Below are 57671 nucleotides of genomic sequence, written 5' to 3' on the forward strand. Positions count from 1 at the left end.
TTTCCGCTATTTGGACAATCGTGCGGTCATGGTGGCGATAAACAAAAATAAACAAGAAAAAACCTTGGACTTAAAGCGCTTTAATGCATTATTGGCGGATAAGCAATTTGCACGGGATGTTATCTCCGGTAAGGCAGTAGACATAAAGGTGCCACTTGTTTTATCACCAAAGCAATCGCTAGTGATTGAGCTGAAATAAATAACAACTCAATGTCCAGGTTTTTTGATCGGTTATCCACCGAGATATGTCAGGGGAATATGATGAATAGACATAATAAAGTTTACTTTTTTTTAAGTTTTTCGCTTGTGACGAGTGCAATGGCTAACGCTGCCACCCTGAGCGTGAAATCACCGGATGGAAATATCCAGTTCATCGTTAATGATGACGCCGGTGTGCCCAATTACAAGGTTGTCTATCGCGGACAGGAGGTTGTACAAAAGTCGTTGTTGGGGCTGGAGTTCAAGAACGTAGATGGGTTTGTGCGCAATCTTAAAATTGCGGAACATACCACAGCCAGCGTGGACTCTACCTGGGAGCAACCCTGGGGTGAGCAGCGTCTTATGCATGATCTGCATCATGAACTGTCAATCACGTTTGCCGGCATAGACCGGCCTAAGAAACAAATGATATTGCGGGTACGGGCTTTCAATGATGGTGTGGGTTTTCGCTATGAGGTTCCCAAACAGAAAGACCTGGCAGATAACCATCGTGGTTATATTGAAATCGTGGATGAAAAAACGGAATTTATGATTCCTGAGCCACAAAAGACAACGGCCTGGTGGATACCTTCACGCAATTGGAATCGCTATGAGTATTTGTATAAAACAACTCCTTTAAGTGGATTTGATCGTGTGCATACCCCCCTGACTGTTAAATTACCATCGGGTGTTCATCTGTCTATTCATGAAGCGGCATTGGTTGATTATGCGTCTATGACACTGGATCAGCAGCGCGATGGAATCCTGAAGGCTGATTTGACGCCCTGGCATGATGGCATCAAGGTGAAAACCCATTTGGGATTTGTGTCGCCCTGGCGGACGATCCAAATATCACCGGATGCCAAGGGATTACTTAATTCTTCATTGATTTTGAATTTAAATGAACCAAATAAGCTGGGTGATGTGTCCTGGGTAAAGCCGGGTAAATACATTGGTATATGGTGGGGCATGCATGTCGGTGCCAATACCTGGGGTTCCGGGCCAACACATGGCGCGACAACGGAAAATACCAAGCATTATATTGATTTCGCGGCGCAATACGGTTTTGACGGTGTTCTGGTTGAGGGTTGGAACGAGGGATGGGATGGGGACTGGTTCTACAACGGTGATATTTTCAGTTTTACCAAGCCTTATCCTGATTTTGATCTTGCCGAGATTACCCGTTATGGCAAGGAAAAAGGAGTACGCCTGGTGGGGCACCATGAAACATCAGGTGCGGTTACCAACTATCGCAACCAAATGGGAGAGGCCTTTGACCTTTATAAAAAGCATGGAGTCAGCCAGGTAAAAACAGGCTATGTGGCCGATGGCGGCAAAGCCAAGCGAATTGATGAAAAACGCATAGTGCGCAACGAGTGGCACGATGGCCAGTTTATGGTGGGCGAGTACCTCCATTCGGTCACAGAGGCGGCAAAGCGCCATATCAGTATCAATACTCACGAACCCATCAAGGATACCGGCCTGCGCCGGACCTATCCCAATTGGATTTCACGTGAAGGTGCCAGGGGGCAGGAGTACAACGCCTGGGGCTCTCCACCAAACCCGCCGGAACATACGGTTATATTGCCCTTTACCCGGATGCTGTCTGGCCCCATGGATTATACGCCGGGTATTTTTAATCTGGCGCCTTATGGGTTGGAGGCAGAAAACCGGGTGCGCTCAACCCTGGCAAAAGAGTTGGCGCTCTATGTCATTATTTATAGTCCCATTCAAATGGCCGCTGACCAAATTGAAAACTACCTGGAAGCGGATGGGAAAACACTGAAGCCTGGGTTCCAGTTTATTCGCGATGTTCCTACGGATTGGGAAGAGAGCCGTGCACTGGATGGTGCGGTGGGCGATTATGTTGTCATTGCCAGAAAACAACGCAAGGCGGACGACTGGTTCCTCGGCGCTATCACCGATGAGGATGCGCGAAATATAACGATTAACCTGGATTTCCTTGATAAGGGAAAATCCTATGAAGCCCAGATTTATCGCGATGGCCCCAAGGCGGAGTGGAAAACCAATCCCTATGACTTGGTGATTGAGACGCGAAAGGTATCTGCAGGCGATACCCTGGAATTTAAATTAGGTACCAGTGGTGGTGTTGCCATCCGTTTTAAAGCTATCAACTAATTGCCAATACCCAAGCCGTTGCCTGTGCGACGGCTTTTTATTTTTTTATGATTTTTAAAACCATGATAACAAACGGTCAAGGGGGATTTGATGAGGAATATTATTGCCAGCCTGGTTATTTGCAGTCTGTTTATAGGATGCAGTAAACAGCAGGAAGAGCCGGTGCCAGTGATACAGGCGTCGCCAGTCAATACTCTGCCAGAGCCTCAAGCACAGGGTAAGTTTGTGGTTTACCAGGTGTTTACCCGCTTATTTGGAAATACCAATACAACCAATAAGCCCTGGGGAACGATTGAGGAAAACGGTGTAGGCAAGTTTAACGATATTACCGAAAAGGCCTTGGCAGGTATTAAGGAACTGGGTGTTACCCATGTGTGGTATACCGGTGTTCCCCACCATGCGGTTATTCGAGATTACACAACTTATGGCATTAGCAACGATGATCCGGATGTTGTTAAAGGCCGGGCGGGATCACCCTATGCGGTCAAGGATTATTACAGTGTGAATCCTGATCTTGCGACCGATCCGGCCAAGCGGATTGAGGAGTTTGAGGCATTGATTGCGCGCACGCACCAACAGGGGATGAAAGTCATCATCGATATAGTGCCCAACCATGTTGCCCGCCGCTATGAATCTCTGGCCAAGCCGGAAGGTGTAAAGGATTTTGGTGCAACTGACGATACGACCAAAGAGTATGCGCGCGCTAATAATTTTTACTATGTGATTGGTGAGGCATTTGCTGTGCCTGAGGCAGTCAATGGTTATCAGCCTCTTGGCGGTGAAGCCCATCCATTGAGTGATGGTTTGTTTGAGGAGGTTCCCGCCAAGTGGACCGGTAATGGTTCACGCCTGGCGCAACCCAAGGCGGATGATTGGTATGAGACGGTAAAAATAAATTATGGTGTTCGCCCGGATGGCTCGAAGGATTTCCCGGAATTACCGGCAGATTATGCCCATAAAAGTATCGCCGAGCATGTGGCATTCTGGCAGGACAAGTCTGTCCCGGATTCCTGGATCAAGTTTCGTCAGATTGCAGAATATTGGTTGGATAAAGGTGTTGATGGTTTCCGCTTTGATATGGCGGAAATGGTGCCGGTAGAGTTCTGGAGTTACCTCAACTCGGCGATTAAACAAAAAAAAACTGACGCTTTTTTGCTGGCTGAAATCTATAACCCAAAAGCCTACCGGGATTATATCCATCTTGGAAAAATGGACTATCTCTACGACAAAGTCGAAATGTATGACAGCTTGAAAGAGATCATCCAGGGTAAAGTGGAAACCGATGTGTTGATCCCTATACAGCAGGGACTGGCAGATATTGAGCATCACATGCTGCATTTTTTGGAGAACCATGACGAGCAGCGAATTGCCAGCCCAGAATTCGCCGGAAGTCCAGAAAAGGCAAAGCCTGCGATGGTGGTATCGGCATTAATCGGCAGCTCTCCCACAATGATTTATTTTGGGCAGGAAGTGGGTGAACCGGGAGCGATAGACTCCGGGTTTGGCGACCCATCGCGCACAACGATTTTTGATTATGCCGGCGTACCCCATCATCAACGCTGGATGAATGGAGGCAAGTTTGATGGTGGTGCACTAAGTCGTGAGGAGCGCGGGTTACGCGATTTCTATGTGAAATTAATGCGCTTCTCTGCTGTGCACCCGGCGCTTCTGGGCGAGTACCAGGAAATCCATCGGTTTAACCGCGATCAGGCACCGGGTTATAACGGTCGCTTGTTTTCTTTTGTGCGCTGGAAGGCGGCTTCTGAGCGATTAATTGTCGTCAGCAATTTTGATGCAAGTGCTGCCGCTGAGGTTTCCCTGCAATTGCCTCCGGCATTAATCCAACAGTGGCAATTACAACAGGGCGACTATCGTCTGAGTGATGCCTTGGCTGACTCCAGCCGGCAATATGTCTTATCGGTGGCTGATGGCAAGGCGAGTGTGCCTGTCCAATTGGCGCCTTTGCAGAGCCTGGTTTTGGTGTTTTCTGATAAGCCTTGAAGGCTTTGGTATTGATGACTGAACTGCATACGTATGTATAGCCTGTGGCGCTTATGAATACGTATGTAGTCAGTTGTTGTTATTCGGCGCCATGTCTACTATGAACTTATTGCAAGAGTTCACCAAGTCTCCTGTGGGAAACTCCAGCAGTTTATCTCTTCTCCATTTTTTTGTTGTTTATCGTCGCTGTTGATAACTTGGCGCAGCTTGCTGCGCCACTTTTTTTATTTTATTTCCTGCTGTTATTCCCTCCAAATCTTATTTAAGCTGCCGCTTACCCTCCGTGGAGTTCTATATCTCTGCGGGACGTTTTTACCGGACAAGTTGGTAAGGTTGCGTGCAAATGCCCATTGAAATTGAACGAAAATTCCTGGTTGTCGGGGAGACTTGGCGCGAGGTGCCTGCTGTTTATTATGCGCAAGGTTATCTGAATCGTGACAAGGCGCGGACAGTACGCGTGCGCATTGCAAATAACCAGGCATTCCTGACTGTCAAAGGGGCGAATCAGGGGGCTCGCCGCTGTGAGTTTGAGTATCCGATCCCTGTGCCTGATGCGCGGGAATTATTGTGCTTGTGTGAGCAGCCGCTAATTGAAAAGTATCGCCGTAACATCCTCCATGCCGGCTTTGTGTGGGAAGTGGATGAATTTCTGGGGGAAAATACAGGCTTGGTGGTGGCCGAAATAGAGTTACCGGATGAGTCCACCGAGTTTGAGCGACCCGACTGGGTTGGCCTGGAAGTAACAAACGATTCCCGTTACTACAATGCCAATCTCTCCCGCTACCCCTATATCCAATGGCAGAACAACGATTAATAGCTGGTTTCTATCAGCTATATCAAATCAATTTTCTTTGATAATGATTATTAATTGCCTAGTATGAATCCATGGGCTGGTACCTATGCCGGCCACAGATCAGAAGATGGGGGATTAATATCATGGCCAAAACTGCATCATTCGCTGTCGTTCACTTCAGTGTTGCCTTCGCTGTGGGCTATGCCTTTACCGGTAGTGTTTTGATTGGGGGGGCCATGGCCTTGGTGGAGCCTGCGATTAACACTGTTGCTTTCTTCTTCCATGAAATAGCCTGGAAGAAAATTGAAGCTAATAAGGGCGTTATTGAGGATGTCTTTGCCAGTAGTGTGTAGGCGGGGATAGCGATATCCCCACTCTCTCGTGTGCTCAGGTCTCTTTACGGGCGCGCTCTTCGCTGCGTTTCTGCACAAGGCGCCCGAAGAAGAGGCCCGCTTCAAAGAGCATCCACATGGGAATAGCAAGCAGTGTTTGGGAAAAGATGTCTGGCGGAGTTAACAGCATCCCCACGACAAAGCAACCAACGACAATATAGCGACGTTTGCTCGCCAGGCTGTCAGCGCTGACGATACCTGAGTGAATCATGAGAACGGTTGCAACCGGGATTTCAAAGGCAAATCCAAACGCCAGCAACATGTGCAGTACCAGGTCCAGGTACTTGGTAATGTCAGTCATGGCACTGACACCTTCCAGCTCAATGCCCATGGTGAAATTAAACAGCATGGGTAGTACCAGAAAATACGCAAAAGCCATTCCGGTAAAAAACAACAACACGCTAGAGATCAGCAGAGGCGCTGCCAATTGCTTCTCATGTATATAAAGGCCCGGCGCGATAAATGCCCAGATTTGATAGAGCATATAGGGGACGCTTAAGAACAGCGCTACGTAAAAGGTCAGCTTTAACGGTGTCAAAAATGGCGATATGACATCCGTTGCAATCATGCTGGTACCCTGGGGTAATACAGCCTGCAGTGGCGCTGAGATAATGGCGTAAATCTGGGTGGCAAACGGAAAAAGGCACACAAAGATAATCAGCAAACAGAAGAAAGTGCGCAGCAGGCGTGTGCGTAACTCCAGTAGGTGCTGAACCAGGGGTTGTTCTTTATCGGATGCTGTCATGGTTTGGTAGGATCTGGCTGGGGTGGGGCATCAGCCGACGCTGTTTGCTCCTGGTGAGGTGTGCTTGCCTCCGCGGGCTGCTGATTATCTGCAATGGGCGTGGAATGCGCTGCTGCTGTTTGATGGGCGTGATCGGGCAGCTCCTCCGGTGCACCGTAGTCGCGTTGCTGTGCCTGGCGACGGGCTTCCTCGTCGGGATCCAGTGCTGCCTGGGCCTGTTGCTCACCTTGTTGGATTGCTTCCTCCATGGAGCGGCGTGTCTCTTCCAGGCTGCGCATAATCTCTTCGTTATGCAACTGGCGACGGATATCGTCAGCACCGATTTGCCGCTCAATTTCGCTGCGGGTTTCGCGCAGGCTGCGTTTGAGACGGCCTATCCACAAACCGATCGTGCGCACTGTCTCGGGGAGTTGCTCTGGCCCTATTACAACCAGCGCCACAACCAGGCAGAGCAGGAGCTCCGTAAAACCTATATCAAACACGCGTGTGGCTCACTCAGTGTTTCTGGTCGGATTTCTCGTGGACAGTTGCGCTATTCACACCGGCGCTCTTGTCCTCAACAGACTGGGGCTTGGTCGGCTCTTCTTTGTTTTTATCGCCTTCTTCGCCATTGTTCATGGAGCTTTTAAACCCCTTGATCATACTGCCCAGGTCGCTGCCCAGCGTGCGTAAGCGCTTGGTGCCGAAAAGCATAACCACGATGGCCAGAACGATGAGTAATTGCCAAATGCTGATACCGCTGATACCCATGATAGATTCCTCAAATTGCAGTAATAAGCCCACCTGAGTTGGTGGTGCTGGTCAGTTATTGTGACGTGCGCGCTGCTTTTTCGGCAATGCCGGAAACATGAAAGCGGCGCGCCAGTTCGTTGAGTACATCCTCGGCAGAGCAGCCCAGGTGTGAAAGCATCACCAGGCTGTGAAACCAGAGATCGGCGGTTTCATAGATGAGATCTGTGTTATCGCCACTGGTTTGTGCATCCTTGGCGGCGAGAAGGGTTTCTGTACACTCTTCGCCCACTTTTTCCAGAATCTTGTTCAGGCCTTTTTTGTGCAGGCTGGCCACATAGGAACTGTCTGCGTCGGCATTTTGCTTGCGCGTTTCCAGTATCTCAGTCAATTGTTTAAGAATGTCGTTGCTCATACTTAATATATCTCGGCAGGATCTTTTAATACCGGGTCTACCGCTACCCATTCACCGTTGCGGAAAACCCGGTAGAAACAGGATTCGCGCCCGGTATGGCAAGCTATTCCACCCTCCTGCACAACTTGTAAAACAATAACGTCTTCATCGCAATCCAGGCGTATTTCACGCACATGCTGTACATGGCCTGAGGTTTCCCCTTTGTGCCACAACTGGTTGCGTGAGCGCGACCAGTAAATAGCTTGTTGTTTCTCGGCGGTCAGTCGCAGTGACTCGCGATTCATCCAGGCCATCATCAGGATACGGCCGCTGGTGGCATCCTGGGCGATGGCAGGTACCAGGCCATCGGCATTCCAGTTTACGCTATCGAGCCAGTCTTTCATCGGATTTCTCTCCGGTTTTGCGTATTAATCGTGTAAAACGGCCATGGCGGCAAGGCAGTTAGCGCGCAGGTGTGCAGGGTTGATGGTGCCTATGACTGCACTGGTCACGCCTGGCTTGCCCAGCGCAAAGGCCAGGGCTTGTTCGAGGGCATCTTTACCTGAGGCGGGCGCATCATGGCAGATATGGCCGCTGGCGAGAACTTTTTTTAGTAGCACTCCCTTGCCGAGGTCGCGACAGCGGTCAATAACGGCTTCCTCATGGGGATTCTGTGGGTTGTAGGTCACCATGACCAGGTCACAGAGCTCTGCGGCCTTGAGTCCGCCTTCCGCTGTCTTGCTGGAGATGCCTATAGCGCGTATCCAGCCCTCCTGCTGCAGGCGGCACAGGCTATCGATAACCGGGCTCTGCTCCAGGATATCCAGATCGTTGCCATCAGAGTGGATCAGCACTATATCCAGGTAATCGGTACGCAGGCGACGCATGCTTCGCTCTATGCTGGCGCGTGTGTGCCTGGCGCTGAAATCGAACCAGGAGCGTCCCTCCTGCGCAAATTTATCCGGCTCAAACTCTTCACCCACTTTGGTGGAAATGATCCAGGATTGCCGCTCCCCGCGCAGCAGGTCACCCAGTCGCTCCTCGCTGAAGCCGTAGGCCGGCGCCGTATCGAGCAGGTTGACACCCAGGTCGCGTGCAGCGGCCAGCAACTCGCGCAATTGCTCGTTGCTTGGCAAATTGAACGAGTCCGGGTATTTGACGCTTTGGTTGCGGCCAAATTTGACGGTTCCCAGGCTAATGATGCCGGGCTCCAGTTCTGTCAGGCCAAGGCGGCGGCGCGGCAACATCAGGCAAACTCCTCATCGTCATCTGCTTCGGGAAACATCAGCGCCAGGCGCTCCTCGGTGCTGATAGCAGGAGGAAATGCCAATTCCCATGGGGTTTTTGCAATAGGGGCCAGGGGCAGCCACTCGCCGGGGTTAACCTTGGGAAGCCCCAGTGGGGCAGGTAACTGTGTCAGGGTTTCACTGGCCAGGTTGGGGGCAAGGGTAAGCTTGGTTGGCCAGGCTACCAGCAGGTTAGTGGCGCCCTTTGCCGGTGCAACAAAGGCTTTGTCGGGACGAGTCAAGCCCGGCTGGCGGGGTTCGGCGCGGTTAATGGGTAAGGTGGCCCATTCGGCATGGGTTAAATCCACCCAGGGTAACAACTCGGCCAGCTCTTGTTTGGCCAGTGCAATCAGATCGTCTGCATCCAGGCTTGCGCCGCGCTCAGCCAGGCTGCCGCCGAGGTACCAAATGCGCTCACCCAGCGGCAGGCGGTGACTGGAGATGGTCAGCCGCGGGGTGGTTTCCGCGCCCAGGCAGTGGCCGTAAAAATCGAAGGGCTGTGTGTGCTTAACCATGACTTGCTGCAGAGGGCGAAGCTGCATGGCCGGGCTATCCAGGTTTAATTTCCGCAGCAGCTCGGCATTACCCTGGCCGGCACAGAAGACGAAACAGTTGGCCTGGATACGGATGGTTCCGTTTTGGGGGTGGTTTATATGCAGTTGCACATCACCTGCGGCGGTGCGTTCAAGGTGAGCGTTGTTCCAATCCAGCGCTACACAGCGCCCTGCAACATTGTTGGCGAGGTTGGCTACCAGGCTGGGGGTATCAATAACCAGATCCTCAAGGCGATAGAGGCTGCCGTTAAACTCTTTATGGCGTAAGAGGGGGGGGCGGCGATCATCGCTGACAGTGTCTACCCGGCCCCGGGTCAGCTTGCTGGCAAGGAAGCCGGTGAGTTTGCTGCCAAGGCTCTGGGTCGACCACATGAAAAAGTGGTCGCTGAGGATGCGCGTGTGGCGCAAGTTGACCTCTCCTTCGCCGCACAGGCAATCGCGCCAGTAGCGCGGCATGTCGGCGATGGCTTCCGAGGCGCCGGTCAGTGCACCCGCCAGGGTGTATTTCATCCCACCGTGGATCATTCCCTGGGAGGCGAGGGTTTGCCCGCTACCCAGACCATGGGATTCAAACAGCGCCAGTTCATAGCCGGCAGACTTGGCGCGATTGGCCAGCCATAACCCGGCTACCCCGCCGCCGATAATGGCGAGATCGAGTTGAAGGGTGTGAATAGCAGAGTCTGGCAGCGAATTGCTCATGGAACCGGTAATGGTGTGGCTGTGGCGGCGCAGTATAAGCCTTTCGGCTTTGAAATACCCTTGTTGATTGCCGGGATTGATCTGGTGCTTGCGACTGGTAAACTGCCGGGAAACCCAAGGAATTTCTAGTACTTATGTTATTTAAGCTACTCCTGACCCAGGCGAACTCTCCCCTTGGCAGCGCACTTCACCATGACCTGGAACGTGAGTCTGTCAACCTCCTCTTACCGCAAGCGGAGGATGTGGATTGGCGTCATGCCGAGTCTGTCTCTGCCTATATCCAGCAAAAGTGCCCGGAACTGGTTATTAATAATTATGCCTGGGATACATTGGATACCCGGGATGGACAGGATGCCTATCTCGCCGCCGCTACCCACCTGGCGGCCGCGTGTGCTGATGCCGATATTCCCCTGATCCATCTATCGGGGTACCAGGTGTTTAGCGGGAATAGCAAAAGTACCCACAGTGAAAAAGACAATGTTGACCCGGTAACTGCCCAGGGGAAAACCCTGGTGGCGGCCGAGCAGGCCATTGCCCGCCTTTGTCCGCGGCATATCTGCCTGCGTCTGGGCTGGGTGATTGGTGCCTATGGCGATAACCTGCTGACCCGCTTGTTGGGGGGATATCTGGGCGGACAGGCGGTGCAAGCCAATCGGCGTTTGCGGGGGGCGCCGACAACCCTGGCTGATGTGGCGCGGGTATTGGTGGGATTGTATAAACAGATCAGCTGTGGTTCCGACAACTGGGGCATCATGCATTATTGCTCAGGCGATGCCTGTACCCAGGAAGAGTTTGCCGAGCAGTTATTGCAGTTATTAATCCAGCAACAACTGCTGACGGCCGAACCCAGCTTGACCATTATTGATGATGAAAATACCGATGAGCCTGCCAGCGCGATTCTCACCTGCCGTGTGATTCGCGACTGCTTTGGTGTGCAGGCGCGCTCCTGGCGTCCCAGTTTGCTGCCCTTGGTGAAGCAGTGGCTCCACAATCGTGGAGAGTGATCCTGTCTTTAATAAGGGGCACAATAAAAAAGGCCGCACTCCAGGGGGAGGTGGCCTTTTTTATGGGGGCGACATTTAAATGCTTTGGAATACCAGGGTGGCGTTGGTGCCGCCAAAGCCAAAACTGTTGGACATCACACGCTTGAGCTTCACATTGTCCTGGCGTTTCAGCACGATCGGTATTCCCTCGGCTTCCGGATCGACGGACTCAATATTGGCCGAGGCACAGATAAAGTCGTTTGCCATCATCAGCAGGCTGTAGATAGCCTCCTGCACACCGGTTGCTCCCAGGCTGTGACCGGTCAGTGACTTGGTAGAGCTGATAGCCGGAATCTGGTCGCCAAAGGTTTCCTTGATGGCTTTCAGTTCTGCCAAATCACCCACAGGGGTAGAAGTACCGTGGGAATTGATGTAGTCGATAGGGCCATCCACTGTCGCCAGGGCCTGCTTCATACAGCGCACTGCGCCTTCCCCGGAAGGGGCGACCATGTCATAACCGTCAGAGGTGGCACCATAGCCGACCACTTCGGCATAGATCCTGGCACCGCGCGCTTTGGCGTGTTCGTATTCTTCCAGTACCAGGCAACCGCCGCCGCCCGCAATCACAAATCCGTCGCGATTGGCATCGTAGGCGCGGGAGGCCTTATCCGGGGTTTCGTTGTATTTGGTTGAAAGCGCGCCCATGGCATCGAACAGTGCGGTCAGGGTCCAGTGCTCTTCTTCACCGCCACCGGCAAAGACGATGTCCTGCTTGCCCAACTGGATCAGCTCCATGGCATTGCCGACACAGTGGGCACTGGTGGCACAGGCAGAGGAAATGGAGTAGTTGACCCCTTTGATCTTGAAGGGGGTTGCCAGGCATGCCGAGGTGGTACTGCCCATGGTTTGGGTTACGCGATAGGGGCCAACGCGTTTGAGGCCTTTTTCGCGCAGTATGTCTGCGGCTTCCACCAGGTTCATGGAGGAGGCGCCACCGGAACCCATAATAATACCGGTGCGCTCGTTGGAGACCTTGTCTTCACTCAGGCCAGCATCGGCAATTGCCTGTTGCATGGACAGATAGGCGAAGGCGGCTGCATCTCCCATAAAGCGCAGTATCTTGCGATCAATCAGCTCGCTCAGGTTGATATCAATAGAACCGGCGACCTGGCTGCGAAAACCCATTTGTTGGTAAGTTTCCTGAAATTTGATGCCGGAACGACCATTGCGCAGCGCGTCCAATACGGCGGCTAGATTATTGCCCAGGCAGGAAATAATCCCCATGCCGGTAACAACAACGCGTCTCATAGGCTACCTCTACTTATTTACACTCATTACAGTGCCTGCATTTAAAGGCTTAATTGTCGGCGGGACAGGGCGGGCATTATGCCATAGATCGCAAAATGTCTGCCTTTGGCTGAGATGGTTAGAAAGAGTCAGTGTTCTGGAACAGGCCGACCCGTAAATCATGGGCGAAATAGATGTCCTTGCCGTCACAGGAAACCCGGCCATCAGCAATCCCCATGATCAGCTTGCGTTCAATCACGCGCTTCAAGTGAATGTGATAGGTGATTTTCTTGGCGGTGGGCAGGATCTGGCCGGTAAATTTCAGCTCGCCGCAACCCAGGGCGCGGCCGCGGCCAAGGTTGCCTTTCCAGCCGAGGAAAAACCCTACCAATTGCCACATGGCGTCCAATCCCAGGCAGCCCGGCATGACGGGGTCACCGGGGAAGTGGCATTCAAAGAACCAGAGGTCCGGGCTGATATCCAACTCGGCGATAATCTCGCCCTTGCCGAACTCACCGCCAGTGTGGCTGATATGCGTAATGCGGTCGAGCATGAGCATATTGGGCAGGGGCAATTGTGCATTGCCGGGGCCGAACAGGTTGCCTTTGCCGCACTCGATCAAATCATCGCGACTGTAAGAGCTCTGGGGTTGGAAGCTGGTCATAGGATATCCGGTACTTGATTATCGGGCAGACGCAATCCGGCAGGCGGCGCGCAAGGTGCGCCATTCTAACCGCTGTGGCCCAGTTGTCCAGTTGCCTGCCTGTGCAGGATCAGTAGGTGCGTGCCAGTGAGAACTCGGCTAGCTGGCGCATTGCCTGGCTATACGCGTTGTCCGGCAGCGTTTGGAGCTGGCTCAGTGCCTGGTCGACCTGGCGGCGGGCGGCTTGCAGGGTATAGTCCATGCCGCCGGTGGCTTTAACAACCTCCAGGATGGCATGGAGTTGGCTGGCGTCGCCCGTGCGTATGGTATTGGCGACCAGCTCGGCTTGTGCCCTGGTGCCTGTACGCATGGCGTGGATCAGGGGCAGTGTGGGCTTGCCTTCGGCCAGGTCGTCACCCACATTTTTGCCTAGGGTAGCCGCATCGCCCGTGTAGTCGAGGGCATCGTCTACCAGTTGGAAGGCGATACCCACATGGGAGCCGTAATGGCGCAGCGCTTCGCGCTGCCGGGTATTGGCGCCGGCGATCACACCGCCCACTTCGCAGGCGGCAGAAAAAAGGATTGCCGTCTTTTTATCAATGACCTGGAAATAGTTTTCTTCGGTGACATTTGGATCCTTGGCGTTGACCAATTGTTGTACTTCGCCTTCCGCAATCGTATTGGTTGTATCGCTGAGGATTGCCATGACATCCATACTGCCAATCGCGACCATCATCTGGAATGCGCGCGAATAGAGGAAATCACCGACCAGCACACTGGGGGCATTGCCCCATTGGGCATTGGCGGTGGGACGGCCGCGACGCAGCTGCGACATATCGACTACGTCATCGTGTAGCAGGGTCGCGGTGTGGATAAATTCAATGATCGCCGCCAAATCAAGATGCTGTTTGCCGGTGTAACCCAGGGATTTGGCAGCCAGCATAACCAGCAGCGGGCGCAGGCGCTTGCCGCCTGCCTCTACCAGATAATGCCCAATATTCTCTACCAGGCCGACGTCCGAATGGAGCTGGTCGATAATCAATTGATTGACAGCGGCGAAATCGTCTTTAACGACCTGTTGAAATGGCAGCATGGTGTTTATCTTGTCTGTGGGTCTATCTGTTCTGTTGGCTGGTCGTTGATGCCGGACTAGCGTGCAGGTCTGATCACTCCGGTTTTACGGGCTGATCGTGCTTTGGAGCCCATAGTGAGGAAAACCCGGGGGCGGCAAAACTGGCGGCCATGCTAACAGCCCAAGAGGGTGAGTCAAGTAAAACTCCCGCCGCGGCTACGCGCTTTCTTCAAGCAGGCCTTGGGCATTCCGCCAGAGGATTTGCAGGGGGGCGGGAGACTCCACGGCGAGGGCCGCTTGTGTCCCCGAGTCTAGTTGCCATTGGAAAAACTGCCAGTTGGATGTATCGAGGGGAAGTGTTGTAGAAAAAATAATAGCGCCCTGGTCCAACTGGAAACTGATGTTATCCAGCCCTGAGGCAATGCCGGTGCCCAGGGCTTTCAGCATGGCCTCCTTGAGTGTCCAGAGGCGATAGAACTGGCGCTCCTGATCTTCAGGTTCCAGGCGTTGTAACCAATGTGTTTCATGGTCTGCAAAAAAATGGGTCGCCAATTCGAGGGCGTTGAGGCGACTTTTATTCTGCTCTATATCCACACCAATATTTAATCCGTGGCTCACACCCAGCAAGGCCTCCTGCGCACTGTGGCTTAGGTTAAAAAGAATGTTGGTATCGGCCAAATAGGGTTTTCCTTTGGGATGCTGTGCAAACTCCAGGGCCGAAGGGGATTGGCCGAGGTAATTGGCCAATACGCGCCGCAGCAATATCCGTGTGGCCAGGTGCTCAAGCCGACCGCGGACAAAGCGCTGGGCGCGTGCCAACTCTGCGGCAGTACACAGTGCGCCGGCTGTATTTTCGATGCTTTCCTGATCAAGCTGGCGCATATCCAGTCGCCACAAGTGAATTTCATGGCGCTTTATATTGAATGGGTTTACTGAGTCAGAAATGTTTGCCATAGCGACCATGCCGGTATCCATAAAAAGGATGCTGGTGAAGAGGATAATTGCGCGGCATCATAGGCGACTTTGCGACTTGTACACAAATAGGCGACAATTCGCGGCCGCGCCTGGCGCAGCACCTTGTTAATTAGACGAAATATCTTTTGTGGATTTGGAGTTAGCATGCAAATCACTGCCGACAAAGTTGTCAGTTTTCATTACCGTTTGAGCGAAACCGGGGCCGATGAGATCGAGTCTTCCTATGATGCGGAGCCAACCCTTTACCTGCACGGACATAACAACTTGCTGGCGGCATTGGAAGCGGCGCTTGACGGTAAAACCGTGGGCGATAAGGTGAGTGTTAGCCTGACTCCGGAACAGGCATACGGTGTGCGTCAGGAAGGTGCGGTCCAGCGTATCCCCGTTAAACATTTACTCGATCACGATAAGCTTAAAAATAAGCTCAAGCCGGGAATGAAAGTCGCCGTGAACACCCAGCACGGCCCATGGGAAGCCCTTGTCCTGAAGGTGGGTAAATTCAATGTCGATATTGATAGTAATCACCCCCTGGCGGGTAAGCACCTGGATTTTGCCCTGGACGTTATAGCGGTGCGTGATGCGACAGACGAAGAGATTGCCCATGGCCATGCCCATGGTGTCGGCGGGCACCATCACGACTAGTTCCCGCTCGTTACTCCTGTCCCCGTATCGGCATTGGTCCGGGACTTGCGCGGGTGTTGCTACCCAAGCTATTCACGAGCAGCTATGCTTGGGGACATGACAATCAAAAAGTGAGTGCGATGGACAGCCCATAAGCGGATTTCTATTGCATGTTGATATCTTGTCTTTCATTTGGGCGCAATCGCGCGACTCGTGGTTTTACTGCCCTGGGCTGCAGTTTATGCCTGGGATTGTTGTTTTTGTCTTCTGTGATTGCACAGGCTCAAACTATCAGTCGGCATAAGCTGACTGCTTCTTATTTGTACAATTTTGCCAAGCATATCGAATGGCCCCATGAGTCGGGACTGGATTCATTTGATATCGCCCTTTATGGCAATGATACCCAGCAAGTGTATGCAGAGCTGGCCCAACTGGCGGGCAAAGTGAAGTTGCGCAACCTGCCTATCCGTGTCGAGCGTGTCACCAATACCAGTAATCTTGTTCGCTATCAGATGGTTTATCTGGATGCAGAGGGTGGGCGTGTCTTGCCGGAATTGCTGGACGCCCTGGAGAGCAAACCGGTATTGCTGGTGACAGCGGATTATCCCAACCAGCAACTGGTGATGATTAACCTGCTGAGCAGTAATGATCGTCTGCTATTTGAGGTAAACCGTTCCAATATCATTAACCATGGCCTTAAACCCCTTCCGGAGTTGATCCTCAATGGCGGGACTGAGATTGATGTAGCGCGACTTTATCGCGAGGGGCAGGCCTCTCTGGTCGCCATGCAAAAACAACTGCAGGCGCGTGAGAAAACCCTGCGCCAGTTGAGTGACAAAACCGAAGAGCAAGCCGCCCTGAATCGCCGGTTGGAACAGCAATTGGCTGAGTTAAACCAGAATATCCGCCAGAGCGATGCACTGATTGCCAACCAAAACCTGCAGCTGCAAGAACAGGAAGCACAACTGGAAAAAAATAAACAGGAGCGCACCGCGCTGCTGCAGGAAATGGATGAGCGTACACGCGAACTCAATGCACAGAAAGTCCAGCTGCAAACCATTTCGACCACTATTGAAACACGTGAAAAACGCCTGACCCAACTTGATGAGACTATCAGGATCCAGGAAGCTGAAATCGCTGCCCAGAAACGCGCCATTGCCGGGCTTGATGAAACCGTGGATGCGCAGAAAACCACACTCAGGTATATGTTGGGTTTGGTTATTCTCGGTGTCTTGTTGATTTTCACGATCTTTGTGGCCTATCACATGAAACGGCGCGACAACCAGCGCCTTGCCGCCCACAGTAAGGACCTGCAGATTGCCAAGGATCGCCTCGCTATTGCCAAGCGCAAAGCCGAGGACGCCAGCCAGGCCAAGAGTGAATTCCTGTCATTGATGAGCCACGAATTGCGCACACCCTTGCAGGCGATTATCGGGTACACCGAGTTGGTGATTGAAGAGCTCAAACTGGATAGCGATGATCGCCATGTGAAAGATCTGGAGCGTGTTATCCATAATGGCGAACGTTTGTTGCGCCTGATCAACGGCGTACTGGATATGGCCAAGATCGAGTCAGGTAGCATGGATCTGGATCTTACCGAGGTGCGACTCTCCAGCCTGGTTGACGAGGCACGTGGAACCGTTGCGCCCTTGTTGGAAAAAAGTGAAATCCAGGTGGTGCAGGAGGTTGATGATGGTGAAAGCCTGCCCAAGGCAGACCCGGAAAAGCTGCTGCATATCCTGATCAACCTGCTGGGTAATGCCAGCAAGTTTGCCCCCAAGGGGGTGGTATCCATCAAGGCTTACCATCGCGCCGAAAAGATTTATATCAGTGTTGCCGACACCGGGATTGGTATGTCACCGGAACAGCAGCAACATATTTTTGATCCATTCCGCCAGGCCGATTCGGGTACGACGCGTAAATACCAGGGCAGTGGCCTTGGACTGTCCATTACCCGCCAATTGTGTGAGTTGATGGGGGGCAGTATCCGTGTTGAAAGCGAGCTGGGTAAAGGCTCTACATTTATTGTTGAGTTGCCATTGCCAATAGTGCCTCCCGCCCCGAAAGACCAGGAGCCTGAGGCTGTCATAACGGAAACGGCGGCCGTCATGCCTGCCGGTGCGGATGAATCCCTGACCCACCTGGTCATTGTTGAGGAGTATCCCCAATTACTGGAGCGCCTTGCCCGGGGTTTGGGAAACCGGTCTTACCAGCTGCATTGTGCTTCGGATGTCGCATCCTGTTTGCAGTTGGTGCGTGAACATCAACCTCAAGCGGTTGTGATTGACCCGCTCTTTGCCCCGGCCTCCTCTGTGATAGATGCCTTGCGCGCCGATCCACAAACGGCAGGCGTAACTATCCTCCTGCTAAGCCCGGCGCAGGGTGCAGATCTGTTGCCCCATCAGGAAACACAACTGCTCCTGGCGCAGTTGTGTGCGAAAAACTAGGGGGCCGCTTGCGCACTGTATTTCGTCATCTATCGTTAAGGAACTATGCCCCTTCGCGGTTAATGCGAACTTGGGGTTCTGCCCTGTACGCAGGTACCAGATTCCGGGCTGCCATTATGGCTAGAAAGGTTTTTGCTTCGATTGAATTTCCAAATTCCAGGTGTTTTTGTCGTGCACTATTGGTGCGGGCAGTTGCCCTGTTATTTGCGTTTTCTCCGCTGGCCAGTGCAGGGAGCGGGGATGATATTTTCAACATGTCCCTGGCCGAGCTGGCCCAGGTGCAGATTTCTATTGCGACGGGAAACAGCACTCCATTGGATCGTGCACCTGCGACGGCATCTGTTATTACTGCCGATGATATTCGTAACATGGGGGCACGTACGCTTGATGAGGTACTTGAAACGGTTCCTGGGCTTCATGTTTCCCTTTCTTCACTAAGTCGCCTGGATGCTGTGTATTCCATTCGTGGAATACACACAGGCTTTAATCCCCATGTGTTGTTGCTTCTTAATGGCGTACCTATTCAATCGAGCTTGCAGGGAAGTCGTCCTGCACTCTTGCGGTTGCCGATTACCAGCATTGATCGTGTTGAGGTGATTCGAGGTCCAGGCTCTGCTATCTACGGAGCGGATGCCTATTCGGGGGTTATTAATGTCATAACCAAGGATGCGGCAGCTGTGGACGTGACGCGTGTGGGAGGGCGTACTGGCTCCTTTGATTCGCGTGAGCTATGGGTTGAAACAGCTGGTCGCTGGGGGGATGTCGGCATTGCTTTTAGCTCTACTTATATGACGAGTAATGGCGATGATGAGCGTATTGTGCGAGCAGATATGCAATCTACCCTGGATGCCGTTTTGGGGACACAGGCTTCACTTGCGCCTGGTGCATTAGCAACGTCCTATGAAATCCTGAACAGTCATTTGGCCCTGAACACGGAAAAATGGCAGTTAAATGCCTGGAATTGGATATCCCGGAATGCCGGTCTGGGGGCTGGTGGCGCGCAAGCTCTTGATTTCCGTGGCAATGAGGATAGTCAAATTTGGTTGCTGGATAGTGCATACCACTTTAATACGGGGATTCAAGGGTGGGACAGTAGTGTAAGTATTAGCCATTTTGACTATGGACAGGATGTGACCTTCATTCTTTTCCCCGAGGGCAGCCGTTTGCCAATAGGCGCTGACGGCAACATTAACTTCGATGCTACTAATATGGTTTATTTCCCGGATGGTGTCATAGGCAATCCGGGCGGCACTGTGCGTGAGTCAAAAATTGATTGGATTAATATCTGGAATGGTTGGGACAATCATCGCTTTCGTTTAGCACTGGGTATGCGTCGCCAGGCTATTGATAGTGAAGAGCGTAAAAACTATGGCCCTGGTGTTTTGGATGGTACCGAAACGGAAGTATCCGGCCAACTGGTGGATGTTACCAGGACACCCTTTGTTTTTATTGGGGATAGGGCTCGCCACATCCAATATGCCTCTATACAGGATGAATGGCGGCTTACATCATCCCTGGAGTTAACAACCGGCGTTCGTTTTGACTACTATGAAGATTTTGGCAGTACCACCAACCCCAGGCTCGCACTGGTGTGGTCAGCCAGTAATGAACTGACGACCAAGTTACTTTATGGCAGTGCCTTTCGTGCCCCCTCTTTTTCTGAACTCGGGTATCAAAACAATCCGGTATCTATCGGCAATCCTAACCTGCATCCTGAACAGATAGATACAATAGAGTTATCGTTTAATTACCGCTTGAGCAGAGACATGCAGTCCAACCTCACGTTGTTTTATTACGAGGCCAGTGGTTTGATTGAGTTCTCCCAGGATATTGCTACTCAGACTAAAACGGCACGCAATGCGCGCGATCAGGATGGCGAAGGGTTTGAATGGGAACTGACTTGGAATCCGGTTGCCAATTGGTGGCTGAATGCGAGCTATGCCTATCAGAATGCGCATGATAAACAGACTGGATTTGCTATCGCGGATGCTCCTGGACGGCAATTTTTATTTTCTTCCCGTTGGGATTTTTTGCCGCGATGGTGTCTTCATACTCAGTGGAATTGGGTCATGGATCGCCAACGTCAATCAGATGATGTGCGCTCATCCATTGAGGATTACAACTTGCTGGATTTTACCCTGCAGCGAGAGGAGATTCTCCCTCAGCTCGATTTGTCTTTATCTGTTCGCAATGCGTTTAATACCGATGCCCGTGAACCCAGTACCTATGAAATTCCTGATGATTATCCATTGACTGGGCGTAGTATTTGGTTGACATTCAATTACCGTTTTCAGTAGTCGATAATTCCCATAGATACATATAAAGTGGATGCTCTCTTTGTTGTCGAAGAGAGCTGTTGTGTCGTTTGATCTTAAGGGCTGAGCGAAGCTCCTTTAAATGGCCAGTAATTTATTACATGGTTTTGCTTATGGCTACGAAAGAAGAATCTGTTTTAGGTGGAGAGTTGCCACAAGCCTCTCCTGATCATGGGAAGGTAGAGCATCGTAATCAGGTGTTTGAGGAGCGCGTTGCAACCCGTATTTGGGGTGAAGTGCCTTGTCAGGATAATCCATATATCGCTACCAAAGTGCTCTGCCATGGGTACGATCTGTTGGAGTTGATGAATAAACGTTCTTTTGTCGATGTGTTCTACTTGCTTTTCAGGGGGGAGTTGCCTGGGGCTGAGCAAGCCCAATTACTAGAGCAATTGATGATTGGGCTCATCAATCCCGGCCCACGTCATCCGGCTGTCCGTGCTGCGATGAATGCGGGGGTTGGCAAGACGAATCCCGTTCATATATTACCTATTGCACTTGGTATTTTCGGTGGAGTACAGCGCGGCGCTGGTGCGATCGAACAAACCATGCGCTATTTGCGAAAGTCAGTTCGCACTTCCCCTGCCGACGCAGCAGCTGAGCTGATTAAGGCTGGAGAAACGCACCTTAGTCAGGACAATCTCACTGCATTGATTTTGCCATCTGCGCCAGGATTCGGACGAGTATATGGTAGTCCGGATACCCTCATGGCGACTGTAGCCTCACAGTTACTTGTATTACCTGCATCTGGGCCTTGCCTGCATTGGGCCCATGATTGGTTAGATATTCTTGCTGATGAGGGCATAGGATGGCTCAGTGTTGGTCTGGCAGCGGCTGTTTTTTGTGATTTGGGATTTCAACCTCGATACGGTTCTGTATTGTTTCAGTTATTAGCTGCTCCCGGTTTGGCCGCCCATGGACTTGAGTTGGCTAACAAACCGATTACGGCAATGCCTTTTGTGAAGGACGAGAATTATGTCATCGAACCTTGAGGGCGTAGATATCATGGGGGCGAGTGACCAAACCTCTATCGAAGCGCAGGATGTACTGAATTATCTGGATGGGCGGCGGAATCGGATTTTTAGTCGCATAGGTGGCTGGTTTCCCGGAAAGGGCGTTTATAACCATGGTTATTCGATGCTTGATGAGCTGATAGGAAAGGTTTCCTATTTTCAGGTTTTGATTTTGAATGCTACCGGGCGCCTGGTGGAGCGCAACCTTGCAGATTGGGTAGAAGCTATCTGTGGCTGCTTAAGTTGGCCTGATCCACGCATTTGGTGCAACCAGATTGGGGCCTTGGCGGGTACAGCCAGGGCATCGAATCTGGTCGGGACGGTCATGGGATGTTTGGCGACGGACTCCCGTACTTATGGTGTTTACCCCATTATTGAAGGGGTTCAATTTATCCAGCATGCTTTGGCACAGCAGTGCCAGGGAGTAACACCAAGCAGTATTGTAGAAAAGGCCGTTGGGCAGAGTGGAGGAAAACCAATGATTGTGGGTTATGTCCGTCCAATTGCTAAAGGGGATGAGCGACTAGAGCGAATGGAGGAAATTAGTCGTCACTTGGGGATTGCTCCTGGCCCCCATTTACAGCTGGCTTACGATATTGAAAAAGTTATGAAAGCAAAATATGGCGAAGGCATGAATATTAATGGTTATGTTGCCGCAGTCTTATCGGATCATGGGTTTTCTCCGCAAGAGGTTTACCAAATATTTCCTACAGCAGTAGCCAGTGGGGTTACTGCCTGTTATCGGGACGCCTATTTGCGCCCACCAGAGAGTTTCTTACCCTTACGCTGTGATGATGTGGTGTACCAGGGGCCAGCCTTCCGTGTTGTCCCTCCCGTTGGAGAGGCGAATTAGCTGGATACCTGGCTGTCATTAAGTCGCGGATGTAATGCCAGCACTTGCTCCACTGGCAATGGATGTCCTATGTGGTAACCCTGTACAAAATCAATGCCCATGGTTTTTAGCAGCGATAGTATCTCGGCATTTTCCACATATTCCGCCACCGCTTTTTTGCCCAGAGCCTGGATAACCTGAATCATTGAGCGCACCAGCGTTTGATCCACAGGGTCCTGATGAAGGTTTTGGATAAAGGAGCCATCCAGTTTGATGTAGTCAGCAGGAAGGTCTTTGAGGTAGGCAAAGCTGCTAAATCCCGAGCCGAAATCATCTACGGAAAAACTGCAACCCAATTGGTGCAATTCAGTAATGACGCGTTGGGTGGTGCGCAGGTTGAACAGGCTGGCACTTTCCGTCAATTCAAAGGTGACCCGCTCGGGTGTTATTCCGGTTTCCTTCAGGGTATCGACGATAGCGGGAAGTAAGCTCTCATCTTTAAAGGCTTGCGCTGATAAATTGATGGCGATATGCACCAGCGACGGATAACTTTTCAGCGTATGTAATGCCAACTGAATAATGCGTCGGTCGAGCAGGTGCATATCTCCGGATGATTCCATTGCAGGAATAAACTGCCCGGGTGCCAGCAAGGTTCCCTCTCGGGTGCGCACACGCACCAGGGCTTCGTAATAGGCAACCTGGCCGGCATTGACATCAAAAATAGGTTGGAAGTGCAACAGGATACGGTTTTCGTTGATGGCTTCGCGCACCTGCCGTGAAATGTTGAGGCGGTTGCGCAGGTCATCGCTCTCGCTGTCCTCGGGGTCATACACGTGGATCAGGTTGCGACCGCGCCCTTTGGCAACATAAAGCGCAATGTCGGCGCGCATTAAATGCTCTTCAGCGCGCTCCGTGGAGTTGTTGATCAGGGTCAGGCCAATACTGCAGCCCAGGTTGATACGTTGCCCTTGTGATTGGAAATTAAATTCACTGGCGAGCTGTTGTATGTCGCGCGCAAACTCTTCCGCTTGCTGTTGGGAGACATCGTGCAGCAGAACCGCAAACTCATCGCCGCCCAAACGGCAAAAAATATCGGGTCGGCGAATCCGGCGGCGCAACAGGTGGGCAACTTCGCGCAACACTTCATCGCCTTTCTGGTGGCCGAAACTGTCATTAATGACTTTGAAATGATCGAGATCGATATACACCAGACCGTGTTGCCGGTGGTTGCGTAGGGCATCGGCTGTGAGCTGCTTGAGCGAGGTCTCGAAGAAATGGCGATTGTTAAGGCCGGTGAGTGAATCGTGCATGGCCAGGTATTTCAACTGCTCCTGGGCTGCACGTTGTTCGGTGACATTGTCGAGGCAAATCGTCAATCGGGGCTGGCTTTCCCCGGTGCTGGACAGGCTGACCTTGAATTGTGCCCAGAGCCGGTGACCGCGGCTGTCGCGCAGGCACAGTTCCAGGTCGGCACAAGGCTCATGGTCGAGGAGTGTTCGGCGCATGCGTTCGCGTGCCAGTGTCCACTGGGCGCGTTGGTCGGAGACAATGAATTCATCGAGGTTGCGCCCCAGGGATTCGCCTATCGCAAACCCCATCATGTGTTCCCAGGCGCGGTTGAGAAACTGGATTGCCAGCTGGTCATCCAACTCCATGACGACGGTTTGTAAATCGTCGAGCAGTTGATGATGGCTCTGATAAAGCTGGCGGTAGGCGCGTTCGCGCTCCTGTAAGGATTGGACGCGCAAGGCAAACTGCTCGTTGCTGACCAGGAAGTCCTCGCGGTGGATGGCGATATCGCAGACCTTGCGCAATTGTTCTGCGCGGAATGGCTTGGGGAGGAAATCGACAGCACCCAACAGCATTAATTCCTCGGCCTGCTCTACCGTTGTATGGGCGGTCATGATAACAATCGGTTGTTGCGGATCTATGCGCTGGATTTCGATCAGAATATCTCGCCCTGAAAGGCGCGGTAGCATGACATCCAATAAGACCAGATCATGGCGTCCACGTTTCCAGGCTTCCAGACCGTCCAGGCCATCGGCGGCGACTTCTATATCAAAGGGGATAGCGAGCACTCGCTGGATTAGGTCGGAGGTATCCGGTTGGTCTTCTACGACCAATAGGCGTGGACGGGGCAGTTCGCCTGAGTTGTGCCCCATCAGTTGTTCAACCACCTTGGGTAGCATATCCAAGTGTTCCAAGGGGACCAGGCGATTAATGCCGTATTCGCGTGCAGTGACTTCGGCAATTCGCTCGCACCAGGTGCGAGCGACAATGATAATTGGTAGGTTGGATGGGCATTTCAGGATACCGCTGCGAACCAGGCGCGACAGCCGCCAGCCATCCAGATCCTGTGTGTCCACATCGACAATAAGCAGATCCACGGATTCATGGCGCAACAGCGCCAACGCATTGGCCGCTGTACTAACCAGTGTCAATCGATCATAGCCTGCGTCCTTCAAGCGGTTGCTGATCAGCTCCAATGCCGATGAATCGTTGTTAAGAATCAGAATATGGCGCTCACTCACCGACTCGTCGGTACTGGCGAGGCCACCGGTAATGGCTGGTTTGGACGACACGCAAAGCCCTCTGACATAAACTGGTTCTAAGCCTAGCATATAACTCAGGGTTATATTTGGCCCAGCGTTGACCTGGGCGACAAAGCATAGAAACCATTTTGTACTCTTGTGAACCGTCCCTGGCGTTGGTCGGGAGTTAACCCCCGGGAGTTGCTGAATTATCCATCAAGCCTCTTATCCTATCGCCCATGGGCGGTACTGTCTCGCGATCAATCCGCACATCAAGCAAGCTGGGACCGCCGCGCCTGAACAGGCTATCAAGATCCAGTTGTTCCAATTGTGACGGTTCGCGAATCACCTGGCTATGTATGCCCATCGCTTGTACCAGGGCGGCGTAGTTAATCGGGTTGAGCTGCCAGCCGATGGACTCCTGTTTGCCCAGGCGCTGGCCGTGCATCACCATGCCCATGGCAGCATCGTTTAGCAGGATAAATACAATCGATAATCCGTGCTGGGCTGCCACACTGATCTCCTGTGCCCCCATCAGGTAGGCGCCATCGCCTAATATACAGACAGTGGGGGCATCGGGGTTAGCAATTGATGAGCCTATAGCGGCGCTCATTGCCCAGGTCATGGAGCCAAAGCTCATGGCAATCCGGTAATACCCCTGGTTACTGCGAGTGCTGAGGTAATGTGTTGACCAGGCCCAACTATTGCCCGCATCAACAAAAATACGGGCATGGTCGGGAAGTTTGCGTGTTAGCCAATGCATTAGCCGCTGTGGTTTGATGGGACTGGCCGGGGAGAGGCATTCATCGGTATGGTCGAGATGGATAAAACTGCCGTTGACGTTAGTGGGCTCAGGTACAGGCATTTTATCCCAGAGTTTCCCCTGGCGATTGGCGTGGCGCAGCATCACCAGCAATCGATCAAAAATGACATCCAGGCGTCCGTAAATATGCAGGCGCGCCATGGGCGAACGGGTGAAATGCTCAATGGTTGAGTCGATATGCACCAGCTTGTGGTTGAGCAGCTCGTTACTCCATCCGCGGGTTTCCAGCTCGTCGAGTGCCGCACCTACAGCAATAATCAGGTCGACCTCCGGGTGTTGTAATACGCCTCGGGCACTCAGGTGGCCAGCAAATCCATAGACTCCGCGAAACTGGGGGTGAAACTCGTCTACCCAGGCTTTACCCATAGGGCCGCACACAAAGGCTGCACCTGTCTGCTCAATAAACTCCATCAGCCTGATACCAGCGTAGCGGGCACTCTTGCCGACATAGACCACCAGGCGGCGCGCCTGGGTCAGTTGATAGCCGAGCTGGGCAATAGCACCATCGTCGGCAATGGCAAAGTCGTGTGTGAGCAGTTCGGGCTGGATATGGTGGTTGAGGGCCATAGGCTGGCGCAGGATATCGGAGGGAATACTCAGGTGTACGGGACCTCCGGGCTGGCGGTGAGCAGTCATTACAGCCGTGACCAGTTTATTTTCCAATTGTTCATGGTGGGAGACCAGGCTGCTATAAAGGGTAATCTGGCGAAAGATGGAAACCGTATCTATGGCGGAGCAGCTTGAGTCCTGCAGCGCCCTCCGGCCAAATTTGGGCAAGGGTGTCTGGGCAGTGATCAGCAGTATGGGTATTTCCTCGGTTAATGCTGAAGCAACACCCGTCACCAGATTGGTAGCTCCCGGGCCTGTAGTGCTGCAAACCACCCCCATTTTGCCGGTTTCGCGGTAGTAACCATCGGCCATGAATGCGGCGCCGCATTCATGGCGGGCGGTGATCAGCCTGGGGCCGCCACGCCGTGCGCTGCGTGCCAGGGCATTAAAAAGTGGCTCTATGGCACCGCCGGGAACCCCAAAAATAGTTTCAACACCCAACTTATCCAGGTAGTCAATAAGTACGTCTGCACAATCGGTGGTGGGCACCTGTGTATCCTGCTGATAGGTATTAACGATCTCTCGCATACAACACCACCTTGTTACCAACTTGAGCTAGCCCATCCGGTGGGCATCTTTGGGTGATTTGGCTTTGACTATATAACAAGGTGAGGGAATAGGCGACAAAAATGGCATCTTTTTGCTATTAAGCTGTGATGGGCTTTGCGTCATGTCTGCCAAGTGGTTCCAGGCTCGATTATCCCCCTGGGTTCGCGGTGTCCCAGATTCCCTGTAAAGGGCGGCTGGCAAGTGGAACAGCGTGAGTCTGGTGCGTGTCCCACTTTTTCCTGCGGGTGGTATTTACACACATTTTTTGGGATTCGGATTTTTATAACTATTTGATAAATAAATGCTTTATGTATTTGGTGAGGTGTGGGTAACAGATAGCCAGGTGCCAAAACAGTATTGACACAGGATGGGGCGACAACCTGTGCCTGTCTATCAACAATAGGCTGGTGCTTGCCTGTTCAGCTTGCCGTGGGCATGGGGGCAGGCGATTTACGACCCTTTATAACCAATAATGCATCGGGGTATTTATGATAAAACCAGCATTGAACCGTGTTGGGCTGGCGCTGTGGGCCACCCTTATAACTTGCCTTCAGGGAGGCAGTCCCGTATGGACAGGTACAGGCCTGTTTGCCTTCACCTCACTCGTCGCTTCCAGCGCTGTTGCCCAGTCATCACTTTATGGTGTATCCCCATTGGCGGGAGGTACCCTGGAGTTTTATGTGAATACGCCCCATTGGGCGACCCTCCATTACCGTGTAAACGCAGCGGCACAGCAGAATGTCACTATGGTCCAGGCCGCCGCCCGCAATACCTACAGCCTTTCGGGGTTGGGTAATGGCAGTACGGTTGAATATCGCTTCACTTACTGGAATGGCTCCTATGCCCTTGAAACCGAGTGGCAAACACAAGTGGTGGGCGCTCCTGCCAGCAGTTCATCCAGCGCTCCTGCCAGCTCCTCATCCAGTTCTGCGGCCAGCTCTGTCTGTAACATCCAGGCAACAGGAGTTAACGCCGCGCAGGTTACCCTGGTGTCAGGCTCCTGGGCGACTTTGCATTACAGTGTCAATAGTGGTGGCCAGTTAAATGTGAGTATGGTTCAGGCTAATGGTGTGAATAGCTATACCATCGATAACTTGTCAGCCGGGGATCTGGTGAGCTATCGCTGTACCTATCTGGATACCGGCCTGGGGTATGCGGTCGATACCGAATTTAAACACTATACCTTTGTGGGGGCATCCAGTTCGGCAAGCAGTGCAGCCAGCGTATCCAGCTCGGCGACATCCTCATCTTCCCCGGTTAGCAGCGCTTCCTCATCCAGTAGTAGTGTTGCATCCTCGGCAAATAGCAGTGTGACCTTGGGCAATATAACGCCTTTGTTCAACAGCAGCACCGCTCTGGAGTCGGTGCTCCAATATGACCGTGGCGATGCGCTGGTGACCCGCTTCAGCGACCGTGCGCGCGATCGCCATGCTAAAGAAAATCATTTCCAGGCTTATGACCATTACCTGAAGTTTTATTGGGAACAGCGCACAGCCAGTGTTGAAATCATCGATTATGTGGCCAAGGGCGGTAATAAAATCCGTATGGAAGTGAAGAGTGAAGCGCGCCTTGATGACGGCCAGGCAGAAAACCGCTGGTGGTATATAGGGCGCAATACCCTGGCTGAATATTGTGGTAACGGGGTAATGAACCGGGTTGACGACCTGAACTACTGGAAAGAGGAAAGCTGGAATTGCCGCGAAGGACGTCAGATCCAGATTGGCGACAAATTGGAGTTCGAGATCAGCCAATTCCTCGACAAAAATGCCGTTATTCGCGGCCAGGACAACTATTACGGTACTACCTACCTGTACATTGTGGGGCAGGGGCTGGTGCCCTGGGATGTGACGGATCGCAATGCTTTTGTCGGAGGCCTGTTTAAGCAGCGCGACTCTATTCCATTGCCCGAATATGCCCAGTTGGGGGGAGGAACCACCCTGCATGTGCAAATGACCGCCGAGCCGGATGGCCACTTCCAACAGATGGCGAATAACCTCAATTACGGTAACGGCCAGCCTTTCGTGTTGGGACGCCGTGTCCACCATACCTCTTTTGTGGATGGCACCCATGATGAGCACGAAGATAATGGACTATTTGAGGAGATGATTGGCAAAGCGGGAACCCGTTATATCAATGAGCGCTGTGCCGATTGCCATGAGCGCAATGGCCGTGCACCTGTGGCCGGTATCGGTGAAGCGCTGGATCGCTGGGTCTTCCGGATTGGCGATGCCAATGGCAACAGCCATCCGTTGCTCGGGCGTGTACTGCAGCCCAAGGCCAATGGTGGTGCTGCCTCTGAAGGGGAGCCCAGCATTGCCTACTGGACGGAAACCAACGGGCTGCGCAAACCCAATTACCAGTTCAGTGGTATACAACCGGAAACCTTTTCGGCCCGTTTAGCACCGCAACTGGTGGGTATGGGGCTGCTGGAAGCTATTCCCGAGTCAGCCATCCTGGCCAGGGAGGACCCTGACGACCTCGATGGCGATGGTATTTCCGGTCGGGCCAATCGGGTCATCGATCCGGTGACGGGGGAAACCCGACTTGGGCGTTTCGGCTACAAGGCCGCTGCCGCCAGCCTCAAACATCAGATCGCGGCTGCCTTTAACACAGATATGGGGGTGATGACCTCGGTAATGCCCAATCCGGATTGCGGGGCTAATCAAATCAATTGCGGTCCCAGTGGCAGTGAGTTAAGTGATACCCACCTGGATAACCTGGTGAAATATGTAGCCTTGCTGGGGGTGCGCGGCCAGCGCGATTACGATAAGCCGGAAGTGATTCGCGGCAAGCAGGTATTTAGCGAAATAGGCTGTGACAGCTGCCATACCCCCGGCTTTACCACCAGCAGCTATGCGCCTTTTGCAGAACTGCGCAACCAGCCGATCCAGCCCTATACCGATCTTTTGCTGCATGACCTGGGCCCGGAAATGGCCGATAGCCTGGGTGAAGGACTGGCCACAGGTTCCGAATGGCGTACAGCACCACTATGGGGTGTGGGCGTCTCGGCATGTGTTACCGGGGGCGTCACCGGGCTGCGTGGACAGGCACCAGCCTTTGGTTTGGATGGCCAGGAAGTCTGCACACCCAAGGAAAGTTATTTGCACGATGGGCGCGCGCGCACCCTTGCGGAGGCCATCCTGTGGCATGGCGGTGAAGGTGCGGGCTCGCGCAGCCGCTACAATGCGCTTAACAACAATGACAAGGCAGCGCTGCAGGCATTCCTGAAGTCCTTGTGATGGGTAGTTAATATGACGGTGATTGGTTCTCGTCCTTGTTAGGGAGGCATTGCCTCCCTTTTTTTGAGATGGCTTCTGGATCGTGTCGATAGATTTATCCTGTTAACAGGTTCTATGATTGATGGCCAGTTGAATCGGTAAAGGCGCTGTCGCTGTGGATATTCCCGTATTTAGTATCAACGATGTTCTGTTGCTGTTTTCCATGGTGCAGTGTTTGTTGATGGGGACACTGCTGTTACTGGTCAATAATATTGCATGGACTAAACGCTGTTTTCTTGCCCTGTTTCTTCTGGCGATGGGGGCCGACTTTGCCGACACCCTCATCTATTGGTCAGAGTCCGTTAAATCTCATGTGTTTACCGATAGTGTATTTCCCTTTTTTATCCTCAAGTTGTCCGGTTTTATAGTGGCACCGGCGCTGTATTTTTACGTCAAATCCATTTTGTTTTCCGACTTTGTGGTAACACGTAAAACCCTGCTGCATTTTGCCCCTGCTGCCCTGTTCCTGGTGTTGTTGCCGGTGTATCTTTACAGTCGTGACACGGCGTTTTTTATCAATGCCCGCAGCAATTATGAATACCTGTTCCATGATTGGCCGTTCCATGGCTATCTCGCGGCCAAACACATGTCCTTTATCGCCTATGGCGCTTGTGCCTCCTGGCTGTTGCTCACCTATCATCGTTATCTGGAGCAGGGATATTCCAGTATCCATGATGCCAATCCCTTTGGCTTGCGTTTTCTGGTGTTGGGTTTTTGGGGGATATGGCTTGCGTATTTCAGCAGTTATCTCGCCCATTTATTATTTGAAAGCGTATTCTTTGCCAATTTATTAGGGCTATGGGCGAACTACCTGAATGTCCTGTTTATTAACAGCCTGGTGGTGTATGGCTTGGCCAAATCCATGGCGTTTAAGGGGGTTGAGGAATATGACCCTTCACAAGATTCCACTGGGAGGCAACCCGCAAATGGTCAGGGCACCAGCGAACAGGAGCAGGAAAATTCCCTGGCGCCTTTATTGGACCAGGTGATGCGGCAGCACAAGTTTTATCTCGATCCGGAGTTAACACTGGATCAGTTCGCGCGCGCATTGGGTTATCCCCGGCGCCTGGTGTCCCATACGATTAATCATCAGTACCACAAAAATTTTTTTGAATTCGTCAATGATTACCGTATGCGCGAAGCCTGTGATATTTTGCGCGACCCCGCGGGTGAGGATGCCATGCTGGAGGTGATGGAAAAATCCGGCTTTAACAGCAAGTCCACCTTTAATCGCTGTTTTAAGCGAGCTACCGGCATAACGCCGCGCGAATTTCGCGAACGATATAAAGATGAACAGTAGGTAACACGCCGGGTAACGGCTTTGTGCAGCAGGTGTCGGCGTTAACGTATAAATCCATCAAAAGGAACAACCTCTACCTCACTGCCTGCTGCAATGGCCCCCTGTTCAAGTGACAGGCGGATATAACAATTGGCATTGATCATAGTACTGAGTACCCCGGAGCTTTGCAGTCCGGCACTGCGTACGTAATATTGCCCCTGCTCAAAACGCAAAATACCGCGCTGGAAATCCATACGCCCCGGTTGTTTTTTCAACGGGGTTTCGGCAATTGCTGTCAAGGAGAGGGATGGGGAAACCTGCTCTCCGCACAAATGGCGCAGGGCCGGGACAACCAGCTGATGGAATGTCACCGCGGTGGAAACAGGATTGCCCGGCAGGCCGAAAAACCAGCCGCCGCAATCCTGTTGTTGATAGCGGTGTTGCTGATGGAGTTGGCCAAACGCAAAAGGTTTGCCCGGTTTCATCGCGATTTTCCACAGGGCAATAGTGCCGTATTCGCCCAGGATGTTGCGTGTGTAATCGGCATCACCTACGGAAACGCCGCCGGTAGAAATAATGACATCCGCCCAGGCGATTGCCTCTTGAAAGGCATGGCGCAATGCCTCGGGTTGGTCGGGAATAATCCCCAGATCCAGAAGCTCTACAGGTAAACGCGTTAGCAATGCTTTCAGTAGTGGACGATTGCTGTCGTATAAACAGCCTGGCGCCAGTGGTTCACCCGCTTTCCTCAATTCATCACCGGTTGTGAGCAGTGCAACGCGCAGCTTTCTAATGACGCGGATCTCTGCACAGCCAACGGAGGCCAGTAACCCTATATCCAGGGCGGTGAGTCGATGTCCTTTGGCAAACAGGATACTACCGGTAGCAATATCCTCACCGGCATAACGAATATTTTCACCAGGTGTGACAGGAGCTTGCAGCTGTATATGCGCATCGCTGGCCTGCACGTTTTCCTGCATGACCACGGTATCTGCTCCATTGGGAATAACAGCGCCGGTCATGATGCGTACACAATCCCCGGGATTTAACGCACCGTGAAAGGGATGTCCCGCCAGCGCATGGCCGATGATACGCAATGGTTGATGGCTATCGCTGGCCCTTAGGGCATAACCATCCATCGCGGAGTTGTCATAGGGCGGAACTGCTACGGCAGATTCAACGGGTAAGGCAAGAATACGATCCAGTGCATCAGCTAATATCACTGGCTCGCTTTCAACTAGCGGGATAAGTGCCGTATGGATTCGTGCCAGGGCGTCTTCAACGGGAAGTAAACCCGGCTGGGTATTGCAGTCCATAAGCTGGTCCGCATGCTGGGGTTTGAAACGCTCAAACCGAGAGGGAGACGTGGTGGGCCCAGCAGGACTTGAACCTGCGACCTGCCGATTATGAGTCGGATGCTCTAACCAACTGAGCTATAGGCCCCAAGGGTGATCGGTGTGTCGATCAGAATGAGTCGCGCATTATAGTGAGATGAAACGGGTGTGGCTATAGCTAAAACCAACGTATTTAATTTGGCTTGATAGTGCGCGGTCATTAAAAAACAAAACCCGCGAACAGGGCGCGGGTTTTGGTGGTGCATCCTGGGCGATCAATCGTCGAGGAAGCTGCGCAGGTGGTCGGAGCGGCTGGGATGGCGCAGTTTGCGCAGGGCCTTGGCTTCGATCTGGCGGATACGTTCGCGGGTTACGTCGAACTGCTTACCCACTTCTTCCAGGGTGTGGTCGGTATTCATATCAATACCGAAACGCATACGCAGTACCTTGGCTTCGCGCGCCGTGAGCCCGGCGAGGACTTCGCGGGTGGCTTCCATCAGGCCTTCCATGGTCGCTGATTCCACCGGTGAAATAATGGTGGTGTCTTCGATAAAGTCGCCCAGGTGCGAATCTTCGTCGTCGCCAATGGGGGTTTCCATTGAGATGGGCTCTTTAGCGATTTTGAGTACCTTGCGCACCTTGTCTTCAGGCATGTCCATACGTTCGCCCAGCTCTTCCGGCGTGGGTTCACGGCCCATTTCCTGCAACATCTGGCGCGATACACGGTTGAGTTTATTGATGGTCTCAATCATGTGTACCGGAATACGGATAGTGCGCGCCTGATCGGCAATCGAGCGGGTGATGGCCTGGCGAATCCACCAGGTGGCATAGGTGGAGAACTTGTAACCGCGGCGGTATTCGAACTTGTCCACGGCTTTCATCAGGCCAATGTTACCTTCCTGGATCAAGTCGAGGAACTGCAGGCCGCGGTTGGTGTATTTTTTGGCAATCGAGATTACCAGGCGCAAATTGGCTTCCACCATCTCCTTTTTGGCGCGGCGCGCGCGGGCTTCACCAATGGACATGCGGCGGTTAATGTCTTTGATACTGGCCAGGCTCAAGCTGCTTTCGGCTTCAATCTGTGCCAGTTGTTGCTGCTCGGCTTGCACATTTGGCAGTACCACTTGCAGTTTGTCTGCACCTTCGATCTTGCCTTTCAGCAGGTCTGGCAACCAGTCTGCGTTGGTTTCATTGCCGGGAAATTCCTTGATGAAGGTTTTGCGTTGCATTTGCGCCTTGCGGGTACATAGGTCCATGACGCGGCGTTCATGCTTGCGCACCTTATCCAGGGCTTCACGCGCATTGTTGTAGATGGGGTCAAATTGACGGGCGGGCAATTTGAAAAACTTGAACAGGTCGCCCAGTGCATTGAGCTCTTTTTCAGCCTGCTTGCTGCCGTAGCCGTGTTTTGCCAGGGCTTTGGTGGTTTTTTCGTATTGCTTTTGCAGCTCTTCAAAGCGGGCGCGAGCCTCTTCCGGATCTACACCGGTAATGGCTTCCTCTTCGTCCTCACTGCCGCCTTCTTCGTCCTCATCTTCCTCTTCCCCTGCCTTTTTGTTGCCGTTGGCAGCCACCGGAAGTTCAGTGTCATCGTCACTGGTTGCAGAGGGGATATCTTCGATGGGATCAAGCCAGCCGATAATGACATCTGCCAGGCGACGCTCTTCTTTGGCGACCAGGGCGTATTCATTCAGCACGTGTTCTACGGCACCGGGCCAGTAGGCAAGGGCATGCATGAGTTCACGCACGCCTTCTTCAATGCGCTTGGCGATAACAATCTCACCTTCGCGGGTCAGCAGCTCAACCGTGCCCATTTCGCGCATGTACATGCGTACCGGGTCGGTGGTGCGGCCGGTTTCAGTCTCTACCGCAACCAGTGCAGCAGCGGCTTCCGCCGCCGCAATTTCGTCAGCGGCAGCATCGCCATCGGTCATCAACAGGGTATCGGCATCGGGTGCAGTTTCGTACACGCGGATACCCATGTCGTTGATCATCTGGATGATGTCTTCGACCTGATCCGGATCAGAGATGTCTTCCGGCAGGTGATCGTTAACTTCGGCGTAGGTAAGGTAGCCTTGTTCTTTACCGCGGGCGATCAGTTCTTTAATGCGAGACTGTTGCTGTTGGACGTCGTCGGACATTCGTGACCCTATAAAACCTGAGTGAGTGAAATGCAAAGCGCGCGATTATACTCCAGTTGCCAACCAGTATTCTACGGCAGCACTGTGGCTTTCGCTGTGGATTACATGGAATCCGGGGGTATTGGCTCAGCCGGTTTGGTACCTCCCAGCTTGGGGGCAAGGGCCTCGCGCACCAGTTGTTCGCGCTCTGCTTTAGAGAGTTGAGTAAAGTCGGCGGTTTTCAGTTTTGCCAAGGATTGCGCACTTTTTTTATCAATTTGTTGCCGTCGCAGAGCCTGAATTGCCCCGGAAAAGCCGGCTTCGGCGTCGTAATCAGCCTTGGCGGGTTTATCCTGACGAGGCCGGGTAAGGGCAGTTGCCGCCTGCAACAGGTCGTGTCCTGCAACCGCTGCGAGTTTTTCGGTATTGTCAGGCCCATAGGTGCCGCGCCAATAGCCAATCAAATGCGAAAGATTGTAATGGGGGCGCTCATGGAGCACTTTGAGCAGGCGTCCCAGCAGCTGAAGATCCTCATCCTCTTCGGTAAGCCAGGCGTCATGGTCGGGTTCTGTTGTGGCCAGTGAGGGATGGGCCAGCAGTAGCGCCAGGGCCTTGCGTGCAGGCGGCATGAGATAGCGGCTTGAGAAATTAGGGGGAGATGCCGGTGGCTCCCTGTCAGTTGGGGAGTGATGGCCCTGGTAATAATGCTGATAGTCAACAGGCGGTGCTTCTTCAACAATGTGGCCGCTGGGCTCCGGGAGCTGAGGTGCGCTAAACCATACCGGCTCCTGGCGCGGCAGGGTCACCTTGGGGATGCGCTCTTCGCCGGGGGCTGGATGCCCGGATGTATGGGGGCCTGCCTCCCGGGTTGCGGTGCTGATGAAGTCTTCACCCTTGGCCTTTTGATCGGCGATTAATTCATCCAGCAGGCGACGATTGAGCCCCGTGCGGGTGGCCAGGTTTTCGAACATGAGTTCGCGAAACACACCCTTGGGCAGGCGATCGAGCAGTGGGGCGGCGCGCTTGCTAAAGGTGGCTCGGCCTTCCATGGTGCGGATATTCAGCCCTTCAGCGACGGCATCAAACAGGTAGTCTTCCAGGGGCACAGCCAGTTCGATCATGTGTTCGAACTTGTCCGGCCCTATTTGGCGCACCAGGGTATCCGGGTCTTCACCTTCGGGCAGGAAGAGGAATTTAACCGCGCGGCCATCGGCCATGGTTTCCAGTGCAGCATCCAGTGCACGCAGGGCTGCACTGCGTCCGGCTTTGTCGCCATCAAAGCAGAAGACGACTTCGCTGGTGTATTTAAAGGCGCGATCAAGATGGTCGGGGCCGCAAGCAGTGCCCAGCGTAGCTACTCCGTAGCCGATCCCGAATTGGGCGAGGCTGACCACATCCATATAGCCTTCAACGACCAGCAGGCGCGGTAACTCGCGGTAGGCGAGGCGCGCTTCGTAGAGGCCGTAAAGCTCCTGCCCTTTATGGAATACCGGTGTTTCCGGGGAGTTGAGGTACTTGGGTTTATCGTCCCCCAGTACGCGCCCTCCGAAGCCGATAACCCGTCCGCGCGTGTCGCGGATGGGAAACATGATGCGGTGGCGGAAGCGGTCGTAAAGTTTTTTTTCCTGCTCCTGGTGGATCAGCATGCCACCCTGGATCAGCAGATGTTTGTCGTCGTCATCCTGCCCCAGGGTCTTGAGCAGGTTGTCCCAGCCGGGTGGGGCAAAGCCGACGCCATAGGTTTTGGCGGTTTTGCCGTCCAGGCCGCGCCCTTTCAGGTAATTAACGGCCAGGTGCTTGCTGGGGTGCTGGCGCAATTGGTGCTGATAAAAGTCATCGGCCTTTTCCAGCAGGCTGTAAATGCTTTTTTTCTCCTGCTCGCGCTTGGCTTCGGCTTCGCTCTGCACTTCCCGCGGGACTTCCAGTCCGGTGATGCGGGCTAACTGTTCCACAGCCTCCGGAAAGCTGAGCCGCTCATAATCCATGACAAAACCGAGAGCATTGCCGCTGGCACCGCAGCCGAAACAGTAATAGAACTGCTTTTCAGGGCTGACAGTAAAAGAAGGGGTTTTTTCGTCGTGGAAGGGGCAGCAGGCGCTGTAGTTTTTGCCTGAGCGTTTGAGCTTTACGCGCGAGTCAACCACATCGACGATATCGACGCGATCGAGCAGGTCATCAATAAAGCTTTGGGGAATCAGGCCGGCCATTGACGTGTCACTGTGAAAAGGTGAAGGCCAGTATAGGGGGGAGGCGGGTGTCTTTAAAGTTTCCCGACTAGCCCAGCTTTGCCTTGAGCAATTTGCTCACATCGCCCATATCTGCCCGACCCTGGACCTGGGGCTTGATCAGCGCCATGGCTTTACCCATGTCACGCGCCCCGGTAACGCCTGCATCGGCGATGGCCTTGGCAATGATCTGATCAAGTTCTTCTGTGCTGAGGGCTGCGGGTAAAAATACCGCGATTTCGGTGATCTCGTAGGCTTCCTGGGCGGCAAGTTCATCGCGACCGGCATTGCGGTATTGCTGTTCGGAGTCGCGGCGTTGCTTGACCATCTTGTCGAGCAGGGCCAGGGCGCGGGTATCATCCACCTCGATGCGCTCATCGACCTCGATACGCTTGAACTCGGCCATAACCAAACGCAAAACAGCAACGCGCTCCTTTTCCCGGGAGCGCATTGCTGTTTTCAAGGCATCATTTATGCGGTCTTTCAGCGATGTATTGCTCATAGCGACTGTCATATAAAGCTGGTTTCCCAGCGGGGTGGACAAGTGTTACAAGTTAACTCGCAGGGTGTGCAGGGCAAGAGTCACTGCAAACCTTACCAGCCTTTAATCAGTACAGGCGGGTAAACTTTTTGGATTCGCGTTGAACCTTTTTGGCATGACGCTTAACCGCTGCAGCAGCTTCACGCTTGCGTACAGTGGTGGGCTTTTCGTAGCACTCGCGCGCGCGTACATCCGCCAGGATGCCCGCTTTTTCACAGGCGCGCTTGAAGCGGCGCAGGGCTACGTCAAAGGGTTCGTTTTCTTTAATTTTTACTGAAGGCATGAGATTACCTGTTCAATACAAAGTGATTAATAACCAAATGATGTCTTGCGGCCTTGCCGTCGGCGGCAGGCGGCTTCCAAGGGGTGCGGATTCTATACCCTTACGCCAGCGGCCGCAACCTTGGTTCGGGTGTTGGCGGTTAGGACTTATAGCCCTCTGCCGGGTGAGCCTATATCATAGGCGCCCCTCCAGGCCCAGATTAGAGACAGCGTTATGCGTGTATTGGGGTTAGAAACCTCCTGTGATGAAACCGGTGTTGCTGTCTATGACAGCGCGCAGGGCCTTTTGGCGCACCGCCTCTATAGCCAGGTAAAGTTGCATGCAGAATACGGCGGTGTTGTACCGGAACTGGCCTCGCGTGACCATGTTCGTAAACTCCTGCCCCTCATCGATGAAGTGATGGCCGCGAGTGGATCAACCGCCGCCGATATTGACGCCATTGCCTATACCGCTGGCCCGGGTTTGATTGGTGCCTTAATGGTGGGGGCCGCCTTTGGCCGCTCCCTTGCCTATGCCTGGGGGATTCCTGCGGTGGGTGTCCATCATATGGAAGGGCACTTGCTGGCCCCTATGCTGGAGGCGGTACCTCCCGAATTTCCCTTTGTGGCACTGCTGGTGTCCGGTGGCCATACCCAATTGGTCAAGGTGATGGCCATTGGCGATTATGAATTGTTGGGTGAGTCTATCGATGACGCAGCGGGAGAGGCTTTTGATAAGGCTGCCAAAATGCTCGACCTGGATTATCCCGGCGGCCCCCAGATCGCCAGGTTGGCAGAGCAGGGCGTACACGGGCGTTTTAAGTTTCCCCGCCCGATGGTAGATCGCCCCGGTTTGGCGTTCAGCTTCAGCGGATTAAAAACGGCGACCCTGACGGCGGTAAATGCCCACAAACAGGCCAATGGTTTGCCGGATGACCAGACCTGTGCCGATATCGCCTGCGCCTTCCAGGAGGCAGTGGTAGATACCCTGGTGATTAAATGCCGCCGTGCACTTGAACAGACCGGAATGAAAACCCTGGTGATAGCCGGTGGTGTATCTGCCAACAAAAAGCTGCGCGCCGATTTAGAGGTGGAGCTTGCCAGGATAGGTGCCAGGGTTTTCTACGCCCGCCATGAATTTTGTACCGACAACGGCGCCATGATTGCCTATGCCGGTTGCCAGCGCTTGTTGGCTGGCCAGCAAGAAGGGCTGGCTATTCATGTAAAAGCGCGCTGGCCACTTAACTCCCTGTCGTCACTGTAAGAGATTGGTTATGGATATTGTGTACATCCGCGATTTGCGCATCGATACCATCATTGGTATTTACGATTGGGAGCGGGAGGTTCGCCAGACGGTGAGCATCGACCTGGAAATGGCCACCGATATTCGCCAGGCAGCCGCAACTGACGATATCCAATATGCCTTGAATTACAAAGCCGTCTCCAAGCGATTGATCAGCTATGTGGAAAACCGCAATGCGCTGTTGGTTGAAACCCTGGCAGAAGAGTTGGCTGCATTGATCCGCGAGGAGTTCCAGGTGCCCTGGCTGCGTCTGCGCCTGAGTAAACCGGGGGCTGTACGCGGTTCACGCGATGTGGGCCTGATCATTGAACGCGGCACCAAACCAGCACAGGCGAGCAGTGAATGACAGCTATTTATTTAAGCCTGGGCAGCAATGTTGATCGCCATCTGCATATTCGTGCGGCGCTGGATGCCCTGGCGGAACTCTTGGGCGACCTGTGTATTTCATCGGTTTATGAAAGTAAATCGGTAGGGTTTGATGGCAGTAATTTTTTTAATCTGGTTGTTGGGGCAGAAACAACACTGGCGATTGCTGAACTGAGCGAGCGCTTGAAAAAAATCGAAGACGACAATGGCCGTAAACGCAATGGGCCTAAATTCAGTCCGCGAACCCTGGATATTGATATTCTCACTTACGGTGATTTTGTTGGCAGTGAGGCTGGCGTAGCGCTGCCGCGGGCAGAGATCATCCAAAATGCGTTTGTACTTTGGCCCCTGGCCGAAATTGCGCCTGAAACCAGGCACCCCTTGCTGCAACAAACCTACGCCAATTTGTGGGCTGGGTTTGATCGGTCATCGCAATTACTGTGGCCGATTGATTTTGACTGGCAAGGGAAGGTTATCTCCCGGCGAGTATCCTGAACCCCGGGTTATATTGGCCATCCGACGTTTATGATAATGGTTGCATCACTGCAACCATTTTTTATAGGCAATCCAGCCGAATCCACCGGCAATCACCAGCATCGCCCCCAATGCATAAAAATAACCATAGTGGGCGCGCAATTCCGGCATGTTTTCAAAGTTCATGCCGTAAATACCGGCGATAAACGTCAGTGGCACAAACACGGCGGTAATCACGGTGAGGACACGCATGGTGTTATTGAGCTGGTGCGAGCTGAGTGACAGATAGCCATTAATCAGGTCGCCGCAGATTTCGTAGTACATGGTACACAGGCCATGCAGGCGCTCGCAGCGCTCATACACATCCTGCAGTGCATGTTCTATATCGCCATCTTCTTCAATCAAGCGCTCGGGAATATCCATGCGCAGATTGCTGATCATGCGTTCGTGGTAACTGAAGACGCGTTTTAATTTGCGCAAGCGCGATTGATAGGCAATCAACTCGCGCATGATGTCATCATTGGCCTGCTCTTGCATAATGTCTTCAAGCTCATTCAGGCGCGGCTCAAACGCCAGTATCGCCTCCAGGTAGCGGCCAACAGAAAAACGCATGATCCGTGTGGCCAGCAGGCCGGGGCTGATGAGCAGGTTTTCCTGCCGCGCATGTTCCCAATAGTGGTTGATGCCGCGCGAAGCGCGCGGATGACAACTGATCAGGCAGCGCTCGCCGGCAAACAGGGCAATCGTCATTTGCTCAACGGTGAGGTCCGGGTTGAACTCGGTAAAACCGCGATACAGCATCAGGGTGAAATTATCAAAGTTTTCGGTTTTGGGCGGATGGCGGAAACGTTGCACATCCTCAATGGCCAAGGGATGGCAGCCGAGGGAAAGCAGCCATTTATATTCCGATGCATGGTCTTCCCCCTGGATGTCGATCCAGATAAAGCTGTCCGGCTGCTGACGCCACAGATCAATGAGTTCGGTATGTCCACTTTGCCATTCGCTATTGCCGGTTAACAGTTGTGCGCGAATCATCCCTTGTCTCTCGTATTCAGATAGTTAATGACCGTCCGCCATCCACGGCCAGGATCTGGCCTGTAATATAAGGAGCTTCCTGTGCGAGGAAGAGAATGGCGCGCGCAATATCACTGGCCTGGCCGCGCTCTTGCAGGGGAGTCCTGGTGAGCAGGTTGGATTTTATATCGTCACTGATTGCCTCCTGTTCCGGCCAGAGTATGGCGCCTGGTGCAATGCCGTTGACGCGGACATGCGGCGCCAATTCCTTGGCCAGGGTCTTGGTCAGCATTACATTGCCTGCTTTGGCAATGCAGTAAACGCTGTGGTTTTGCAGTGGTCGCTCGGCATAAATATCGGCGATATTGATGATTGCACCTTGACTCTCACGCAGCTTCTCCGCCAGTGATTGCGCCAGGAAAAAAGGCGCTTTGAGATTGCTGTCGAGCAAGTCGTCCCAGGTCGCTTCATCGACCTGCCCAAGTGGCGTGGGATAAAAGCTGGACGCATTATTCACCAACAAATCCAGGCGCTGCCACGCGTGGATACTGGTGTGGGCCAATTGCTGCAACGCTTCCTGGTTACCCAGGTGCGCCTGTACTGCAAGCGCGGAATCGGGGCGCAGCTGGTTGAGCTGTTGAACCAGTTCGTCTGCCGCCGCTGCAGATTGGTGATAGTGGACAATCAGGTTATAGCCAGCATTGTGGAGATGCCGCGCAATTTCGGCGCCAATACGTTTTGCAGCGCCGGTAACCAGTGCGACAGGTGCTGATGTTGTGGTCATGCGTTAATGTCCCCCGCTGTTGTTACTTCTGGTCTGTTTTAAATGTTTGTAATTGTTTCAATCGCTCCTGGTGAATGGCATCCCCCAGGGCTTTACCGTTTAACCCCTGGGTAAGGAATTGCTTGCTGGTCACGGACAGGCAACGCTGCAGGGCCTGGCGCACATAATCGGCCTGCGGGTAAGCGCGCGCTTCCAGGCCGGTGCGGCCACGCGCATCGGCCTCACAGCAGAGCAGGAACTGCTCAACCCGCTCCGGGCGGCGAAAACCGTCCAACGCTTGCAGGGTTTTTAACAGGGTAGCAGCTGTCAGCTCAAGTGCACGGTGGCAATGGGTGTGATATTCCGCAACCAGTAAAGACAGTTCCTTATATTCTTTCGGGGCCGCTATGCGATCACACAATTGTTTGATCAGCGGCAGGCTGCGAATTTCATGGGCAATATGGCGGGGCCATTTCTCTGGCGGTGTCGCGCCCTTACCCAGGTCGTGCATTAGGGTCGCAAAGCGAACCAGGGGTAATGGGCTGAGGCGAGCAGCCTGTTGCAGGCTCAGGAGGGTGTGGATACCTGTGTCGATTTCCGGATGATGTACTGCGGTTTGGGGAATGCCAAAGAGTGCATCGACTTCGGGCATCAGGCGCCCCAGGGCGCCACAATCGCGCAATACCTGAATAAAGATGTGCGGCCAGGGTTCTGCCAGGGCGCGTTCGGTTTCTTTCCAGATGCGCTCTGCGACAAGGTGATCTGCCTCACCGTTACACACCATGCTGCGCATCAGTGCCAGGGTTTCCTCTGCCAGGGTGAAGCCTAGTCCATGATAGCGGGCGGCAAAACGCGCGACGCGCAGTATCCGCACCGGGTCTTCTGCAAACGCGGGGGACACATGGCGCAACAGGCGCTGCTGCAGATCGGATTGGCCACCATAAGGATCTATGATGTTTCCTACATCATCTTCTGCCATTGCATTAATGGTCAGGTCGCGGCGAATAAGATCCTCTTCAAGCGCGACATTCTCGCCGCAATAAAAACTGAAGCCGCCATAACCATGGCCGGTTTTGCGCTCGGTTCTGGCCAGTGCATATTCTTCTTTTGTCTGCGGGTGGATAAATACCGGAAAGTCTTTGCCCACCGGCAGGAAGCCCGCGGCTTCCATGGCAGCTGGACTGCTGCCAATCACGACCCAATCCCGTTCATGCACCGGGCGACCCAGTAATTTATCGCGGACAGCGCCGCCGACCAGATAGGTTTTCATGTAAGTAGGTTCCGCAAAAATTGCCCGGAGTATAACAGTCCATACGGGTTGGTTAAGGCAATGAAAAAATTGCAAAAAAACGCTTGTGGCCATGGGCGAATTAAATTAGAGTCGCTCAGGTCAAACAAACCTTTATATGCTTATAGCGATTTATTATGTATCAAGTCTATACCGTCAAGCCAATGCATTTCCTGCGATCCATTAATTGGGTCGTGGTTTGTGTGCGTTGTTGCCTGGCGGGTATTGGTTGATTGACGGAAATTTCGAATTCAAACAAAGGCCGCAGCATAAAACACTGCGGCCTTTTTCGTTGTTGGGTGTCAGTGTTTTGGTTGCGGCGATCCACATAATGCCTTGTGCGCAGGGCTACAAGGAGTTTTGCCGTGACGACGTTTTTCGCGTATTTCACTGTGGTTCTCATTTGGGCCACAACCCCCCTTGCTATCCAGTGGAGCGGCGACAGCCTGAGCTTTATGGCCGCTGTGATAGCGCGCATGTCTATTGCCCTGGCATTAGCACTGCTTATCCATGCGGTGTGGCGGCACCGGTTATATTTCGCGCGCGATAATGCCGCCATTTATTTTGCAGCATCCATCGGTATTTTTCCCAATATGCCGGTGGTGTACTGGGCGGCACAATTTATTCCCTCCGGGCTGGTCGCGGTTATTTTTGCCATGTCTCCGTTTGCGACCGGGTTGCTCAGTATGCTGTTGTTGCGCCATAACCCGTTTACACCAAAACGCGTCTTGGCGTTGCTGTTAGCTGTCAGCGGCCTGGTGATTATTTTCTGGCATCAAATCCGGTTTGATCGCGCATCCATCTATGGCATTGGTGGAATTCTATTGTCTTGCTTTTTATTTAGTTTCAGCAGTGTGTGGGTAAAAAAACTCAGTAGCCATTTGTCAGTGCCAATTGGTGCTTTCCAACAGGCCACAGGAGCGCTTTTATTTTCATTGCCGGGGCTTTTATTGTTTTGGTGGGTAATGGATTTTGGTGTCGCTGATGTCGGCCTGCCTGTAACCATCTCGGTAAAATCTGCCTGTGCAGTTTTATATTTGGCACTGATCGGTTCGCTGTTGGGTTCGATGTTGTTTTTCCTGATTTTGCAGCGGTTAAGTGCCAGCATCGTTTCACTCATCACCCTGATTACTCCGGTGCTGGCAATATTGATTGGGCGCTGGATTGCTAATGAAGTATTGACGCTAGAAACATTGGTGGGGGTTGCGGTAGTCCTGTTGGCATTGCTGCTCTATATTCCCTGGTCACTCATGTCTGTCGTGCGGCATGGACGTTGTTGGCTTTCCGCCTGCTTTTTCAGGCGGCTTGCCAAGGGGGCATTAAGCGACAGTCATCATCCTGAAACTGGCCTGGAGGCAATCAGGGATGACATGATTCGCTACAAATGATTCATTTTGGTGCGTTTTGAGGGGCTATTTTGGTCGTGGTTGTATTGTTTTGGTGCGGGCAGTTTCAAAGCCTTGAGTATGCCATCTTGTATTCAACATTTAATGTGTTGATTTTACTGAGAAAAACAAAATTGGCGTGGGAACTGCAATACAGGGGCAGGCTAGGACGATTTATCAAATAGCTGCCTCAACCAAGTACTAATTACCATGAAAACTAGAGGATGAACTCATGAAAATGAAACAAAAACTGATCGCTGGTGCAATCGCTCTCTCTGCAATGGCTGGCTTTGCGGTTCCTGCGGCCCACGCTGAAGTGGCTGCTACAGTTGGCATAGCCAATATGTACTACTGGCGTGGATATGATTTGGGAGGTGGCGCGGCGCTGACTGGAGATATTAATTACAGCAGCAGTGGTTTCTTTGTTGGTGCCTGGACTTCATCAGGTGATGAAGCTCTTGGTACTGAATATGACTTATATGCAGGTTATGCTGGCAGTGTAGGTGACTTTACTTATGGCTTGAGTGTGGTTTCCTATAATTACCCATCTTTGGGTGGTACCGAGAAAATCGCTCCCGGTGATTATGTTGAAGTTATTCCAACCATTGGTTATGGCCCAGTCACCCTGACTTACTATGATGCAGTTGCTGCTGAAGTTGCACCGCTGGATAACAAAGATTACTCATATGCAACTCTTGCGGTTGAGTTTGACAAGTTGACTATTAAATACGGCCAGCATATGGATGATGGCAGCACCACTTCTTCCCACTTGGATATCACTTATGCATACAACGATAACCTGAGTTTCACTATCGGTTCTCTGATTGATGATGGCGATGATCCAGAAGCTGATGATGTTACTTTTGTTGTTGGTTTGACTTTGCCGCTTGGTAAGTAATTGTCGTTAGCTTTTTGACGATATATAATAAAACGCCCCAGCTTTGTCTGGGGTGTTTTATTTTTGAGTGTTATTCATCTGGGAGGATGGTCAGTGTTTAAGAAATATTTTTTTATTGCTCTTCTTTTTTCTGTCAATAGTGTTGCGTTTGAATACAACCAAAAAATGATTGAGTATCAGGGAGGGATTATTTCTCAGTTGAACAACTGTGGAGTTACCTATAATAAAGATGGAGTATTTTCTCGCGGCTTGTACGGAGTTACTTCGAATATTTCATCCTTAGAGAATGATGTCGTTGATTTTAAGAAGATGAATAATGGTGTGGTTTCTGTTTTGAGCGATGGGCAGATTTATTTTAGTCCCAATGGTCGTTCAATTGATGGTGGTAATGAGAGTGTACTTGTCGGCAAAGTCCCTCTGGATGCTCCATGTCAAGGAGGGTATGCATGCTATATTTTGCCTGATGCCACTATTTTAGGTATGGATGTTCAGAATGCTTATATAGCTGTATTAACAAGCAAAAAATTATTTATCTATAACTTTGTAGATGTTGGTCCAACATATAGTGTGAATTTTGATTTCTCATATACAGTTATGACCGGGTGGAGAAACTCTACAACTATTAAGCCTGTATTTATTTCATCGGTAGATTATAACGGCGGTATTTTCTATGTCCAATTTTCAAATGGAGATATAAAGTATGCAAATTCTCTGGGCGAACTTGCGTCAACAGGCAAGTTGACGTTACTGCAAGCTGCTGCCCCACTAATTGGTCAAATAACTCCATATAAGACTGGCGTCGCTACGCTTCTTAAAGATTCAAGAGTTATCTATGCACCGGATATCAAAAAGCCTGTAACCGGTAATCTTTTATATGACGGAAGAACACAAAAGAAGGTGTCTAGCATAATGGGCTATGGTGGTTATGGCTCTAGTTCTATATTTGTGAATTTTCTTGATGGATATACTACCTATAGTCCATATGGCACGGATCTGTTGGGTGGTGGTGAAACCGTCGAGGTGATGAAGCCAATAGATCTGAGTGCTGTTAGAAGCAAGTTGGTATCTCAGTTTGAACCAATAAAACAGCAGCAGATAAATTCGTATGGACATATCGTTGTAAAAACAGAAATGGGTGTAAAAATCCTTAATAAAGGTGACTCTATAGAGTTTTCTGGCTCATGGGCTGTTGGATATAACGGTTCTAATGTTATTGCTGCCAATGCAGTTGATTTTTCTGGCAAACCAGTTGCCGTTAGAGTTTTTGATAAGGGATGGGATGGTATTGAGTATAAGTGGCGTGGTCGTGGTGAACAGCTAGGAACTATAATTCATTCTCATGATTTTGATCAGGTTGGGAAATCAGAAATTAAGCTTACCAGCCATAAGGGGTGCGCAATTGTTGCTGGTGTTTCACAGGTAGGTGAGTTTCCAAACCCGTTTAAAAAGAACATCAATATTGAACCTAAGTATTTTTATTCTGAAGTGACAGGGCCTGGAGTTCCCACCAGTGGAAACTCTTTCTTTATGAACTTGCTTGGTGTGGGGAAGGATCTTTTCTTTGGTGATTATGGCTGGAATATATGGACTTTCTGGACTTCAGGTGGTGAGGCCTTTGGTCCAATGATGCAGTATATCCAGTACAACAATAATTTTGACTTTGGAATGACTTTTGACCGTTATTCAAGAGCTTTGGCTAGAAAGTATTTGCCTGGCTATCAATCGGGTACGGATGAAGTTCAAATTTCTACGAATTACATTATTAGGCATAAAACAGGTGGATATTGTTTACATCCAAGAGGTGGGCAAGCTAATCCTGCTGTAGGTACTCCACTTATCTTTCATCCTCACTGCAATCCATTTGAAGAGCGTCTTTTATTTACATTATTACCCAATGGTAGTTTGAAACATGTATCGAGTGGTATGTGTGTACATCCTGAGGGGGGAACTGCATCCAGTGGTCGCAGGTTGGTTTTGTGGAATTCGTGCTCTGATGGGGTATCGCAGGATAATGCAGGGAACAAGCGTTTAGCTTTTGGGTTTAATGATAATGGCAGCTTTTCACATAAGAGTTCTGGATTATGTGTCCACCCATCGGGTGGTTCTGCGAATCCGGCAGAGGGTACAGAACTGGTATTGTGGTCTGGTTGCAATGAGGAACGTTTAAAATATCGTCGTTATTAAGCATTGTTGTCATCATTAAATAGGAGCTTTAGCTCATTCAGGTTCGTGAATGATTGCCAATGTAGTTGATAGCCTCATTCACGAGCTTTTAGTATCCGTACAGTTGTAGAAGGGAAGGAATAATTAGATGTGTAAGCTTGGGTTTGTATCCAGAATATTTTTTATCGTCTTTTGCTTAATGGCTCATATATCTGTTTTGGCTGATGACTCTTTCCTTTCTCTGGGCGTTGGGCATTCATATGGTGGGGCAGGTGTTAAATATTCTCACACTTTGGGCGAAGGGCACATATACGGTGGTTTGGGAGTCTTGGCTTACTCAAGTGATACAGGTGCTCATAGCGGTTATGCTTTGGGATACGAATATCCAGTGATATCTGAGCGTCAGTTGTGGGGAGTTTTTTGGGGCAAGGTGGCCGCTACTCTTTCGGAGACAGGGAGTAACGATTACGTCGGTGGAGGCATTACCTATTCTTACTATTGGGGGGATGTCCAGGGTAATTCATGGATATTGGGCGGCAGTTTGGCTTATGGGAAGCGGGATATTCCATCTTGGGTGCAGGATCCATCTCAATACGATAATGACAAATTTAATGCTTTAATTATGTTTGGTTATCAGTTTTAAATAGTGACACTAAGAGCAGGCATCAGCCTGCTTTTTTATTATTAATTGTTTATTAAGTAATAATTATATGATTTAATAATGACTCCATAAATTCCCGCTATACTGCCGCCTCTTTTGAGGTTCGTCATATCCAAGGAATCCTGTCCATGAGTTCACGTCTTTCCACATCGGCGCCGCGTATCCTGGTGACCGGTGGTGCCGGTTATATCGGCAGTCATGTGTGTGTTGAGTTAATTAATTCAGGCTATCTGCCGGTTGTGGTTGATAATTTGTGCAACTCCAAAGCCGAGTCACTTAAGCGTGTGGCGCGGATTACCGGGGTTGAGCCGGTGTTTTATGCCGTGGATATCAACGATAAGGCAGCCATGGGCGAAGTTTTTGCGACCCATCAGATAGAAGCGGTGATGCACTTTGCCGGCCTGAAGGCCGTTGGGGAATCCAACCAGATCCCGATGAAGTATTACCGTTACAACGTGGCCGGAACCCTGTCCTTAACTGAAGTGATGGAAGCGTTTTCGGTGTGGAAGCTGATCTTCAGTTCTTCCGCTACCGTGTATGGCGATCCGGTTTCGGTGCCGATTGATGAAAGCTTTGCAACTTCGGCGACCAATCCCTATGGCCGCAGCAAGTTGATGGTGGAAGAAATCCTGCACGACATTGCCAGGGCACCCAATAGCCAGTGGAATTTTACCCTGCTGCGCTATTTCAACCCGGTCGGTGCCCACGAGTCAGGGTTGATTGGTGAGGACCCGGCCGGGATTCCCAATAACCTGCTGCCTTATGTGGCCCAGGTGGCGATTGGCAAACTCAGGGAGTTGAGTGTCTTTGGCAATGACTACCCCACCATTGATGGCACCGGGGTGCGCGATTATATCCACGTTGTCGACCTGGCGCGCGGCCATGTGGCTGCCTTGCAGGGGCTGGATAAGTCCGGTACCGGCTGTCGCTCCTACAACCTGGGAACCGGTTGTGGTTATTCTGTACTGCAAATGGTGAAGGCCTTTGAGGATGCCAGCGGTCGTCCTGTGCCTTATAAAGTGGTGGCGCGCCGCCCGGGCGACATTGCCAGTTGCTATGCCAACGCTGACAAGGCCAAGGCTGAATTGGGCTGGCAGGCCGAGTATGGGCTGGAGCGCATGATGGTTGATACCTGGCGCTGGCAATCGCAAAATCCCCATGGCTACGAAGTTTGAGTCAAGTGTGTAAACCTGTGCGTCAGGTTCGTAAAAGTTGAAATACCCAAACAGGCCGCTTGCGATGACTCGTGGCGGCCTGATTCCTATCGGGAATGTGAAGTTGTTAGCGCTTTTGCATCCCACTTTTGTTATCCATAACTGGCAATCCACCGATTTTTCCCTTCTGTAAAAAGTGAGAGGCTGACACTGCCCTCCGTTTGCCATGCTCTTTGGGCTATCCCCAGTGGCTGGCAATGATTTCAATAACAACCCTTTGATCAACCCGAGTCTGGTCGTGTTTTCCCCCGCCAATGTCTTTGCGCAATCCGGCGGCGGCTATTCATCCATCCTGAATCTTGTCGATACGGAAATAACGCTCCATCAGGCTCGCATTTGCAGTGTTAGCGGAGGCTTTATGCAATCCAAACCCGACACCCGGCTGGCCCGGGCTTTGTTAGTGGTATGTCTATCCTTACCCCTGATGCTTCTCTCTGGTGTGAGCCAGGCGCAAACCAATGTGGCAGTAAACAAACCGGTGGCTGCCAGTTCGGCACTCCAGCCGGCCGGCAATGCGGTGGATGGTAATGCCGCCAGCCGCTGGGAATCGACCCATGGGGAAACGCCATCCTGGATCAGTGTGGACCTGGGCGCTGTCTATTCATTGAGCCGTACCGAGATCGATTGGGAGGCGGCGAATGCGGCCAACTACGAAGTCCAGGGATCGCTCGATGGCAGCCAGTGGACCCGCCTGGCGATAGAGGTTGGTGGCAGTTTTGGTAATCGCACCGACCAACATGTGCTGGCCGGTAACTATCGTTTCCTGCGTATTTACTGCACCCAGCGCAGCAGTGGAAATTTATGGGGCTATTCGATATTTGAGTGGCGTGTGCAGGGCTCACTGCTCGCCAGCAGCGCCTCATCGGCGTTGGCATTGCCCTTACCCGTCGCCCAGGTGACGGCCAGTAGCCAATTGCAACCGGCGGCCAATGCCCTGGACAATAATCCCGCTACCCGTTGGGAGACAAATCACGGCGCTGGCCCAGCGTGGATTGCGGTAGATCTGGGTGCAGCACACAGTCTGACCCGTGCTGTAATTGATTGGGAGGCTGCCAATGCGGCGGATTACCAACTGCAGGGTTCGCAAGACAATAGCCAGTGGGTGAATCTGACAACCCGCACTGGGGCTGCCTTTGGCAATCGCACCGATACCCTGGACATCAGCGGCAGCTACCGCTATTTGCGCATTTATGCCACACAGCGGAGTGCGGGTAATAGCTGGGGCTATTCGATTTTTGAATGGAAAATTTACGGTTCCGCGATCAGCGCATCCAGCAGCTCTCGCTCAAGCCAGGTATCTTCCTCAGCGATTTCCTCTTCCCTGGTGAGCTCTTCGCGCTCCTCCCAGTCGTCATCGCGCTCCAGCTCATCGGTGGTCAGCAGCCAGCCGACAGCATTGCAATATCAACCCTTGTTTGCCACCCAGTTCCCGGCTGGCGAAGCGCGCAACTGGCGCATTGAGCCGGATGGCACCATCGTTACCTATGGCAGTGGTCGCGCCCGCTCGCGCCATGAGGCAGAAGATATTTTCTATACCTTCCCGGCGTTCTATCACGAGCATCGCACCTTCCATTTTGAAATCCATGACCATACACCCAAAGGTGAATCGCGGGTGGATATCTACTACGAGCCGGAGTATGCCAATTTCAATGATATTGGTTGTCGCAAAAGCCTGTTTAATCCCTACCGCTCGTATTTTGGCGACAACGGTGGCTTCACCCGTATTCGCGCTGCCGACGCCGCCACGGGTAAGGGTGAACGCTGGCATTGTGTTGGCACGCGTTTTGTTCCTACGGAACGCGAAGGACTGACCCGTTTACGTGCAGGGGATTTTTACGATTTTGAATTCCAGCAATGGCTGGGCTTTACCGAGACAGACCCGCGTGTCAGTGCCCAGCGTGTCTATTACACCGATACCTTCCGCATCAAGTTGGGCAGTCCGGGTTTGTATATCGTTAACAACGATGCGTTAAACGGAAAGCTGGCGAGTGGTGGCAGCGCAACTGCGGCACCGGTGCGTGCTTATGTCGGCGTAGCCCAGGCCGATGTGATCAGTACCACCGGTACTCTGGTTGATTCCGGTTCCCAAGGATACATGGCTATCCGCTCGCCACAGGCGATTGCCAAGGGCTATCAAATCCCGGGTTATCAGGTAAACACACCCGCGAATAATGCGACCGTGACGTATCGCCATAACGGCCAGACCTATACCGATCAGGTGTTGGATTATGCTCCCGGCGCTGCCAGCCCGTTTATTGTGGATCGTGCCAGTTACGACTGGACCAGCTTCTTCCGCGAAGCGCTGAATATCCGCTGGGAAACCCACAACCAATTCCTCAACGGCCGCCGTATTTTCCACACGGATTTTGTCAACGGCAGTCATTTTGAGCCTGGCAATCCCGACTTTCCGGCCCTGGCCAACCTGGCGACGGGGTTAACCATCAATAGTTCCTGTGTGGGTTGCCATATCAATAATGGTCGCGGCCCGGCCCCCGTGGCGGGTAATTTGGGCAATACCCTGGCGGTGAAAGTCAGCTCTGGCCAGTTGGATGCGCTGGGCAATCCGGCTCCCCATGGGTATTTTGGCAAGGTGCTGCAACCCCGGTCGCGCGCCGGCAGCGTTCCGGCAGAGGGTAACTTGCAGTTGAGCTATACCAGCGTGTCCGGTACTTACAATGATGGCTCACGCTATGAGTTGCAGGCTCCCCAATACCAGCCCCACATCCAGGATACCCAGGGCGGAACGCTGGATTTCTTCTCGGCGCGCATGCCGCAAACCATTGTGGGCCTGGGTTTGTTAGAAGCGGTGCCCGAAGCGCAATTGCTGGCGCGTCATGATCCCCAGGATGCGGATGGTGACGGGATTTCCGGTCGCGCAGCTCTGGTCAGGGATATGCGCACCGGTGAAAGTCGTATCGGTCGCTTTGGCTGGAAGGCTTCTGTCGCCAGCCTGGAAGAATTTACGGCAGATGCCTTGCACGAAGATATTGGTGTGGGAACCAGTATTCTGCCGGGCTCCGCCTGCGGACAAGTGCAAACTGCCTGCCGGGCCAACAGCAATAATGCCGTTGAGTTGAATGATGAGCGCCTGAAATTACTGACAGTTTACATGCAGGCCCTGGGAGCTCCGGCACGCCGTGCCGAGACGGTTAACAACGCCGATGTGCAACGCGGTGAACAGCGCTTCCGCGATTTTGGCTGCGCAGCTTGCCATACGCCGGAACTGACGACCGATCATGCCCACCCCTTGGCGGAACTGCGTGGCCAAACTATCCGACCTTACACCGACCTGCTCTTGCATGATATGGGTGAAGGACTGGCGGATCGCCTCAGCCAGGATGCAGCAACCAATCGCGAATGGCGTACACCGCCACTGTGGGGTTTGGGTTTAACACAGGCCGTAAATGGACATACCCGTTTGTTGCACGATGGCCGTGCACGCAATATCGAAGAGGCCATTTTGTGGCATGGCGGTGAAGCGGCCGCGAGCCAGGCCGCTTTCCGCGCGGCCACAGCGGCCCAGCGCAATGACCTGGTTAAATTCCTGGAGTCTTTATAAGGGATTTAAGTAGGGCCTTGTCGCGAGTAGGTACCTAAAAAAACACCCGCCGGAAAATTACGGCGGGTGTTTTTTTTAGGGGTAATGCTTTAAACCAGTTCTTTATCTGTGGCAAACGACAAGGCAAAGGATTTGGGGCCAACGTTTATTGCGCCGGTAATACTCATCATCGACAACATGGTTTTAATCCCCTGCTGTTTGCAAAACTCGCGAAACGCCAGCAGTACGGGCTCATCCTTGATTTCCTCCAATAATCCTCCGTAGCTCATGGTAATGACATCGCTGGTCAGCCCCTGCTGGATTTGCTTCTTAACATGGGCGAACAGTTTTTCCATGGCGCCCCAGAATCCCTTACCGGTGTCAATTTTGTCAGTATTGCCGCGATGCAGCTGTACGATAGGACGCAGGTTAAAAGCGCTTGCCAACTGGAAATTAATCCAGGAAATATTGTTATCGCCTTTGCGCAAATGGCGGCGCTCGCGCATATAGGACAGATCGTTGGGAATCAGATAGCCATACACTTGGTCGCGCATAGTGTCGATCTCGCGAGTAGCGCGATTGATCGGCTGCTGGCCCAGGTGGACGCGCTTCACCAGTTCGTATACGAGCAGGGCGTGGCCGGTAAACATCGACATGCTGTCACACAGCCGGATGCGGAAGGGAACGCGCCCCCACTGCTGTCCCATAGTTTGTAGATAAAAGAAAAGCCTGTTTTCCAAGTTGATACAATGTAAGTGCGACCAAACATTGGTAAAACAAAGGAAAACAGGCTTTGTCACATTCTAACACCGCATTTCATCAACTACTCAAACCTTTATCGAGACATGAATTTGAAGCGGAAGCTAAAAAGCATCATGTCGGCCAAAAATTGCGCTCGGCCACCCGCTGGGATCAATTTGTCGGCATGGCCATGTCGCAGCTCTCTGGCCGCCAAAGCTTGCGTGATATTCAATCCAATCTCGAAGCACAGCAGCATAAACTTTATCATCTCGGTGCCAAGCCAATAGCCCGTTCAACGTTGGCACGAATCAACGAAGTACAGCCCGCCGAACTCTACAAACACGTATTTGCTCGTCTGCTTCACCGCTGTAAATCCATGCAGGGCAAACACAAATTCCAGTTTAAAAATCCGCTGTACTCCCTTGATGCCAGCGCGATTGATTTATCGCTGTCGGTATTTCCCTGGGCGGCGCATCGAGATGACACAGCAAATGTAAAATTAAGTGTTGGTCTGAATCATGGCACCCAAGTGCCGGAGTTTGTCGCACTCAGTGATGGCCAGGAAAACGACATGATTGAGGGACGAAAATTTGATTTTCCCAAAGGCAGCATCGTTGCGTTTGATAAAGGCTACGTGGATTACCGCTGGTTTAAGTTATTGACAGATAAAGGAGTTTTCTTTGTAACCCGCTTGCGCGCCAAAGCCGTCTATCGCGTGGAAGAACGTCGCTATGCCGACAGCAGCAAAGGTATTATCAGTGATCAGGTCATTCAATTATCCAGCGCTCATGCGATCAAACGCGGCGCACCGAAGTTGCGTCGAATTGGCTATCGTGACGCAACAACCGGCAAATTCTATGAGTTTCTCACCAACAACTTTCAGCTGGCGGCGGCCACAATTGCAGCGATTTATAAGGATCGCTGGCAGGTGGAGTTGTTCTTCAAAGCGATCAAACAAAACCTGAAGATCAAAGCGTTTGTGGGCACTTCAAGAAATGCGGTGTTAACACAAATTTGGATTGCCATGATTACGTATCTATTGTTGGCATTTTCGCGTCACAGCACTAAAGCGGGATGGACAGTTCAACGGATCATGAGGGTAATTCAGTTAAATTTGTTTGAGCGTAGGAGTCTAAAAAGCATCCTGATACCGGACCCGCCGAATCATAAAAAAAGCGAGCCTCAAATGAGGCTCGCCTTATGAGTAGAACTATGGGACAGCAGTGAACGCGCCCCTGGTTTTTTTCCAATTCGCGGAATTTTGGCTCGTTGATCAGGGCGGCTTCCGAAACCCGTTTAAAGACCTCACTTTTTTTGCTGTTGATGGTAACGACTTGCACCAGGTCGTATTTGGGCAACAGGCGCTCCTTGAGGATTTTGGTGATGTCGTTAACCGACAGCGGATCGGATTGGGCAAGGCCATAGCGCTCGCGATTGTGGTGCTTATAGAACTGCAGCATGGCTTGTGGATCGCGGTAATCCAGGGCCTGGCCATCTTTGTGGTTGATATAGATGGGCAGCACTTCGATATTGTGTTGCTCGATAAAACGGGCCGGTAAGTCACAGGTGGAATCGACAGCAATGCAGGTTCTGGCGGACATGGCATTTTCTCCGAATCATTGATGAACCTCAGGGGAAATTACCCTTCGGGGGTTGCTCGCCCTGGTATATCCCTTTGGCGATATGTGACCAGTATCTGCCTGTGGGACGACTAAACCCAGTCGCCGGAATCGCTATGTGATGTAGGGGAGTTGATGCAGGTGATGTAAGACATGTCTCACAGCGGTGTGTGGTTTTTCGTGCAGCTGTGCGTTAAATGCGATGAAGCCAGGGCCTAGACCGGTAACAGCGGCAGGAAAACGCGGAAGCGGGCACCACCCAGGGAGGATTCGTCGATATCGATGCGGCCTTCGTAACTGCTGACAATTTCTGCCGCAACTGCCAGGCCTATACCCTGGCCGGGTTTGTTGGTATCCAGGCGTTGGCCGCGTTGCAGGATGCGCAGGCGCTCTTCCGGCGGTACACCCGGTCCGTCATCTTCAATGCAAATGCACAGGCAATCGCCGGCCAATTCCGAGGAGAGGTGCACTTGGCTGTGGCCATATTTAAACGCATTTTCGAGAATATTGCCGAGCAGCTCCATAATATCCTGCTCATCGCCGGCAACCACGGAACCGCCTGCCAGGTTGATACGAGGTTGTATGTGTTTATCGGCATATACCTTTTGTAAGGCGCTTAACAGCCGCTGGGCAATGGGCTCCAGGCGTGTGCGTCGGGTGGTGCCGGCCTGTTGGCTGGATACAGCGCGCTGCAGTTGGTAAGTCACCACCTGGCTCATGCGTGCGACCTGCTCGGCGGCGATTTGTTGCAATTCCCCGGCGGGCGTTTCCGGGCCCAGCTTGCTTTGCAAAACCGCCAGTGGGGTTTTCAAACTGTGTGCCAGGTCGGCGAGGCTGTTGCGATAGCGCTGGCGCAGCGACTGCTCGCGCACCAATACCTGGTTGAGGTTGTCGACCACCTTTTGCAATTCGCGCGGATGCTCCCCTTCGATGGTACTGGTATCGCCACTTTGCATGGCTTTGAGCGCGCGCGCCAGCTTGCCCAACGGGCGCAAGCCCCAGCGCAAAATCAAAATCTGCGAGAGCAGGAGGAATACGCCGGCAGCGCCCAGCCAGCGCCAAAGTTGGTTGCGGTAAGCGGACAATTCGGCTTCGTATTCGCTGGCAGAGAGCATGACAAGGAAGCGATAGGGGTGTGGCCGCCCGCGGTTATCTTCCCAGTAGACATCATAGTGGGCAGCAAAAAACGGTTTTTTCTGGAACAGGAGTGAACTGAATACCATTTGCCCCGGTTGGTCGGTTAGGTCGAGGTTGCTGTAATCCGGTGGCGATATCAGCGCGGCGGAATTGGAACTCCATTCCAGCTTGCGTTTGTCATTAAAGATGTAGGCATAAAGCCCGGAGTTGGGCTGCTCGAAGTCGGCTTCCCTGAGGGTAAGGGGCAAGCGCAACTCACTTTTGTTGCCGTTGCGGCTTTCGTGCAGTTCGGCCACGCTGAATAACAGGTTGATATGGCCGCGCAGGCGCGAGTGCACCGCCACTTCCAGGCTGTTGGAAAAGGCGCGGTCGAGAAAAAAACCGGTCAATCCCAGGAAGAGGGGCAACAGCAATGCAGACGCGAACAGGAGTCGCGCCGCAATGGAAGAAAATCTGGCGCGATCCAACCTTACGCCTTGCCAAGGCTGTCGTTAAAGCGATAACCCAGCCCGCGCTGGGTGCTGATCAGGTTGAGGCTGCCATCCGGGTCGAGCTTTTTGCGCAGGCGGCCGACAAATACCTCGATGACATTGCTGTCGCGGTCGTAATCCTGCGCGTAGAGATGTTCGGTTAACTCCAGCTTGGAAATGTTTTTACCCGGATGCATCGCCAGATAGGTGAGGGTGTTGTATTCAAACCCGGTCAGCTCCACTTCTGCACCATCGCGATAGACGCGCTTGGCACTGGTATCAATGGTGATAGGGCCATAGTTCAGTTGCGAGGAGGCGTGGCCGCTGGCGCGACGCAAGAGCGCATGGATACGCGCTTTCAACTCTTCGGGGTGGAAGGGCTTGGTCAGGTAATCGTCAGCACCGGCCTCCAGGCCTTGTACCTTGTCCTGCCAATTGCCGCGGGCGGTGAGGATCAGGATGGGGAAATTGCGCCCTTTGGCGCGCAATTCGCGAATCACTGTTGTGCCATCCATCAGGGGCAGGCCAAGGTCAATAATGGCCAGGTCATAATCGTACTCACAGCCGAGGAATAGCCCATCGCGGCCATCGGCAGCGGTATCGCAGGCATATTTCTCGGCGGCCACCAGGGAAGCTATTTGCTCGCGCAGGCTTTGTTCATCTTCCACTACAAGTAAGCGCATGTCCGGCTCCGGTTATTCTGTTCTCAGGGGGAAAGGAGTTCACCTGTCTGCCCGTCTACATGGATAACACGCATGCGTCCGGCATTCAGAATTTTCACACCATAAATTGTGCCTGATCCTGTGCGGCGGGTGCTCACGCTCATCACCTGGCCACCGGTTTTGTCGCGCACCAACTGTGCTGCGTCAGCAGGGCTCAGGCGGGGCGGGGCAAACTCTTCGGCAGGCTCACTGGATTTTGGGGCCATCAGGTTATTGGCACCCTTGGATTGCGCGGGGACTCCCAGGT

General features: G+C 52.4%; 49 protein-coding genes and 1 tRNA gene (2 of these 50 running past the window's edge). 23 read left to right on the forward strand and 27 right to left on the reverse strand.

Annotation, left to right across the window (positions count from 1 at the left end; all coding sequences use genetic code 11):
* The 5 genes from CJA_RS03590 to CJA_RS03610 all read left to right on the forward strand — a co-directional run.
* Positions 1-199, forward strand: partial view of a glycoside hydrolase family 13 protein gene (locus CJA_RS03590; protein WP_238526814.1) — the end only. Its footprint begins 1685 nt before the window's first position; the window shows 199 of its 1884 coding nt (coding positions 1686-1884); its start codon lies beyond the left edge, outside the window; the stop codon is at positions 197-199.
* Between the two features lie 119 nt (positions 200-318).
* Positions 319-2337: a glycoside hydrolase family 97 protein gene (locus tag CJA_RS03595; RefSeq protein ID WP_238526815.1), complete on the forward strand. Its 2019-nt coding sequence runs from the start codon at positions 319-321 to the stop codon at positions 2335-2337.
* Between the two features lie 90 nt (positions 2338-2427).
* Positions 2428-4338, forward strand: coding sequence for an alpha-amylase family protein (locus CJA_RS03600; RefSeq protein WP_012486400.1), 1911 nt, complete (start codon positions 2428-2430; stop codon positions 4336-4338).
* Between the two features lie 343 nt (positions 4339-4681).
* The gene (locus CJA_RS03605; protein WP_041551015.1) at positions 4682-5152 is read left to right on the forward strand and encodes a CYTH domain-containing protein; all 471 of its coding nucleotides are present in this window, start codon (positions 4682-4684) and stop codon (positions 5150-5152) included.
* A 122-nt stretch (positions 5153-5274) separates the two neighbouring features.
* Positions 5275-5484, forward strand: a complete 210-nt coding sequence (locus CJA_RS03610) for a DUF2061 domain-containing protein (protein WP_041551017.1) — start codon at positions 5275-5277, stop codon at positions 5482-5484.
* A 34-nt stretch (positions 5485-5518) separates the two neighbouring features.
* Here CJA_RS03610 and tatC read toward each other — a convergent pair whose 3' ends face one another.
* Genes tatC through CJA_RS03645 form a run of 7 tightly spaced genes read right to left on the reverse strand, consistent with a single transcriptional unit; the run spans position 5519 to position 9930 of the window.
* Entirely contained in the window at positions 5519-6268 is a 750-nt protein-coding gene (tatC, locus tag CJA_RS03615; RefSeq protein ID WP_012486404.1) for a twin-arginine translocase subunit TatC, read from the reverse strand.
* A complete protein-coding gene (gene tatB, locus CJA_RS03620; RefSeq protein WP_012486405.1) occupies positions 6265-6750 on the reverse strand; it encodes a Sec-independent protein translocase protein TatB in 486 nt (161 codons plus the stop codon). Before tatB ends, tatC begins: the two co-directional genes overlap by 4 nt.
* Positions 6751-6763: 13 nt before the next feature.
* A complete protein-coding gene (gene tatA, locus CJA_RS03625; protein ID WP_041551019.1) occupies positions 6764-7018 on the reverse strand; it encodes a twin-arginine translocase TatA/TatE family subunit in 255 nt (84 codons plus the stop codon).
* A gap of 55 nt (positions 7019-7073) precedes the next feature.
* Positions 7074-7412 (reverse strand): phosphoribosyl-ATP diphosphatase, encoded by a 339-nt coding sequence (locus tag CJA_RS03630; RefSeq protein ID WP_012486407.1) that lies wholly within the window; start codon positions 7410-7412, stop codon positions 7074-7076.
* Positions 7413-7414: 2 nt separating this feature from the next.
* Complete coding sequence (hisI, locus tag CJA_RS03635) at positions 7415-7795, reverse strand: phosphoribosyl-AMP cyclohydrolase (RefSeq protein WP_012486408.1); 381 nt, start codon at positions 7793-7795, stop codon at positions 7415-7417.
* Between the two features lie 24 nt (positions 7796-7819).
* Complete coding sequence (locus tag CJA_RS03640) at positions 7820-8638, reverse strand: aldo/keto reductase (RefSeq protein WP_012486409.1); 819 nt, start codon at positions 8636-8638, stop codon at positions 7820-7822.
* Positions 8638-9930: an NAD(P)/FAD-dependent oxidoreductase gene (locus CJA_RS03645; RefSeq protein WP_012486410.1), complete on the reverse strand. Its 1293-nt coding sequence runs from the start codon at positions 9928-9930 to the stop codon at positions 8638-8640. The genes CJA_RS03640 and CJA_RS03645 overlap by 1 nt, the downstream gene beginning before the upstream one ends.
* A 134-nt stretch (positions 9931-10064) precedes the next feature.
* On the opposite strand from CJA_RS03645, the gene CJA_RS03650 reads away from it, so the two are divergent.
* Positions 10065-10934, forward strand: a complete 870-nt coding sequence (locus CJA_RS03650) for a sugar nucleotide-binding protein (protein ID WP_012486411.1) — start codon at positions 10065-10067, stop codon at positions 10932-10934.
* Positions 10935-11009: 75 nt separating this feature from the next.
* On the opposite strand, the gene fabB is transcribed toward CJA_RS03650, so the two are convergent.
* The 4 genes from fabB to CJA_RS18540 all read right to left on the reverse strand — a co-directional run bounded on the left by fabB (position 11010) and on the right by CJA_RS18540 (position 14869).
* Positions 11010-12221: a beta-ketoacyl-ACP synthase I gene (gene fabB, locus CJA_RS03655; protein WP_012486412.1), complete on the reverse strand. Its 1212-nt coding sequence runs from the start codon at positions 12219-12221 to the stop codon at positions 11010-11012.
* Positions 12222-12339: 118 nt separating this feature from the next.
* Complete coding sequence (fabA, locus tag CJA_RS03660) at positions 12340-12864, reverse strand: bifunctional 3-hydroxydecanoyl-ACP dehydratase/trans-2-decenoyl-ACP isomerase (protein ID WP_012486413.1); 525 nt, start codon at positions 12862-12864, stop codon at positions 12340-12342.
* A gap of 109 nt (positions 12865-12973) precedes the next feature.
* A complete protein-coding gene (locus tag CJA_RS03665) occupies positions 12974-13936 on the reverse strand; it encodes a polyprenyl synthetase family protein (protein ID WP_012486414.1) in 963 nt (320 codons plus the stop codon).
* Positions 13937-14131: 195 nt separating this feature from the next.
* Complete coding sequence (locus tag CJA_RS18540; protein WP_158304046.1) at positions 14132-14869, reverse strand: 4'-phosphopantetheinyl transferase family protein; 738 nt, start codon at positions 14867-14869, stop codon at positions 14132-14134.
* A gap of 165 nt (positions 14870-15034) precedes the next feature.
* Between CJA_RS18540 and CJA_RS03675 the strand changes: the two genes are divergently transcribed.
* From CJA_RS03675 to CJA_RS03695, 5 genes are all read left to right on the forward strand, one after another.
* Entirely contained in the window at positions 15035-15532 is a 498-nt protein-coding gene (locus CJA_RS03675) for an FKBP-type peptidyl-prolyl cis-trans isomerase (protein WP_012486416.1), read from the forward strand.
* A gap of 149 nt (positions 15533-15681) precedes the next feature.
* A complete protein-coding gene (locus tag CJA_RS03680; protein WP_012486417.1) occupies positions 15682-17958 on the forward strand; it encodes a YfiR/HmsC family protein in 2277 nt (758 codons plus the stop codon).
* A 116-nt stretch (positions 17959-18074) separates the two neighbouring features.
* Entirely contained in the window at positions 18075-20255 is a 2181-nt protein-coding gene (locus CJA_RS03685) for a TonB-dependent receptor plug domain-containing protein (RefSeq protein ID WP_158304047.1), read from the forward strand.
* Between the two features lie 131 nt (positions 20256-20386).
* On the forward strand, positions 20387-21265 hold the full coding sequence (locus tag CJA_RS03690; protein WP_148208794.1) for a citrate synthase family protein: 879 nt from the start codon (positions 20387-20389) through the stop codon (positions 21263-21265).
* Positions 21249-22139, forward strand: a complete 891-nt coding sequence (locus tag CJA_RS03695) for a citrate synthase family protein (RefSeq protein WP_238526816.1) — start codon at positions 21249-21251, stop codon at positions 22137-22139. The genes CJA_RS03690 and CJA_RS03695 overlap by 17 nt, the downstream gene beginning before the upstream one ends.
* Here CJA_RS03695 and CJA_RS03700 read toward each other — a convergent pair.
* Both CJA_RS03700 and CJA_RS03705 read right to left on the reverse strand, forming a co-directional pair.
* The gene (locus tag CJA_RS03700) at positions 22136-24700 is read right to left on the reverse strand and encodes a GGDEF/EAL domain-containing response regulator (RefSeq protein WP_238526817.1); all 2565 of its coding nucleotides are present in this window, start codon (positions 24698-24700) and stop codon (positions 22136-22138) included. The genes CJA_RS03695 and CJA_RS03700 overlap by 4 nt on opposite strands.
* 136 nt (positions 24701-24836) lie before the next feature.
* Positions 24837-26609, reverse strand: coding sequence for a thiamine pyrophosphate-binding protein (locus CJA_RS03705; RefSeq protein WP_012486422.1), 1773 nt, complete (start codon positions 26607-26609; stop codon positions 24837-24839).
* A gap of 509 nt (positions 26610-27118) precedes the next feature.
* Between CJA_RS03705 and CJA_RS03710 the strand changes: the two genes are divergently transcribed.
* Positions 27119-29869 (forward strand): di-heme oxidoredictase family protein, encoded by a 2751-nt coding sequence (locus CJA_RS03710; protein ID WP_012486423.1) that lies wholly within the window; start codon positions 27119-27121, stop codon positions 29867-29869.
* Positions 29870-30023: 154 nt separating this feature from the next.
* Entirely contained in the window at positions 30024-31208 is a 1185-nt protein-coding gene (locus CJA_RS03715) for a helix-turn-helix domain-containing protein (protein ID WP_012486424.1), read from the forward strand.
* A gap of 41 nt (positions 31209-31249) precedes the next feature.
* Here CJA_RS03715 and moeA read toward each other — a convergent pair whose 3' ends face one another.
* The 6 genes from moeA to rpsU form a co-directional block, all read right to left on the reverse strand.
* Positions 31250-32503 (reverse strand): molybdopterin molybdotransferase MoeA, encoded by a 1254-nt coding sequence (moeA, locus tag CJA_RS03720; protein ID WP_012486425.1) that lies wholly within the window; start codon positions 32501-32503, stop codon positions 31250-31252.
* A gap of 50 nt (positions 32504-32553) precedes the next feature.
* Positions 32554-32630, reverse strand: a tRNA-Ile gene (locus tag CJA_RS03725).
* 166 nt (positions 32631-32796) lie between these two features.
* Positions 32797-34662 carry an RNA polymerase sigma factor RpoD gene (gene rpoD, locus CJA_RS03730; RefSeq protein ID WP_041551021.1) on the reverse strand — a complete coding sequence of 622 codons (1866 nt, stop codon included), beginning with the start codon at positions 34660-34662 and terminating at the stop codon, positions 32797-32799.
* A 101-nt stretch (positions 34663-34763) separates the two neighbouring features.
* A complete protein-coding gene (gene dnaG / locus CJA_RS03735) occupies positions 34764-36848 on the reverse strand; it encodes a DNA primase (RefSeq protein WP_012486427.1) in 2085 nt (694 codons plus the stop codon).
* Positions 36849-36915: 67 nt separating this feature from the next.
* Positions 36916-37368 carry a GatB/YqeY domain-containing protein gene (locus tag CJA_RS03740; RefSeq protein WP_041551023.1) on the reverse strand — a complete coding sequence of 151 codons (453 nt, stop codon included), beginning with the start codon at positions 37366-37368 and terminating at the stop codon, positions 36916-36918.
* 106 nt (positions 37369-37474) lie between these two features.
* On the reverse strand, positions 37475-37690 hold the full coding sequence (rpsU, locus tag CJA_RS03745; RefSeq protein ID WP_012486429.1) for a 30S ribosomal protein S21: 216 nt from the start codon (positions 37688-37690) through the stop codon (positions 37475-37477).
* A 213-nt stretch (positions 37691-37903) separates the two neighbouring features.
* On the opposite strand from rpsU, the gene tsaD reads away from it, so the two are divergent.
* From tsaD to folK, 3 genes are read left to right on the forward strand one after another with little or no spacing between them, the layout of a single operon-like run.
* Positions 37904-38932 carry a tRNA (adenosine(37)-N6)-threonylcarbamoyltransferase complex transferase subunit TsaD gene (gene tsaD / locus CJA_RS03750; RefSeq protein ID WP_012486430.1) on the forward strand — a complete coding sequence of 343 codons (1029 nt, stop codon included), beginning with the start codon at positions 37904-37906 and terminating at the stop codon, positions 38930-38932.
* A 10-nt stretch (positions 38933-38942) separates the two neighbouring features.
* The gene (gene folB / locus CJA_RS03755) at positions 38943-39317 is read left to right on the forward strand and encodes a dihydroneopterin aldolase (protein WP_012486431.1); all 375 of its coding nucleotides are present in this window, start codon (positions 38943-38945) and stop codon (positions 39315-39317) included.
* Positions 39314-39832 (forward strand): 2-amino-4-hydroxy-6-hydroxymethyldihydropteridine diphosphokinase, encoded by a 519-nt coding sequence (gene folK, locus CJA_RS03760; RefSeq protein WP_012486432.1) that lies wholly within the window; start codon positions 39314-39316, stop codon positions 39830-39832. Before folB ends, folK begins: the two co-directional genes overlap by 4 nt.
* 45 nt (positions 39833-39877) lie before the next feature.
* Here the strand turns inward: folK and CJA_RS03765 are convergent, their stop codons facing one another.
* The 3 genes from CJA_RS03765 to CJA_RS03775 are packed head-to-tail and all read right to left on the reverse strand — an operon-like array spanning position 39878 to position 42858.
* Positions 39878-40846: a magnesium transporter CorA family protein gene (locus CJA_RS03765; RefSeq protein ID WP_012486433.1), complete on the reverse strand. Its 969-nt coding sequence runs from the start codon at positions 40844-40846 to the stop codon at positions 39878-39880.
* Between the two features lie 16 nt (positions 40847-40862).
* Positions 40863-41609: a pteridine reductase gene (locus CJA_RS03770; RefSeq protein WP_012486434.1), complete on the reverse strand. Its 747-nt coding sequence runs from the start codon at positions 41607-41609 to the stop codon at positions 40863-40865.
* A gap of 22 nt (positions 41610-41631) precedes the next feature.
* Positions 41632-42858 carry a multifunctional CCA addition/repair protein gene (locus CJA_RS03775; protein WP_041551025.1) on the reverse strand — a complete coding sequence of 409 codons (1227 nt, stop codon included), beginning with the start codon at positions 42856-42858 and terminating at the stop codon, positions 41632-41634.
* 383 nt (positions 42859-43241) lie between these two features.
* Here CJA_RS03775 and CJA_RS03780 point away from each other — a divergent pair, with 383 nt between their 5' ends.
* The 6 genes from CJA_RS03780 (at position 43242) to CJA_RS03805 (ending at position 52756) form a co-directional block, all read left to right on the forward strand.
* Positions 43242-44264, forward strand: a complete 1023-nt coding sequence (locus tag CJA_RS03780; RefSeq protein ID WP_012486436.1) for a DMT family transporter — start codon at positions 43242-43244, stop codon at positions 44262-44264.
* Between the two features lie 229 nt (positions 44265-44493).
* Positions 44494-45159: a TorF family putative porin gene (locus CJA_RS03785; RefSeq protein ID WP_012486437.1), complete on the forward strand. Its 666-nt coding sequence runs from the start codon at positions 44494-44496 to the stop codon at positions 45157-45159.
* 93 nt (positions 45160-45252) lie between these two features.
* A complete protein-coding gene (locus CJA_RS03790) occupies positions 45253-47343 on the forward strand; it encodes a hypothetical protein (protein WP_012486438.1) in 2091 nt (696 codons plus the stop codon).
* A gap of 127 nt (positions 47344-47470) precedes the next feature.
* A complete protein-coding gene (locus CJA_RS03795; protein ID WP_041551027.1) occupies positions 47471-47965 on the forward strand; it encodes a hypothetical protein in 495 nt (164 codons plus the stop codon).
* Positions 47966-48111: 146 nt separating this feature from the next.
* Positions 48112-49158 (forward strand): UDP-glucose 4-epimerase GalE, encoded by a 1047-nt coding sequence (gene galE / locus CJA_RS03800; RefSeq protein ID WP_012486439.1) that lies wholly within the window; start codon positions 48112-48114, stop codon positions 49156-49158.
* A gap of 226 nt (positions 49159-49384) precedes the next feature.
* Positions 49385-52756, forward strand: coding sequence for a di-heme oxidoredictase family protein (locus CJA_RS03805; RefSeq protein ID WP_158304048.1), 3372 nt, complete (start codon positions 49385-49387; stop codon positions 52754-52756).
* 89 nt (positions 52757-52845) lie between these two features.
* On the opposite strand, the gene CJA_RS03810 is transcribed toward CJA_RS03805, so the two are convergent.
* Positions 52846-53442 carry a DegV family protein gene (locus CJA_RS03810; RefSeq protein ID WP_083766823.1) on the reverse strand — a complete coding sequence of 199 codons (597 nt, stop codon included), beginning with the start codon at positions 53440-53442 and terminating at the stop codon, positions 52846-52848.
* A gap of 86 nt (positions 53443-53528) precedes the next feature.
* Between CJA_RS03810 and CJA_RS03815 the strand changes: the two genes are divergently transcribed.
* Positions 53529-54680, forward strand: a complete 1152-nt coding sequence (locus tag CJA_RS03815; protein WP_012485938.1) for an IS4-like element ISCja2 family transposase — start codon at positions 53529-53531, stop codon at positions 54678-54680.
* Here the strand turns inward: CJA_RS03815 and CJA_RS18960 are convergent.
* From CJA_RS18960 to CJA_RS03835, 4 genes are all read right to left on the reverse strand, one after another.
* Entirely contained in the window at positions 54568-55077 is a 510-nt protein-coding gene (locus CJA_RS18960) for a DegV family protein (RefSeq protein ID WP_238526819.1), read from the reverse strand. The genes CJA_RS03815 and CJA_RS18960 overlap by 113 nt on opposite strands.
* A 233-nt stretch (positions 55078-55310) precedes the next feature.
* A complete protein-coding gene (locus tag CJA_RS03825; RefSeq protein WP_012486442.1) occupies positions 55311-56699 on the reverse strand; it encodes an ATP-binding protein in 1389 nt (462 codons plus the stop codon).
* A gap of 2 nt (positions 56700-56701) precedes the next feature.
* The gene (locus tag CJA_RS03830) at positions 56702-57385 is read right to left on the reverse strand and encodes a response regulator transcription factor (RefSeq protein ID WP_012486443.1); all 684 of its coding nucleotides are present in this window, start codon (positions 57383-57385) and stop codon (positions 56702-56704) included.
* Between the two features lie 23 nt (positions 57386-57408).
* Positions 57409-57671, reverse strand: partial view of a PepSY domain-containing protein gene (locus CJA_RS03835; protein ID WP_148208796.1) — the 3' portion only. 28 nt of this gene lie beyond the right edge of the window; the window shows 263 of its 291 coding nt (coding positions 29-291); its start codon lies off the right edge, out of view; its stop codon occupies positions 57409-57411.

Origin of the sequence: Cellvibrio japonicus Ueda107 (assembly GCF_000019225.1) — a bacterium.
Taxonomy (GTDB): Bacteria; Pseudomonadota; Gammaproteobacteria; order Pseudomonadales; family Cellvibrionaceae; genus Cellvibrio; species Cellvibrio japonicus.

Excerpts from the sequence above, each read along its gene's own strand:
- CJA_RS03595 (WP_238526815.1), top strand. The coding sequence starts at position 319 with ATGGCTAACGCTGCCACCCTGAGCGTGAAATCACCGGATGGAAATATC.
- CJA_RS03600 (WP_012486400.1), top strand. The coding sequence starts at position 2,428 with ATGAGGAATATTATTGCCAGCCTGGTTATTTGCAGTCTGTTTATAGGA.
- CJA_RS03605 (WP_041551015.1), top strand. The coding sequence starts at position 4,682 with ATGCCCATTGAAATTGAACGAAAATTCCTGGTTGTCGGGGAGACTTGG.
- CJA_RS03610 (WP_041551017.1), top strand. The coding sequence starts at position 5,275 with ATGGCCAAAACTGCATCATTCGCTGTCGTTCACTTCAGTGTTGCCTTC.
- tatC (WP_012486404.1), bottom strand. The coding sequence starts at position 6,268 with ATGACAGCATCCGATAAAGAACAACCCCTGGTTCAGCACCTACTGGAG.
- tatA (WP_041551019.1), bottom strand. The coding sequence starts at position 7,018 with ATGGGTATCAGCGGTATCAGCATTTGGCAATTACTCATCGTTCTGGCC.
- CJA_RS03630 (WP_012486407.1), bottom strand. The coding sequence starts at position 7,412 with ATGAGCAACGACATTCTTAAACAATTGACTGAGATACTGGAAACGCGC.
- hisI (WP_012486408.1), bottom strand. The coding sequence starts at position 7,795 with ATGAAAGACTGGCTCGATAGCGTAAACTGGAATGCCGATGGCCTGGTA.
- CJA_RS03640 (WP_012486409.1), bottom strand. The coding sequence starts at position 8,638 with ATGTTGCCGCGCCGCCGCCTTGGCCTGACAGAACTGGAGCCCGGCATC.
- CJA_RS03645 (WP_012486410.1), bottom strand. The coding sequence starts at position 9,930 with ATGAGCAATTCGCTGCCAGACTCTGCTATTCACACCCTTCAACTCGAT.
- CJA_RS03650 (WP_012486411.1), top strand. The coding sequence starts at position 10,065 with ATGTTATTTAAGCTACTCCTGACCCAGGCGAACTCTCCCCTTGGCAGC.
- fabB (WP_012486412.1), bottom strand. The coding sequence starts at position 12,221 with ATGAGACGCGTTGTTGTTACCGGCATGGGGATTATTTCCTGCCTGGGC.
- fabA (WP_012486413.1), bottom strand. The coding sequence starts at position 12,864 with ATGACCAGCTTCCAACCCCAGAGCTCTTACAGTCGCGATGATTTGATC.
- CJA_RS03665 (WP_012486414.1), bottom strand. The coding sequence starts at position 13,936 with ATGCTGCCATTTCAACAGGTCGTTAAAGACGATTTCGCCGCTGTCAAT.
- CJA_RS18540 (WP_158304046.1), bottom strand. The coding sequence starts at position 14,869 with ATGGCAAACATTTCTGACTCAGTAAACCCATTCAATATAAAGCGCCAT.
- CJA_RS03675 (WP_012486416.1), top strand. The coding sequence starts at position 15,035 with ATGCAAATCACTGCCGACAAAGTTGTCAGTTTTCATTACCGTTTGAGC.
- CJA_RS03680 (WP_012486417.1), top strand. The coding sequence starts at position 15,682 with ATGTTGATATCTTGTCTTTCATTTGGGCGCAATCGCGCGACTCGTGGT.
- CJA_RS03685 (WP_158304047.1), top strand. The coding sequence starts at position 18,075 with ATGGCTAGAAAGGTTTTTGCTTCGATTGAATTTCCAAATTCCAGGTGT.
- CJA_RS03690 (WP_148208794.1), top strand. The coding sequence starts at position 20,387 with ATGGCTACGAAAGAAGAATCTGTTTTAGGTGGAGAGTTGCCACAAGCC.
- CJA_RS03695 (WP_238526816.1), top strand. The coding sequence starts at position 21,249 with ATGTCATCGAACCTTGAGGGCGTAGATATCATGGGGGCGAGTGACCAA.
- CJA_RS03705 (WP_012486422.1), bottom strand. The coding sequence starts at position 26,609 with ATGCGAGAGATCGTTAATACCTATCAGCAGGATACACAGGTGCCCACC.
- CJA_RS03710 (WP_012486423.1), top strand. The coding sequence starts at position 27,119 with ATGATAAAACCAGCATTGAACCGTGTTGGGCTGGCGCTGTGGGCCACC.
- moeA (WP_012486425.1), bottom strand. The coding sequence starts at position 32,503 with ATGGACTGCAATACCCAGCCGGGTTTACTTCCCGTTGAAGACGCCCTG.
- rpoD (WP_041551021.1), bottom strand. The coding sequence starts at position 34,662 with ATGTCCGACGACGTCCAACAGCAACAGTCTCGCATTAAAGAACTGATC.
- dnaG (WP_012486427.1), bottom strand. The coding sequence starts at position 36,848 with ATGGCCGGCCTGATTCCCCAAAGCTTTATTGATGACCTGCTCGATCGC.
- CJA_RS03740 (WP_041551023.1), bottom strand. The coding sequence starts at position 37,368 with ATGAGCAATACATCGCTGAAAGACCGCATAAATGATGCCTTGAAAACA.
- rpsU (WP_012486429.1), bottom strand. The coding sequence starts at position 37,690 with ATGCCTTCAGTAAAAATTAAAGAAAACGAACCCTTTGACGTAGCCCTG.
- tsaD (WP_012486430.1), top strand. The coding sequence starts at position 37,904 with ATGCGTGTATTGGGGTTAGAAACCTCCTGTGATGAAACCGGTGTTGCT.
- folB (WP_012486431.1), top strand. The coding sequence starts at position 38,943 with ATGGATATTGTGTACATCCGCGATTTGCGCATCGATACCATCATTGGT.
- folK (WP_012486432.1), top strand. The coding sequence starts at position 39,314 with ATGACAGCTATTTATTTAAGCCTGGGCAGCAATGTTGATCGCCATCTG.
- CJA_RS03765 (WP_012486433.1), bottom strand. The coding sequence starts at position 40,846 with ATGATTCGCGCACAACTGTTAACCGGCAATAGCGAATGGCAAAGTGGA.
- CJA_RS03770 (WP_012486434.1), bottom strand. The coding sequence starts at position 41,609 with ATGACCACAACATCAGCACCTGTCGCACTGGTTACCGGCGCTGCAAAA.
- CJA_RS03775 (WP_041551025.1), bottom strand. The coding sequence starts at position 42,858 with ATGAAAACCTATCTGGTCGGCGGCGCTGTCCGCGATAAATTACTGGGT.
- CJA_RS03785 (WP_012486437.1), top strand. The coding sequence starts at position 44,494 with ATGAAAATGAAACAAAAACTGATCGCTGGTGCAATCGCTCTCTCTGCA.
- CJA_RS03795 (WP_041551027.1), top strand. The coding sequence starts at position 47,471 with ATGTGTAAGCTTGGGTTTGTATCCAGAATATTTTTTATCGTCTTTTGC.
- galE (WP_012486439.1), top strand. The coding sequence starts at position 48,112 with ATGAGTTCACGTCTTTCCACATCGGCGCCGCGTATCCTGGTGACCGGT.
- CJA_RS03810 (WP_083766823.1), bottom strand. The coding sequence starts at position 53,442 with ATGGGACAGCAGTGGGGGCGCGTTCCCTTCCGCATCCGGCTGTGTGAC.
- CJA_RS18960 (WP_238526819.1), bottom strand. The coding sequence starts at position 55,077 with ATGTCCGCCAGAACCTGCATTGCTGTCGATTCCACCTGTGACTTACCG.
- CJA_RS03830 (WP_012486443.1), bottom strand. The coding sequence starts at position 57,385 with ATGCGCTTACTTGTAGTGGAAGATGAACAAAGCCTGCGCGAGCAAATA.